We start from the raw sequence: 54720 nt of genomic DNA, 5'->3' as shown, positions 1-54720 counted from the left end.
TCCAGCGCTGCAGCGCGAGCCTTGAGTGCCGCTTGAATCGCCGCGCCCTGTGCCACGACCTGATCCGGGTCGAGGGTGATCGACGGGAAGCGGCCGAACAGCCCAGCAGCGAGTTTGCGCACCAGCGGCATGCGCGTGGTGCCGCCGACCAACAGAATTTCGTCCAGATCGCTGACGCGGATGCGCGCATCGCGCAGCGCCCGCTCAATCGGCGCACGCAGGCGTTCGAGCAGCGGCATGTACAGCGTTGCCAACTGTTGCTGGGTGATGGTTTGCGTCCACTGCCGCTCACCGAGCTGCAAGCGGAATTCGGCGCTGTCGTCCTGGCCCAGCGCCTTGCGCACGCGTTCGGCCTCGCGACGCAGCGGCTGGATGACGCTGCTGCGCTCAGGGAAGTCGGCGGCCGAACGGTGCTGACTGATGAAGTGCTCCAGCAGCACGGTGTCGAAGTCTTCGCCACCGAGGAAGTTGTCACCGGCGCTGGCGCGCACTTCCATGACCCCTTCGAACAGCTCCAGAATCGACACGTCGAACGTGCCGCCACCGAGGTCGAAGACCAGGAACGAAGTTTCCTTGTCGCGCTGGTGCAGTCCATAGGCGAGGGCAGCGGCGGTTGGTTCGTTGATCAGCTTCTCGACCTTCAGCCCGGCCAGTTCGCCGGCGATGCGCGTGGCTTTGCGTTGAGCGTCGCTGAAGTAGGCCGGGACGCTGATCACGGCTTCGGTGACGGTTTCGCCATAGGCGCGTTCAACGTCTTCTTTCAGACTCTTGAGCACCAGCGCGGACAGCTCTTCCGGGCGAAACGCTTTGTCGGCCAGATACGTTTGCGTGGCGCTGCCCATGTGGCGCTTGAACAGCGACGCGGTCAGGCGCGGATGCGTGTGCAGACGCTCGCGCGCCGCCTGACCCACCAGAATCCGGCCCTGATCATCCAGGCCGACAACGCTCGGTGTCAGGAACTGACCCAGGGCATTGGGCACCAACTCGGTGGCATCGCCACGCCAGACGGCGACCAGGCTGTTGGTGGTTCCCAGGTCAATCCCTACGATCATTGCAACGAACTCCCTTTGCGCTTGGTAAAAAATGGAAACATTTATGGGCGCGCAGAATATTACCGAGGGAGCGATGCGGTAAAGCAGGATGATGGCTCTGAGCCATTATTTGCGACAGGCAGCCCGACACAGGGCTGTTTCAGGAGAAAAGTGTGGGGCGCGGCCATCATGACTGCGCCCCGCTTGGGTTAAGGCATCACTGGCGGCGTATACGCCAGCGTCGTCCCCAACGCCCACAGCAACAGCAGCACCAGCGGCGTGTGCACCAGCAATTGCACAAAGGAGAATCCGATCAGATCTCGCGCTTTCAGCCCGAGTACGCCGAGCAGCGGCAGCATGTAGAACGGGTTAATCAGGTTCGGCAGCGCTTCGGCCGCGTTGTAGATCTGCACTGCCCAGCCGAGGTGGTACTGCAGATCATTGGCGACCTGCATCACGTACGGCGCCTCGATAATCCACTTGCCGCCACCGGATGGAATGAAGAAACCGAGAATCGCCGAGTACACGCCCATCAACAGTGCATAAGTGTCGTGGGAGGCGATGCTGACGAAGAACGTTGAGATGTGGTGCGCCAGGGTTTGCGCGTCCGTGCCTTTGACCGTGGTCATCAGCGCGGCGATCGAGCCGTACAGCGGGAACTGGATCAACACGCCGGTGGTGGTCGGCACGGCGCGGGCGACGGCATCGAGGAAACTGCGCGGCCGCCAGTGCAGCAAGGCGCCGAGCATGATGAACAGGAAGTTATAGGTGTTCAGCCCGGAAATCGCGGTGATCGCCGGTTTGGTTGAAAACTCATGGAACAGCCATCCCGCCGCCAACAGTACCAGCACGATGATCAGCAGCGGGCTGTGTTCCAGCCATTCACCCGGACGCGTACGCGGTTGCAGCGGTGGCAGGTTGAAGGCCGGGTCGATGCCACAGGCCTTGGCGTCGCGCGCTGAGTTCGGCCCGGGGGCGGTGGCGTAAGCGATGATGATCGAGATCACGATCAGCGCCAGCAGCATCACGCCGGACTGCCAGAGGAAAATCGTTTCGGTGAACGGAATCACCCCGGTGATCGACAGGATCGACGGCGGCAGGCTGGCGGGGTTGGCTTGCAACTGCGCGGCCGACGACGACAAACCCAGCGCCCACACCGCGCCAAGGCCCAGATAGGCAGCGGCGCCGGCGGCGCGGTAATCCATTTTCAGATCGGTGCGGCGGGCGAGGGCGCGGACCAGCAAACCGCCGAATACCAGCGACAGGCCCCAGTTGAGCAACGACGCGACCATTGAGATCAACGCAACCCACGCCACGGCAGAACGGCCGTTTTTCGGGATACGCGCCAAGCGATCAATCAGTTTCACGGCGGGCGGCGAGCTGGCGACTACGTAGCCGCCGATTACCACGAAGGCCATTTGCATGGTGAACGGGATCAGGCTCCAGAACCCGTCGCCGAACGCCATCGCCGCATCGGTGGGTTTCGCGCCCATGGCCAGGGTGGCCAGGGCGACGATGATCACGGCCAGCGCGGCGAATACCCAGGAGTCGGGAAACCAGCGTTCGGCAAAGCTTGAACAGCGCAGGGCAAAGCGCGCAGAGCGGCTATCTTCGATATCAACGGCCACAGGAAGTACCTCGGATTTTTATGGTTATTGTGGTCTTGCGGACGAAACACATATCCCCTGTAGGAGTGAGCCTGCTCGCGATAGCTTTCTTACATTCAACACTTGTATTGACTGAATCGACGCTATCGCGAGCAGGCTCACTCCTACAAGTATCTCGGCATGACTTGCCGATGGTGGTTCGCCTAGCAGGACAGGCATTAACAGTAATTCAACTGCCAATGCTTTGTGAGCAGCTTTTGCAAAACCGGGACTATGGTCTAACGGGTTGTCCACCAGCCCATTTACGTAGACCATGGGCGCCTTGGTTTTTTGCCTGCCAGAGTTCTTTGCCATGACCGCCCAAACCACGGCCAAACCCGTGCCGTTCAGCCGTTCCGACTACAAGACCCTCGGCCTTGCGGCCCTTGGCGGGGCGCTGGAGATTTACGATTTCATCATTTTCGTATTCTTCGCCCTGACCCTCAGCCAGTTGTTCTTCCCGCCGGAAATGCCCGAATGGCTGCGCCTGCTGCAAAGCTTCGGGATTTTCGTCACCGGTTATTTGGCGCGGCCGCTGGGCGGGATTCTGATGGCGCATTTCGCCGACAAACTCGGGCGTAAGAAAGTCTTCAGCCTGAGCATCCTGATGATGGCGCTGCCGTGCCTGCTGATCGGGATCATGCCGACTTATGCCCAGATCGGTTATTTCGCGCCGCTGCTGTTGCTGGCGCTGCGCATCCTGCAGGGCGCGGCGGTCGGCGGGGAGGTGCCGAGTGCCTGGGTGTTTGTCGCCGAGCACGCACCGGCCGGCCATCGTGGTTACGCGTTGGGCTTTTTGCAGGCCGGGCTGACCTTCGGTTATCTGATCGGCGCGCTGACCGCGACGTTCCTCGCGCAAGTCTTCACCCCGGCGGAAATCCTCGATTACGCCTGGCGTTATCCGTTCCTGCTCGGTGGTGTGTTCGGCGTGATCGGCGTTTACCTGCGGCGCTGGTTGAGCGAAACACCGGTGTTCATGGCCATGGAGGCGCAACGCGAGGCGCGGGTCGAACTGCCGCTGCGTACGGTGTTGCGCGAACATCGACTGGCGATGCTGCCAGCGATGTTGCTGACCTGCGTGCTGACTTCGGCGGTAGTGGTGTTCGTCGTCATCACCCCGACCATGATGCAGAAAACCTTCGGCATGACCGCCAGCCACACCTTCGCCCTCAGCGCGTTGGGCATCGTCTTCCTCAATATCGGCTGTGTGATTGCCGGTCTGTTGGTTGATCGCCTCGGTGCCTGGCGCACGGTCATGCTCTACAGTCTGCTGCTGCCATTGGGTATCGGTGTGCTTTATGGCTGCCTGATCAGCGGTGGCGAGTGGATTGGCATTGCGTATGCCATTGCTGGTCTGGCGTGCGGTGTCGTCGGCGCTGTGCCATCAGTGATGGTCGGCTTGTTCCCCGCGCGTATCCGCGTGTCCGGCATTTCCTTCACCTACAACATTGCCTACGCGGCGTGGGCGAGCATTACACCGCTGTTGCTGATCGGTCTGATGCCGTGGAGCCCGTGGGTCTGTGTGATGTTCTGCGCGGTGATGGGCGTTGTGGGGCTATTGACGGCAGCGTATTTTGGCGCGCGAATGCCGCGCACAGGACAATGTCAGGTGGCCGGAGCTGCCTGACAGCGTTCGCTCGAACTATTTTTGACCGACGGGTCGCAAACGCTCTTCAGAAAAGCTTTTCAAGGCCGATGGCTAGGCTGTATCCCGCTTTCTATCCTGCCCATCGGTACTTCCCCATGTTCAACAAACGCCTGAAGCAAGAGCTGACCGCTCTTCGTGAAGAACTCTCCAGCCTTGTGCAGGTGAAGGAAAGCCTGGAAAGCGAGATGCTGGTGCTGTGCCTAGAAGCTGACGGGCGCATTCAATCGGTCAACCAGAACTTCCTCACCGAGATGTTCTACAAGAGCCAGGACCTGATCGGTCGAGCGATTGAAGATATCGTCCCGGCCCACGTAAAGACCGACGAATTCCATCACCGCTTCAAAAACGCCATGACCCGCGGTGAGCATTTCGCCGGCGCCGTGCGCCTGTTGCGCGGCAACGGTGAGGAAGCGTGGCTGCGTTCGATCGTGCAACCGGTGCGTTCTTCGGACGGGCGGATCAAGCACATTTCGCTTTACGCCAGCGACCTGACCCGCACCATCGAAGCCTCGCGTGAACACGAAAACCTGATCGGTGCGCTGGTGCGTTCGACGGCGGTAATCGAGTTCGACCTCAACGGTAATGTGCTCAACGCCAACGATCGCTTTCTCAGCGGCATGGGTTACAGCCTGGCGCAGATCAAGGGCAAACATCACCGCCTGTTCTGCACCCCGGAGGAATACAACAGCGCCGAGTACCAGAATTTCTGGCGTCGTCTGAACAATGGCGAGTTCGTGGCCGAGCGCTTCAAACGTGTCGACAGCCATGGTCGTACGGTGTGGCTGGAGGCGTCCTACAACCCGGTGGTCGATGCCAACAACAAGCTGTACAAAGTGGTGAAGTTCGCCACGGTGATCACCGATCAGGTCAACCGCGAGCAAGCCGTCGCCGACGCGGCGAGCATTGCCTACAGCACTTCGCAGCAAACCGACAGCACCGCCCAGCGCGGTACCACGGTGGTGACTGAAGCAGTAAACGTAATGCGTGATCTGTCGCGACACATGCAAGCCGCAGGTGAGGGTATCGAAGCACTCAACGAGCAGTCGCAGGTGATCGGCACTATCGTCAAAACCATCAGCGGCATTGCCGAACAGACCAACCTGCTGGCGCTCAACGCTGCCATTGAGGCGGCCCGTGCCGGCGAGCAGGGCCGAGGCTTTGCGGTGGTGGCTGACGAAGTGCGGCAACTGGCGTCGCGCACCAGTCAGGCGACTGAAGAGATCGTCACCGTGGTGCGGCAGAACCAGGAAATGGCACGCAACGCCGTGGCCCTGATGACCGACGGCAAGCTTCAAGCTGAACAAGGCCTGGCACTGGCGGCAGAGGCGGGCACAGTGATTGTCGAGATTCAGGACGGTGCGCAGAAGGTCGTCAACGCAGTGGGCCAGTTTGCCAATCAACTCTCCCACTGACCTGCACACAACCTCTGTAGGAGCTGTCGAGTGAAACGAGGCTGCGATCTTTTGATCTTGACTCCGAGGATCAACATCAAGATCAAAAGATCGCAGCGTGCCGCAGCTCCTACAGAGTTTTCACCTGCCTGTATTTCGATGCTGGCGCTACAATCGGCTCCTTTTCCCCGGAGCAGATTCCCATGAGCGATTCCCACCGCCGCCCGGTGCCCCTGAACAAAGCCTACCGTTTGCTCAACCACGGGCCGACCGTGCTGGTCAGCGCCGCCCACGACGGCCAGCGCAACATCATGGCTGCCGCCTGGGCGATGCCGCTGGATTTCGAACCGCCGAAAGTCGCCGTTGTCCTCGACAAATCCACCTGGACCCGCCAGTTGCTCGAAGCGTCCGGCACCTTCGTGCTCAACGTCCCGTGCGTCAATCAGGCTGACATCGTGCAAACCGTCGGCAATACGTCGGGTCTGGACATCACCCAAACCCAGGGACAAGACAAATTTCAGGCTTACGGTTTACAGACCTTCAATGGCGAACAAGTCGAAGCACCTTTGCTAGACGGCTGCGTCGCTTGGCTGGAATGCCGTTTGCTCCCGGAGCCGCGCAATCACGAGCAGTACGACCTGTTTCTCGCCGAAGTCATCGCCGCCCATGCCGATGAGCGTGTGTTCAGCGACGGGCGCTGGCATTTCGAAGGGCACGATGGTTTGCGCACGTTGCACCACGTGGCGGGTGGGCATTTCCTCAAGATCGGTGATGCGGTGGATGGTAAGACGCTAGCGGTCTGAATAAAGGCTGATGGCAAAACATTACCGGATGTTGCAAGGTAGAGGGCATCGTCGAACCGATCAGGCGCATGCCCCATGGATCTTTCCCTTTCAAGTTATCTGGCGCCGTTGCTGTCGTTGGCCCTGTTGTGGACGGTGGCCGTGGTCACGCCCGGCCCGAACTTCTTCAACATCGCGCAACTCGCGGTCAGCCGCTCCCGCCGACACGGTGTAGTCGCGGCGCTCGGCGTGGCCAGCGGAACCGTGTTGTGGGGGCTGGCGGGTGGCCTGGGCATTCAGTCGCTGTTCAGCGCCGCACCAACGTTGTACTTGAGCTTCAAGATTGCCGGTGGTTGCTACCTGATCTATCTCGGGCTCAAGCAGTTCAAGCGCAAGGCGCCGATAGTCCCAGGCACGCTCGATACCTCGGAGCAAACGTTGCTTGGCGCTTACGGACGGGGCTTTCTGGGCAACATGACCAATCCCAAATCCGCACTGTTCGTCGCCACCATCTTCGCCACCGCCATGCCGGCTCACATCCCGCCACTGATGCTGGCGCTGGCGGTGCTGACCATGGCGACGTTGTCGTTCAGTTGGTATTGCTGCGTGGCGCTGTTCTTCGCCAGTCGGCGGATCGCCGGTGTGTATGAGCGTTCGCGACAATGGCTGGATCGCTTCGCGGGCGGATGCTATCTGTTGTTTGGGGTGCATCTGGTGGCTAATCGCTGAGCCGGGGAATGTCCCGAGTTAAATCAGTTGCAAACAAAAGGCCTACCTCGCGGTAAGCCTTTTTTGTTTTGCGTCCTAGCCTCAATCCCCCAACGCTTCGCCTTCCCGCCGTGGATCCGCGCCCCCCTCCAACGACGCTTTCCCCTGCGCATTCTTGACCCGCACGATGGCCTGGGTGCCGCTGGTCATGTCGATTTCATTTACCGCATGCCCTTTGTCTTTCAGCGCCTGAATCAGCGCCGGGCTGAACTGGCCTTGTTCCAATTCGGTCGGGCCATTGCGGCTGCCGAAGTTGGGCAGGCTGATGGCGCTTTGCGGGTCGAGGTTCCAGTCGAGCAGGCCGACGGTGGTTTTCGCCACGTATTCGATGATTTGCGAACCGCCCGGCGAGCCGACCGTGGCGACGAATTCGCCGCTGTGGCGATCGAAGATCAGCGTTGGCGCCATCGACGAACGCGGGCGTTTGCCCGGTTCGACGCGGTTGGCGACTTTCTGCCCGTTCTCTTCAGGGATGAACGAGAAGTCGGTCATCTGGTTGTTCAGCAGAAAACCCTGAACCATCAGGTGCGAGCCGAACGCGGCTTCGATGGTGGTGGTCATCGACACCGCGCCGCCGAGGTCATCCACCGCGACCACTTGCGAGGTGGAGATGCGCAGCGGCGAACGGTCCGGGGCGTAGGCGACCTGCAGACCCGGTGGCGTGCCCGGTTTGGCGCTGCCCATGCTGCGTTCGCCTATCAGGCTGGCGCGGCTGGCCAGATAACCCGGGTCGACCAGGCCTTTGATCGGCACCGGCACGAAGTCGGTGTCGGCGACGTATTGCGCGCGGTCGGCGTAGGCCAGACGTTCGGCCTCGGCGATCAAATGCACGGCCTGCGGATCCGGTTCAATGCCGGCCGGTTTATCGGTCTTCAGCGGTTTGAGCGGTGTCAGCGAAAGACGTGGATCGCGGGTTTCCAGCGCCTGCAACGTGCCGAGAATCTGCGCCACGGCGATCCCGCCCGACGACGGTGGCGGCATGCCGCAGACCTGCCAGCGTTTGTAGTCGGTGCACAGCGGCGCGCGTTCCTTGGCCTGATAGCGCTGCAGATCGTTCAGCGACAGGCTGCCGGGGTTGGCGTGGCCTTGCACTTTGGCGACGATTTCTTCGGCGATTGGGCCTTTGTACAGTGCGTCCGCACCTTCGTTGGCGATGCGTTTGAGCACTGCGGCCAGAGCCGGGTTTTGCAGGCGCGTGCCGACGGCTTTGACGCTGCCATCGGCGTTCAGGAAATACTTGGCCATGTCCTGCGACTGGCGAATGACTGGATCTGATTCCAGCAGCGAATGCAGGCGCGGCGAAATGGCAAAGCCTTGCTCGGACAGTTTAATCGCCGGTTCAAACAGCTTCGCCCACGGCAGGCGACCGTGTTGTTTATGCGCCATCTCCAGCGCGCGCAACACGCCAGGCGTGCCGACCGAGCGACCGCCGATCTGTGCCTGCGGGAACGCCATCGGCTGGCCATCGGCACGCAAGAACAGCTTCTCGGTGGCGCCGGCCGGTGCGGTTTCGCGACCGTCATATGTGCGCACCTGTTTACCGTCCCACAACACGATCATCGCGCCGCCACCGATCCCGGACGACTGCGGCTCAACCAGCGTCAACACCGCTTGCATCGCAATCGCCGCATCAATCGCCGAACCGCCCTGACGCAGCATCTCGCGCCCGGCTTCAGCAGCCAGAGGATTGGCAGCGGCGGCCATGTGTTTGCTGGCGTGACGGGTTTGCAGATCGGTGCGGAAACCGGAAGCGGCTTCCGGGGCCAGCGGCAAAGTCGAGGAGGGCGGGGCGTTGCACGCGGTGAGGGTCAGGGCGCTGATGATCAGCGTCAGGGCTGGCAGGCGAAAGCGGCTCAAGGGCAAGGCTGAAAACACGCGGGCTCTCCGTCCGTGGGATAAAAGTCTCAGGGACTTTATCGACCGCTCGGTCGCGACGCAAACCGATGGGCATTTTTGTCTTTCTTTTCAGGGCGGATGTTCGCTAGGGTCAACCGCAATCGACCGACCGCACACGTCCCCTGTAGGAGTGAGCCCGCTCGCGATAGCGGTGGGTCAGTCAGCAATGATGTTGAATGTGATAACGCTATCGCGAGCAGGCTCACTCCTACAATTACAAGATCAACAAGAGACCGATATGCACAGCGAGTTCCCCACCGAATCCAGCTACCGCGATCAACGCGAACAGTTCATCGCCGCCGCTAACGCCGCCGGTGCCACGCTCACCTCGTACGCCCATCCACGCTGCGGCCCCTTTGGCGAACCCCTGAGCACCGACGTCGCCGTGCTCGGCGATCCACAGGCCAAACGCCGACTGGTAGCGCTCAGCGGTACGCACGGTGTTGAGGGCTATTACGGCTCGGACTGCCAGATCGAATGGCTGAAAACCTTCGAACCTGGTTCGCTGCCCAAGGATGTCGCGGTGGTCATGGCTCACCTGATCAACCCATGGGGCACGGCGTGGTTACGCCGGGTCAACGAAGACAACATCGACCTCAACCGCAATCATCTGGATTTCACCGGGCCGCTACCGGATAACCGCGCATACGCCGCACTGCATGAAATCTACGCCTGCACCGATTTGCACGGCCCCGAGCGCCAACGTGCGGATGCCTTGCTCGATGCGCAAATCAACGAACACGGCTGGCCGGCGGTGATGTCGATTGTCGAGGGTGGTCAACACAGCCATCCCGACGGACTGTTTTACGGCGGCCGCGCGCCGAGCTGGTCGAATCGCACCTTGCACCAAATCATCAAAACGCATCTGGCTGGCGCTGAAACCGTGATGTGTTTTGACCTGCACACCGGTGCTGGCGAATACGGTCATCCGATGTTGCTGACCATCACCCAGGCGCCTTACCCGGCACTCGCGCAGGCCCAGGCAATTTATGGCTCTTGGCTTTACACCCTGCACACCGGCGCCGACACCTTGAGCGAAACCGGAGTGGCCGCGACTGCCACCGGTTACACCTCACAGGCGTTGCTTAATGCATTGCCGGACGTGCAATTGATGCCGTTCGTGATCGAGTGCGGGACTTATCCGGGGCCGGATGTGCATCGGCATTTGCGTGATGACCAGTGGCTGCATTTGCACGGTGATCCGCTGGATGCGATAGGGCGCGAGATCAAACTGAATCTGCTTGAGCAGTTCTATCCAACTGATCCGGATTGGCGGGCGATGGTCGGTTTGCGCACTCGGCAAATCTGGGCGAAAGGGTTGTCGGCGTTGGCTTGCTGAAAAGGCATTTCGCGCCTGTAGTACCTCGCCGCAACTTGGCGGTTGCTCTGCATTTTTCCTACAGATTTTTCAGGTCGACAACTTACGCGCCCTTACCTGAGGATGGTTTTTATCGTTTTTTCCAGGATGGATTTCAGATGAAAAGGATGAGTCCGTTGCCATTCAACTCTATGTTCAGTCGGCCATTGTCATGAGTGTTTCCAATGAGGACCGCGATTTTCTGGTGGCGATGGGCAGTCGCATTGCTCACTTACGCACAGTTCACGAGATAACACAGACTCGGTTTGCACGGGCTTTAGGTCTTTCCCGGCAAACCTTTCAGGGCTACGAGGAGGGCACTCGCAGCATGCCGGTCACGACACTGGTGAAGATGGCATTTGCGCTTCGCGTGCCTGTTGAAGACCTGCTCGGCGTTCCCTCGTACACGGAGAGGCCCAGACGCAGCTTGACCTCGACGTGGTATCGACGGCTGCAGTCCATCAATGAACTTTCGAAGGTCCAACAGAAGGTCATTGCGCAGATGCTCGACGCGCTGATCGCGCAGGCAGCGACCAAAACGAGCAACGAAGAAAAAGAAGTTTGAAGTAACCCAAAGAACGCGGAACCAAGGTGCACGAACACCCTGGCCCCGCTAACCAAAAGCAGCTAGACAGGAGCTAATCATGGCTAAAACCAATCATACGTCATCAACCCCCCATCACTGAACGCCGGCTGAAAATCGCCGCTGATTTTTACCCCGTCCACACCAAGGAAAAATCCTACAGCTCCGCCAAACCGGTGCCCTGGATCAGGCTTCGCGGGCTGTGGTTGCGGCAGGCGGGATTCGAGGTGAACGAGAACGTCAAAGTGCGTGTGATGAAAGGGTGTCTGGTGATTACAGCGGAATAGATGAATCGTCCGAGTAAAGCCGCAACGCTATTTGCGTAGGAAAACACGCCGCTAACCCTCAAGGGATAGCGGCGTTTTTTCTCAAATAGCGCTTTTGATTATCTTGAATTTTGTGGCGGGCGAGGCCGGTATTACTTGGCTAAAAGCCTGATTGTGAGGAAGGCATTATCTTGAATTTGATATTGGCTTATGTGAAAAAAGGCGAAGTGCAAACTGTAAGCACTGATCCAATCGAAAGGGCTGAAGAAAGGCCTTCTGTAGGTGGGGAGCCGGAGGGGGGATTATTGCAGGCATAAAAAAACGGCCTACCTTTCGGTAAGCCGTTTTTAGTACTTGGTGGCTACACAGGGACTTGAACCCCGGACCCCAGCATTATGAATGCTATGCTCTAACCAACTGAGCTATGTAGCCAAGTGGCGCGCATTATTCCCCTGAAATGGAAAAGCGTCAAGCGTAAATTTAAAATATTTCTTCTTATTTTCAACCGCTTATCCTCCAGCCCGGAAAATCCGGGCCGGGCGGGGCATCAACGCAGCTGAAATCTTGCCGTATTGGCGCTCAAGGCGTGGCTGCCCTGACTCAGGGTATCCGCCGCAAGGTTCACCGCGCGTGCGCCTTCGAGCAGACGCACGGCCGCCTGATCGACCTGCTGGATATTGCCGCTGACTTCGTCGGCGGTGCTCGCCTGTTCCTCAACCGCCGTGGCGATCTGCGCCAACGTGTCGGTAACGCTTTGCACGGCGCTGGCGATTTCACCCAAACGTTCACCGAGACCGGTGACTGACTCGGCATCGGTTTGCGCCTGGCCGCAGGCAGCTTCCATCAAACTCACGGCTTCGTTGACCGTTGCGCGCAAACTGTCGACCGTACCGGCGATCTGCGCAGTTGACGACTGTGTACGTTGCGACAGGCTGCGCACCTCGTCGGCGACCACGGCAAAGCCGCGACCCTGTTCACCGGCGCGTGCGGCTTCAATGGCTGCGTTGAGCGCGAGCAGGTTGGTCTGTTCGGCAACACCGCGAATGGTGTCGACCACCAATTGAATCTGCTGACCTTGTTCACTGACCCGACCGAGTGCCGCTGCAGTTTCGTTCAAACGCTGATTGAGCTGCTGAATACTTGCCGTAGTGCGTTGGCTATCGCGGCTGCTGTCAGCGGCAATGCGCCGGGTGTGCTGAGCGCTGCCGGAGGCCTGTTCGCAGCTTTGCGCCACGCCTTGCGAGGTCGCGGCCAATTGCGTGGCAGCAGCGGCGATCTGGCTGATCTGCAATTGCTGCGCTTCGACTTCACTGAGGGCGCCGCTGGAATGCTCGTTGAGACTGCGCACGGCGTTGCTCAGTTGTGAAGTCTCGTGATCGACGCCAAGCATGCTGCTACGCAGTTGCACCACGGCCACGTTGAGTGCAGTGCTGATCGCCGCGAGTTCATCACGACCCACGACCGGCACTTGCAAACTCAGATTGCCATCGCGCAGGGCTTCGGCGAGTAGGGTGATGCCGCTGGCGCTGCGACGGATCGAGGCTTGCAGGCAGACAAACAGGTACAACGCCGCGAGCAGCAGGCAGCCGAAAATCGCCGCGACGATGATGAACTGACGAATCGCCGAGCTGTGGTAGGCATCGAGTCGTTGATCCAGCGACACCAGCGATTGCTGGCGCAGTGAGGCTAGGTCGGTCAGCAGCGCATCGAGGCTGCGTTCGAACTCTTCGGGTTTGAGATTGATAGAGCCGCCGAACACGCCGTCGTCCAACACCTTCAGACCGCTGTCGAGGTTTTTGAGGCTGTCGTGGTATTGGCTGGCCCAGCTCTGCTGATCTTGCGGCAGACGTGCTTCGAGCAGCGTGGCCGTTTTGACCAGTTGCTCGCGGGCGTCACCGATGCGGCTGCGCAGGTCGCGCAACTGCAAACGGCTTTGCAGGGTGAATTGGCCGGAGACGACCGAGGCCTGGCCGACGGCGGCAAGGCGTCCAACGCGTTCGATCAGGTCCGGGGCGTGTTGCGTGGAGATCTGCGTGAGCAGATAGGTTTCCAGCCACGGCGCGAGGGTCAGGCGATTGTCCATGACGATCTGCTCGCGCAACGCTTGCAGGGCGCTGAGGGCGTTGGTGAAACGGTCGTAACCGTCCGGCCACCAACCGACACCGCTGAGGCTTTTCGAGTCCAGGCCGTTGAGCGCGGTTTGCAGCGCTTGATAGCGGGTGAGTGTTTCCCCCTCGGCGCCTTCATTTTTCAGCGCAGCGCCTAAATCGGTGGTGGCTTGCAGAACCGCCGGTTGCACCGCGTCGAATGCGCCCATGGCGGCGAGGGTGGCCGGCGTCGGTTGGCGATTGGTTTCCGTGGCGCGCCAACGCGCGGCGCGGTCACGTTGGGCGGCGAGCAGGTTGTCCAGCGCATCCAGCGCGAGCAACTGACGCACGCCGGCACGTTCGCCGGAAATCAGATTGAGCTTGTCGCGATAGTCCTGGCCAATCATCAACAGGCTGCCGGCCAACGGCAGAATGAACAGCAGAAACAACAACTGGAATTTACCTGCGAAGCCAAACCGCCCCAGCAATTTGATCCCCGGTGAAAGGAAAGCCTGCATGCCTCATGACTCCTCTGGACACCACGCACCATTGGCGTGCATCGCGGTCGTTCGACGTTGATGTTGTGCCCTGCTAAAAGGCCTCGAAAGTTCACTCTCGCCCGCTCTGTAGGCCGGCTCTGTAGCGAAACTTCCCAATGTCGGTCGCCTTTGTAAGGCGCCCGCGTTCAAGGGATGAAACAAGGCAAGATTCAGACCATGGCGTTGCGCTATCACCTTGCCGAACACCCTGCCCCTGTAGGAGCTGACGCAGGCTGCGATCTTTTGATCTTTGTTTTTAAGATCAAGATCAAAAGATCGCAGCCTGCGGCAGCTCCGACAGGAATTGATCTGTGATTCAGTTGGTTAGTTAGCTGGCTAAGGGGATGGCGCTGGCGCACCGAAAAATGGCACATTGACGCACCTGCCTGCGTGCACCCATCTGCTGTCCGGAAACTTTCATGGCTATCAGCAACGTTCAGACCGCCGCTGCCTCGGCGCCCGCTGCTCCGCAAAGCAGCCCATTGGTGATGCGTATCATCGGCGCGGTGGCGCTGGCGCATTTGATCAACGACCTGATCCAGTCGGTATTGCCGTCGATCTACCCGATGCTCAAGGCCAATTACGGCCTGACCTTTACTCAGGTCGGCCTGATTACTCTGACCTTTCAGCTGACCGCATCTTTGTTGCAGCCGTGGGTCGGTTATCACACCGATCGGCATCCGAAACCCTGGCTGTTGCCGGCGGGGTCGATTTGCACGTTGATTGGCATCGTGATGATGTCGATGGTTGGCAGCTTCCCCTTGATTCTGCTGGCGGCGGCGCTCATCGGTATCGGTTCCTCGACGTTCCACCCCGAAGCCTCGCGGATCGCACGACTCGCCTCGGGCGGACGCTTTGGTCTGGCGCAATCGACCTTCCAGGTCGGCGGTAACGCCGGTTCTGCGTTCGGTCCGTTGCTGGCGGCGGCGATCATCATTCCGTTCGGTCAGGCCAACGTGGCGTGGTTCGGCTTGTTCGCGGTGTTTGCGTTATTCGTGCTGTACCGCATCAGTCGCTGGTACGCCCATCACTTGAACCTGTTCAAGCTCAAGGCCGGTCAGGCAGCGACTCACGGGCTGTCGAAGGGCAGGGTGACCAGTGCGTTGGTGGTGCTGGGGCTGTTGGTGTTCTCCAAGTATTTCTACATGGCCAGCCTCACGAGCTATTTCACGTTCTACCTGATCGAGAAGTTCGACCTGTCGGTGGCCAGTTCGCAGTTGCACCTGTTCCTGTTCCTCGGTGCGGTGGCGGCGGGCACGTTCTTTGGCGGGCCGATCGGCGACAAGATCGGGCGTAAGGCGGTGATCTGGTTCTCGATCCTCGGCGTCGCGCCGTTCACGCTGCTGATGCCTCACGTCGATCTGTTCTGGACGACCGTTCTCAGCGTGGTGATCGGCTTCATTCTGGCTTCAGCGTTCTCGGCGATTGTGGTGTACGCGCAGGAACTGGTGCCGGGTAATGTCGGGATGATTGCCGGGGTGTTCTTCGGTTTGATGTTTGGTTTTGGCGGGATTGGCGCGGCGTTGCTGGGGCACCTGGCGGATATTCACGGGATTGAGTACGTGTATTTCCTCTGCTCGTTCCTGCCGTTGTTTGGCGTGTTGGCAATCTTCTTGCCGCGTACCAAAAAGGCCTGATTCACGCATTTCCCATTGTAGGAGTGAGCCTGCTCGCGATAGCGGTGTGTCAGTCAGCACATCTGTAGCTGATAGAACGCTATCGCGAGCAGGCTCACTCCTACAGGGGGAATGTGTTGAGGCATAAATTTCAGGCACAAAAAAGCCGCGTATCAAACGCGGCTTTTTCTTGGGCGTAACGCTTACACGTTGAAGCGGAAGTGCATCACGTCGCCGTCCTTGACGATGTAATCCTTGCCTTCCAGGCGCCATTTACCGGCTTCTTTGGTACCGGCTTCGCCCTTGTACTGGATGAAGTCGTTGTAGGCGATGACTTCGGCACGGATGAAGCCTTTCTCGAAGTCGGTGTGGATCACGCCGGCAGCCTGAGGTGCGGTGGCACCGACTTTGACGGTCCAGGCGCGGACTTCTTCGACACCGGCGGTGAAGTAGGTCTGCAGGTGCAGCATTTCGTAACCGGCGCGGATCACGCGGTTCAGGCCAGGCTCTTCCAGGCCCAGGGCCTCGAGGAACATGTCCTTCTCTTCGCCGTCATCGAGCTCGGCGATTTCCGCTTCGATCTTGTTGCAGACCGGAACGACCATCGCGCCTTCTTCTTCGGCAATGGCGCGAACCACGTCCAGGTGCGGATTGTTCTCGAAACCGTCTTCAGCGACGTTGGCGATGTACATGACCGGTTTGGTGGTCAGCAGGTGGAAGCCCTTGATCACGGCCTTTTCGTCAGCGCTCATGTTCTTCATCAGGCTGCGCGCCGGTTTGGCTTCGGTGAAGTGCGCGATCAGTTGCTCAAGCAATGCTTTCTGAACGACTGCATCCTTGTCACCGCCCTTGGCGTTGCGCGCAACTTTCTGCAGTTGCTTCTCGCAGCTGTCGAGGTCGGCGAAGATCAGTTCCAGGTCGATGATTTCGATGTCGCGTTTCGGGTCGACGCTGTTGGAAACGTGGATCACGTTTTCGTCTTCGAAGCAGCGCACCACGTGAGCGATGGCGTCGGTCTCGCGGATGTTGGCGAGGAACTTGTTGCCCAGGCCCTCACCTTTCGAGGCGCCGGCCACCAGGCCTGCGATGTCGACGAATTCCATGGTGGTCGGCAGGATGCGCTTCGGATTGACGATGGCCGCCAGTGCTTCCAGGCGCGGATCCGGCATCGGCACGATGCCGCTGTTCGGCTCGATGGTGCAGAAGGGGAAGTTCTCGGCCGCGATACCGGATTTGGTCAGGGCGTTGAACAGGGTGGACTTGCCGACGTTAGGCAGGCCGACGATGCCGCAATTGAATCCCATGGTGTTTCCCCTCGGAGTAGAGTCAGGCCTTCTGGCTGTGCAGGTTTTTCATCGCGCGGTTCCATTCACCGGCGAGGATATCCGGCAGCACGCCGAGGGCAAAGTCGATGCTGGCATCGAGTTTTTCCTGTTCGGCGCGTGGCGCACGACCCAGGACGAAATTTGAAACCATACTGGCGACGCCCGGGTGGCCAATGCCAAGCCGCAGGCGGTAGAACGTATTCTGATTGCCCAGTTGCGCAATGATGTCGCGCAACCCGTTGTGACCGCCATGGCCGCCGCCCTGCTTGAGCTTGGCAACGCCCGGAGGCAAGTCGAGTTCGTCATGCGCCACCAGAATTTCTTCAGGCTTGATGCGGAAGAAACCGGCGAGTGCCGCCACGGCCTGGCCGCTGCGGTTCATGTAAGTGGTGGGAATCAGCAGACGAACATCCTGACCCTGATGCGAATAGCGCCCGGTCAGGCCAAAATATTTGCGATCGGCCACAAGATTCACATTCTGTGCGTGGGCGATGCGCTCAACAAAAAGGGCCCCTGCGTTATGCCGGGTCTGGTCGTATTCGGCGCCTGGATTACCCAGGCCAACGATCAGTTTGATGGCAGTCACGATAGGGGCCCTTCCTTTGAGTGGTGAGTAACATCGCCGCAATCAGGCAAAGCGGCGAAAGTGGACGAAAAATGCTCATTTACCATGGATGTAAACTCCGCGTTCTCGCCCGCTTTCTCGCTACGTTCCAGTCCGCGATGTTACTTGCTCACTCAGGCTAAACAGAGTGAATTACTCTGCTGCGCCTTCTTCGGTAGCTTCTGGAGCAACGCGTGGAGCGTGTACGTTTGCAACAGCTTTGTCGTCACCGTGAGCCAGTGCAACGAACTCAACGCCTTTAGGGGCTTTGAGGTCGGACAGGTGGACGATTGCGCCGATTTCCAGAGCCGACAGGTCGACTTCGATGAACTCAGGCAGATCTTTCGGCAGGCAAGTTACTTCGATTTCGTTCAGGACGTGCGAGATCTCGCCGCCTTTCTTGATCGGAGCTTCTTCACCAACAAAGTGCACAGGCACGATAGCGGTCAGTTTCTGACCGGCTACGACGCGTACGAAGTCAGCGTGCAGAACGTGACCCTTGGACGGGTGACGTTGCAGAGCTTTGATGATGACGTTCTGCTTTTTGCCGCCAACGTTCAGTTCGATAACGTGGCTGTAGGCAGCTTCGTTTTCGAGCAGTTTGGCAACTTCTTTGGCCAGCATGCTGATGGATTCAGGGGCTTTTTCGCCACCGTAAACAACAGCTGGAACCAGAGCGGCGAGACGACGCAGGCGGCGGCTCGCACCTTTCCCCAGGTCGGAACGCACTTCAGCATTCAGAGTAAAATCGTTCATTTTGTATCTCCAAAATAGCCATGACCGAGTGGCGTTTGCGACCAGCGCCGAACACGGTATGGGCAAAAAAGCCCCGCCCCGGCAGGAATGCCGGGGCGGGGCGCTTTTCGTCAACGAGACATTTCGAGAAGGGCAGGGCCCTTAACGGAACATCGCGCTGATCGATTCTTCATTGCTGATGCGGCGAACCGCTTCGGCAACAACCGGTGCGATATCCAGTTGACGGATACGTGCACAGGCTTGTGCTGCAGCGGACAGCGGGATGGTGTTAGTCACCACCAGCTCGTCCAGCACGGAATTTTCGATATTCTCGATGGCCCGACCCGACAGCACAGGGTGTGTGCAGTAGGCAAAGACCTTGGCTGCGCCATGCTCTTTCAGGGCCTTGGCCGCGTGGCACAGAGTGCCGGCGGTATCGACCATGTCATCGACCAGAATGCAGGTACGCCCTTCGACATCACCGATAATATGCATCACTTCAGAGTGATTGGCTTTCTCACGGCGTTTGTCGATGATCCCGAGATCCACGCCCAGGGATTTGGCAACGGCACGTGCACGCACGACGCCACCAATGTCCGGGGATACGATCATCAGGTTTTCGAAGCGCTGATCTTCAATGTCATCCACCAGAACCGGGGAGCCGTAGATGTTATCTACCGGAATATCGAAGAAACCCTGAATCTGGTCAGCATGCAGATCAACCGTGAGAACACGGTCGATGCCGACTACGGTAAGCATGTCAGCAACGACTTTCGCGCTGATAGCCACACGTGCGGAACGCGGACGGCGATCCTGACGGGCATAACCAAAATAAGGAATAACAGCAGTGATACGAGTAGCCGAGGAGCGGCGGAAGGCATCAGCCATCACTACCAGTTCCATCAGGTTATCGTTGGTCGGGGCGCAAGTCGGCTGAATAATGAAAACGTCTTTACCGCGAACGTTTTCATTGATCTCGGCAGTAATTTCGCCGTCGGAGAACTTACCGACAGAGATGTCACCGAGAGGGATATGCAGCTGACGTACAACACGCCGAGCCAGATCGGGGTTAGCATTCCCCGTAAAGACCATCATCTTGGACACGCGCAGTACCTAGAGGCTGAGGGTAACCTGGATGAGTATAGAAAATGGCAGGGGCGGCTGGATTCGAACCAACGCATGGCAGGATCAAAACCTGCTGCCTTACCGCTTGGCGACGCCCCTGTATCTGTTGCATCAAGTGCCGTGCACTTGGTTCCTTTAGAGCAGACTTTGCAGCTTGCGGTGCAACATCGAAACGTTGCTGCCTTTGGCTACAAACCCTGTAAGGGTCTCTGTCAGAAGGGCCGAGACTTTATCAGCTTCAGCTTTGCTTGGGAAGCCCCCAAACACACAACTTCCAGTTCCGGTGAGCTTTGCTTCGGTAAATTTACCTAACAAATCCAATGCGTTACGTACTTCTGGATAACGCCTTGCAACCACCGGCAAGCAGTCATTTCGACTGTTTCCCTCGGGAACGGGGCGCACTTTAATGGGCGGCGTGTTACGTGTCAACAAAGGATCGGAAAAAATTTCTGCCGTACTTACAGAGACTTGCGGCACGAGCACCAGATACCACGGTTCTTCGGGATCCACGGGGGTGAGTTTCTCGCCCACGCCCTCGGCAAACGCCGCGTGGCCACGGACGAAAACCGGTACGTCGGCCCCCAGCGAAAGGCCCAGTGCGGCCAGGCGATCTTCATCCCAGCTCAACTGCCACAAATGATTAAGGCCGAGCAAAGTCGTCGCCGCGTTCGAACTGCCGCCACCGATGCCGCCGCCCATGGGCAGGACTTTATCAATCCAGATATCGATGCCGAGCGTGCAACCGGACTGTTGCTGGAGCATTTTTGCTGCACGCACGATCAGGTTGCTGTCATGCGGCACGCCGGCGAACTCGGTGTGCAGTTGAATCACACCGTCATCACGCACGGCAAAAGTGATTTCATCGCCGTAATCGACAAACTGAAACAGCGTCTGCAACTCGTGATAACCGTCTTCACGGCGACCGAGAATGTGCAGCATCAGGTTGAGTTTGGCCGGCGACGGCAGGGTCAGGCGTGCAGCGGTCATGGGTTACTGCCCCAACTTGCGCGGTTGCCAGGTCTTGATCACCAGCGTCACGTCGAGGTCAGTGCCGTGCAGTTTGATGCGCTCGGGCAACCAGTAACCGTTTTGTTCGGTGTAAGCGGTGTATTCGACCTTCCAGCCATCCTGTTCCAGGTTGGCCAGACGGCTGTCGGCGTCCAGGTTCAGGCGACTTTTGCTGTCTGGAGCGGGCAGGCCACGCACCCACCAGGCCAGATTCGACACCGGCAGTTTCCAGCCAAGCTGTTCTTCGAGCAAGGCTTCCGGGGACTGCGATTCGTAGCGCCCCTGATTCGCGACTTCCAGCGACACTTTGCCCGGACGCCCGGTCAGTCGCGCGGCGCCACGACCCAGCGGGCCGGACAGGCGAATGTCGTAATAGTCCTGACGTTGCAGCCAGAAGAGCGTGCCGCTACCGGAATCTTTCGGCGCGCGGATGCCAATCTTGCCGTCGATCTGCCAGCCATCAAGGCCGGTCAGCTGTTGTTTGTTAGCGGCCCATTGAGCCGGACTGCCGTGGCCCTCGACCGATTCGCGGGTACCAAAACCCGAGCAGCCGGCGAGCAGGGCGATGAAGCTGAAAACAATAACGTGGCGCGAAAACATGGGTTAGAGAGTCTCGGATCCGGTCAGACGCTTGATGGTGCTGCGCAGAATGGTGCTGTCGGGCTGATCCTTGAGGAATTTGCCCCAGATTTGTTTGGCTTCACGCTGGTTGCCCTTGGTCCACAACACTTCACCGAGGTGCGCGGCGACCTCGTGATCAGGGAAGCGCTCCAGCGCCTGACGCAGATATTTCTCGGCGTCATCCAGATTGCCCAGGCGGTAATTCACCCAGCCGAGGCTGTCGAGTACGGCTGGGTCTTCCGGATTGATCTGGTGCGCCTGCTCGATCAGCGCTTTCGCTTCAGCGTAGCGTGTGGTGCGGTCGGACAAGGTGTAGCCGAGCGCGTTAAGCGCCATGGCGTTGTCCGGATCGCGCTTGATGATCAGGCGCAGGTCTTTTTCCATCTGTGCCAGATCATTGCGTTTTTCCGCGAGCATCGCCCGGGTGTAGAGCAGATTCAGGTCGTCCGGGTATTGCTGCAAGGCGTGTTGCAAGACTTTCCAGGCCTTGTCGTCCTGTTTGTTGGCCGACAGGGTTTCCGATTCGATCAGATAGAGCTGAATCGCGTAATCCGGTTGCTCGTCGCGCTGGGCGGCGAGTTTGCTCTGCGCTTCAGCGGTCTTGCCGTTGTTCATCAAGATATCGGCCTGACGCAATTGCGCCGGCAGATAATCATTGCCCGGGCCAACCTGGGCGTATTCGATAAGGGCGCCTTGCGGGTCGTTGCGCTCTTCAGCGATGCGACCGAGGTTCAGGTGCGCCGAATCGACGTGACTTTCGCGGGCGATCAAATCTTCCAGATAACCCTTGGCCTCGTCCCAGGCCTTGGCTTCCAGGCAGACCAAGGCCAGCGAGTAACGCAGTTCGTCGTCTTCCGGGTATTGCTGAACCAGACTGGAAAACTCGGCCTTGGCGTCGTCCATGCGGTCTTGCTCAACCAGCATGCGCGCGTAAGTCAGGCGCAGGCGTTTGTCGTCCGGGTACTTCTTGATGCTTTTTTGCAGCAGGGGCAGCGCTTCGTCGCCACGGTTCAGCAATTGCAGCAGGCGTGCGCGCAGCAGAATCGGGGCGATCTCGCCTTCTTCCGGCGGGTGGTCTTCGAGCAATGCCAGTGCGGCTTTGTTGTCGCCGTCCTGTTGCAACAACAGGGCCTTGCCGAAAATCAGCTGGCTGTTGTTCGGATGGCGCTGCAACAAACGGTCGAAACTTTTCATCAGGCCGTTACGGGTTTCCTGATCGGTATCGGCGGCCGACAGCGCGAGGAAGTCGAAATGGGTATCGCCCTTACCCTGCAGGACTTTCTCCATATAGACCATCGAGTCGTCATAACGCCCGGCACGCGCCAGTTGCACGGCCGCGGCGCGTTGCGCTTCGAGGTCGTCCGGGGCGTTTTTCGCCCAGATCAGCGCGGTATCGAGGGCCGGTTGATCGGCGCCCAGATATTCGGCGATACGGAACGCACGCTCGGAGACACCCGGATCCTGGGTGTTGATGGCCTGGGTTACGTAGTTATCCAGGGCAATGTCGAAACGATTGCGCTGGCCGGCGAGTTCGGCGCTCAACAGGCTGAAAACGGTTTCCTCGCTGAACGAGCTGTAAACCTTGGGCTTTTCAGGCGCGGGCGTGGTGTCTTCGACCGAAGGCGTACCGTCCGGCGAAACGGGCGCCAAGGCCTGGCAGCCGCTGAGGAAGACAAAAGCGAGGAGCAACGCGGAAGATCTATTCATATAGGAAGAGGACGACTAACCTGCGGTCGGATCATCATGACACAAGCCTTCGGCCAAACATAACCGAGACTCAATTGTGCCCATTATAGGGGCTGACGATTGGGACAATAGTCAGCGGTAGTTGTTCTGAATCTTTCGAAGGTGGACAATTGCCGGCTTCACGTCACCATCAGCGACCTTGAATGGCCTTCCTTGCACTCGGTATCAACCACAAGACTGCTTCAGTAGACGTCCGCGAGCGCGTGGCTTTTACTCCTGAACAGCTGGTGGAGGCCTTGCAGCAGCTCTGCCGACTGACCGACAGCCGCGAAGCTGCGATCCTCTCCACCTGCAATCGCAGTGAGCTTTATATAGAACAGGATCAGCTTTCGGCCGATATCGTGCTGCGCTGGCTGGCCGACTATCACCATTTAAGCCTCGATGAGCTGCGCGCGAGTGCTTATGTGCATGAAGATGATGCGGCAGTTCGTCACATGATGCGCGTCGCCTCCGGGCTCGACTCGCTGGTGCTGGGCGAGCCGCAAATTCTCGGTCAAATGAAATCGGCCTACGCCGTGGCCCGCGAGGCCGGCACCATCGGGCCGCTGCTGGGGCGGCTGTTTCAGGCAACCTTCAATGCCGCCAAACAGGTACGCACCGACACCGCCATCGGTGAAAACCCGGTATCAGTGGCGTTTGCCGCCGTCAGCCTGGCCAAGCAGATTTTCAGTGATTTGCAGCGCAGTCAGGCTTTGTTGATCGGCGCCGGCGAGACCATCACTTTGGTCGCCCGCCATTTGCACGAACTGGGCGTCAAGCGCATCGTCGTTGCCAACCGCACTCTGGAACGGGCCAGTCTGCTGGCCGAGCAATTCGGTGCTCACGCGGTGTTGCTCTCGGACATCCCGGCCGAACTGGTGCGCAGCGATATCGTCATCAGTTCAACCGCCAGTCAGTTGCCGATTCTTGGCAAGGGCGCGGTGGAAAGCGCATTGAAACTGCGCAAGCACAAACCGATCTTTATGGTCGACATCGCCGTTCCCCGGGATATCGAGCCGGAAGTCGGCGAGTTGGACGACGTTTACCTCTACAGCGTTGACGATCTCCACGAAGTGGTCGCCGAAAACCTCAAGAGCCGCCAAGGCGCAGCGCAAGCCGCCGAAGAGATGGTCTCGGTCGGCGCTGACGATTTCATGGTGCGCCTGCGCGAACTGGCGGCGGTCGATGTGCTCAAGGCCTATCGTCAACAAAGCGAACGCCTGCGCGACGAGGAGCTGCAAAAAGCCCTGCGCCTGCTGGCCAATGGCGGCAACGCCGAAGACGTGCTCGGACAACTGGCCCGTGGCCTGACCAATAAACTGTTGCATGCGCCCAGTGTGCAACTGAAAAAGCTTTCTGCCGAAGGCCGCCTCGATGCGCTGGCCATGGCCCAGGAACTCTTTGCCCTCGAGGGCTCACCGGATAGCTTTTCGGATAAAAAACCGCAATGAAAGCGTCACTGCTCAATAAGCTGGACATCCTCCAGGACCGTTTCGAGGAACTGACCGCGCTGCTCGGCGACGGCGAAGTCATTGCCGATCAGGCCAAATTCCGCGCTTATTCCAAGGAATACGCCGAACTTGAGCCGGTGGTACAAGGCTATAAAAAGCTGCTCAGCGTACAAAGCGATCTTGAAGGCGCGCAGGCGCTGCTCAAGGACAGCGACCCGGACATGCGTGAAATGGCCGTGGAAGAAGTCCGCGAAGCCAAGGAATTGCTGATCACCCTGGAAGCCGACCTGCAACGCATGTTGCTGCCCAAGGATCCCAACGACGGCCGTAACGTCTTTCTCGAAATCCGTGCCGGCACCGGTGGCGACGAGGCGGCGATCTTCTCCGGCGACCTGTTCCGCATGTACTCGCGTTACGCCGAGCGGCGCGGCTGGCGTGTCGAGATCCTGTCGGAAAACGAAGGCGAACACGGTGGCTATAAAGAAGTCATCGCCCGCATCGAAGGCGACAACGTTTACGGCAAGCTGAAATTCGAATCCGGTGCGCACCGCGTACAGCGCGTGCCTGCTACCGAATCACAGGGCCGTATCCACACCTCGGCCTGCACCGTGGCGGTATTGCCCGAGCCGGACGAGCGCGAAGCCATCGAGATCAACCCGGCGGATTTGCGCGTCGATACGTTCCGCTCCTCCGGGGCCGGCGGTCAGCACGTTAACACCACCGACTCGGCGATCCGCATCACGCACATACCGACCGGCACTGTCGTCGAGTGTCAGGAAGAACGTTCCCAGCACAAGAACCGCGCTCGGGCGATGGCCTGGCTGTCGGCCAAACTCAACGATCAGCAAACCGCAGCGGCGGCCAACGCGATCGCCAGCGAGCGTAAATTGCTGGTTGGCTCGGGCGACCGTTCCGAGCGAATTCGTACCTACAACTTTGCTCAGGGCCGGGTCACTGACCATCGCGTCAACCTGACCCTGTACTCCCTTGACGAAATTCTTGCCGGTGGCGTTGAAGCGGTGATCGAGCCATTGCTGGCCGAATACCAGGCTGACCAACTCGCAGCGATAGGTGAATAAATGACCATCATTGCCAGCCTGTTGCGTGCCGCGGAATTGCCGGATTCACCGACTGCGCGTCTGGATGCCGAGTTGCTTCTCGCCGCTGCACTGGGCAAATCGCGCAGTTTTCTGCACACCTGGCCCGAGCGCATCGTGCCGAGCGAAGCGGCGCTGACTTTTGCCGAGTACTTGCAACGCCGCCGTAGCGGTGAACCGGTGGCTTATATTCTCGGGCAGCAGGGCTTCTGGAAACTCGATCTTGAAGTCGCGCCGCACACGCTGATTCCGCGTCCTGACACTGAATTGCTGGTGGAAGCGGCGCTGGAGTTGCTCCCCGCGACGCCGGCCAAAGTGCTCGACCTCGGCACTGGCAGTGGCGCAATTGCGTTGGCCTTGGCCAGCGAACGTCCGGCGTGGAAAGTCACTGCCGTGGATCGCGTACTCGAAGCCGTGGCCTTGGCCGAACGCAATCGTCAGCGTCTGCATTTGAACAACGCCACGGTGCTGAGCAGTCATTGGTTCAGCGCGCTGGAAGGTCAGCGTTTCCAGTTGATCATCAGCAATCCGCCGTACATCGCTGCGGCCGATCCGCATCTGGTCGAGGGCGATGTGCGCTTCGAACCGGCCAGTGCGCTGGTTGCCGGTGAGGATGGACTCGACGATCTGCGTTTGATCGTCGCGCAGGCTCCGGAACATCTGGAGGCCGCTGGCTGGCTGATGCTCGAACACGGCTATGATCAAGCCGAAGCCGTGCGCGATTTGCTGCTCACGCGCGGTTTTGAAGAGGTCCACAGCCGCACCGATCTGGGCGGCCATCAACGCATCAGTCTGGGGCGCCTGCCGTGCTGAATGATCAGGAATTGCTGCGCTACAGCCGGCAGATTCTGCTGCAACACATCGACATCGATGGGCAACTGAAGCTCAAGGACAGTCGCGTGTTGATCGTCGGCCTCGGCGGTCTCGGTGCACCGGTTGCCTTGTATCTCGCGGCGGCGGGTGTCGGTGAATTGCATCTGGCGGATTTCGACACGGTCGATCTGACCAACCTGCAACGCCAGATTATTCACGACACCGACAGCGTCGGTATGAGCAAGGTCGACTCGGCGCTCAAGCGTTTGACGGCGATCAATCCAGAAATCCAACTGATCGCTCATCGTCAGGCACTGGACGAGGATTCTCTCGCTGCTGCCGTGGCGGCGGTGGATCTGGTGCTCGACTGTTCCGATAATTTTTCCACCCGCGAAGCGGTCAACGCCGCGTGTGTGGCGGCGTGCAAACCTTTGGTCAGTGGCGCGGCGATTCGGCTGGAAGGGCAGTTGTCGGTGTTCGACCCGCGTCGTGCCGAGAGTCCGTGTTACCACTGTTTATATGGGCACGGCAGCGAAGCCGAACTGACTTGCAGCGAAGCCGGTGTGGTCGGGCCGCTGGTCGGCCTGGTTGGCAGCCTGCAAGCACTGGAAGCCTTGAAGGTTTTGGTCGGTTTTGGCGAACCACTGGTGGGGCGCTTGTTGTTGATCGATGCCCTCGGTTCGCGTTTCCGCGAGTTGCGGGTCAAACGCGATCCGGGTTGCAGCGTCTGTGGTCCGCGCCATGCGTGAAGCGCCGATCGGCGTGTTCGACTCCGGCGTCGGCGGCTTGTCGGTACTGGCGGAAATCCAGCGTTTGCTACCCAATGAATCGCTGCTCTATGTCGCTGATTGCGGGCACATTCCCTACGGTGAGAAAACCCCTGAATTCATTCGCCAGCGCTGCAGCGTGATGGCCGGGTTTTTCCGCGAGCAAGGCGCCAAGGCCTTGGTCATCGCGTGCAATACTGCGACGGTCGCGGGTGTCGCCGATCTACGCCGTGATTTCCCTGACTGGCCGCTTGTCGGCATGGAGCCTGCGGTCAAACCTGCCGCTGCCGCGACCCGCAGCGGAGTGGTCGGTGTGCTCGCCACCACCGGCACGTTGCAGAGCGCCAAGTTCGCCGCACTGCTTGATCGCTTTGCCACCGACGTGCGCGTGATTACTCAGCCATGTCCCGGTCTGGTCGAGCTGATTGAAAGCGGCGATCTGCACAGCGCCGAGTTGCGCCAGTTGCTGCAAGGGTATGTCGAGCCACTGTTGGCCAGCGGTTGCGACACGATCATTTTGGGCTGCACCCACTATCCCTTTCTCAAGCCGATGCTCAAGTCGATGATCCCCGCGGACATTAGCCTGATCGATACTGGCGCTGCTGTGGCGCGGCAACTTCAGCGGCTTTTGGCGGAGCGCGATTTGCTCGCTGTCGGCCCGAACCAACCGGTCAGATTCTGGACCAGCGCCGATCCTGAGTACTTCAAAAACATCCTGCCACTGCTCGGACAAAACGCTGGCGAAGTGCAAAACTTCGACTTGTAAAAAAATTGTGAAATAACTAAAAAATCAGCTGAACTTCTAAGTAGGCGCCAGCTTCTATAGCGAAGAGTTATCTAGAAAACCAAACGATCGTTCCGGAAAAGGAAGTTTCAACGTGAAGCGACTATTCTGCTTGGCCGCGATTGCGGCCGCACTGATGGGGCAAAGTATTACTGCACAAGCGGCAGGTGTTGAGTTTGCGGTGGGGGCCACCAGCGACTCGACCATGACGTACCGCTTGGGCATGAATTTCGACTGGGACAAGAGCTGGCTGCAAAGTGACGTCGGTCGCCTGACCGGTTACTGGAGCGGGGCTTACACTTACTGGGAAGGTGACAAGACCTCCAGTAACAACAGCCTGTCGTTCTCGCCGGTATTTGTTTATGAGTTTGCCGGTGAATCGGTCAAACCGTATGTCGAGGCGGGGATCGGCGTAGCCGCGTTCTCCAATACCAAGTACGAATCCAATAATCTCGGCGGCTCTTTCCAGTTCGAAGACCGTTTCGGTTTTGGTCTGCGTTTCAATGGCGGGCATGAAGTCGGGATTCGTGCGACACACTATTCCAACGCCGGTCTGGCCAGTGACAACGACGGTGTAGAAAGTTACTCGCTGCATTACACGATGCCGCTCTAACGGCTAAACGCTTGACCCCTGTGGGAGCGAGCCTGCTCGCGAAAGCTGTTTCATGTTCAACGAAGATGTTGAATGAAAGACCGCTATCGCGAGCAGGCTCACTCCTACATTTGTTTTGGGGTGTTCTTGTGATCAGCGGTAGGCAGTCGTGATGCCTTTGCGTTCTTCAATGCACTCCGGCGCGCCCATCTCGAACTCGCGGCAGATCAGCGGGCGCTTCTCATAGATTGTGCACATCATCGTGTCGCGATCCAGCGCCGCGCACCAGCCGTCATCCAGACGCAGCATCACTTCGCCGCCCCACTCATCGGTATCGATAAAGCGATCAGGCACGCCAGTGTCGGTGATCAGCATCACTTCGAGCTGGCAACAACACGCCGCGCAGGTCGAGCAAGTGACCGCCGGTTCCGTGATTTGTTGGTGGGGAATGGTCTTCATGGTCGGCAGTGTAAGGCAGTGGCCGGCACACGTGTGAAAGGTCTGACAGACGCTCAGTGCGCCAGCCGCCGAGCCATCGTATGCAGCAACGGAAACAGCAGCGCCCAGAGCAGGCCGATACCGATCAGCGTCGGCAGTTCGCCATAGGGAAATTGCACCCCGGCCAGGCGCCCGCCAGCGTAATACGACAGCGCGCCGCCGACAGCGCCGAGTAAGCTCGCCAGCCACCAGGGCCGCGCGCTCCAAGCCAGGCAATGGCGCAAGGTGGTCGCCAACAACGCCCAGAGCAACATCAGCCACAACGGAATTAGCGGCGACTGATCCTGAAACGCGAACACCCCGGCACCGCGCAACACACTGTCGACAGCGGTGCCGACAATCACCACGCTGAGGATCAAACGCCCCTCAGCCGCCCAACTGCTGACCCAGCACAGATGGATCACCAGCACCGCCAGCGCGACCAGCAACCACAGGCTGTTGCCGCCGAGCACGCAAGTCAGCCAGCCGATCTGGAACAGTACGGCATTGGCGACACGCTCAAGCATCGAAGCGTCCGAGCAGCGGCGCAGTCATTGCGGCGGGTTTGGCCAGTAGCAACTGCGCGGTGCCGATGGTGCGTTCGAGGAAACCGCCCTCGCAGTAACACAGGTAAAACTCCCACAGCCGCAGGAAATAATCGTCATAGCCCAGTTCGCTCAAGCGGCCATGGGCGCGGCGGAAGTTCTCGTGCCACAGGCGCAGGGTGCGGGCGTAGTGCAGGCCGAAATCTTCCATGTGCAGCAGGTTCATGTCGGTGTCGCGGCCGACCACTTCGAGCATTTTCTGCACGCAGGGCAGGGCGCCGCCGGGGAAGATGTAGCGCTGGATGAAATCGACGCTGCGCTTGGCCTGTTCGTAACGCTGCTCGCGGATGGTGATCGCCTGGATCAACATCAGGCCGTTGCTCTTGAGCAACTGCGCGCACTGTTTGAAGTAGGTCGGCAGGAAGCGGTGCCCGACGGCTTCGATCATCTCGATCGACACCAGTTTGTCGTATTCGCCGGTCAGGTCGCGGTAGTCCTTGAGCAACAGCGTGACGCGATCCTGCAAACCCAGTTGTTCGATGCGTTGCGCGGTAAACGCGTACTGCTCTTTCGACAGGGTCGTGGTGGTCACGCGGCAGCCATAATGTTGCGCGGCATACAGCGCCATGCTGCCCCAGCCGGTGCCGATCTCCAGCAAATGGTCGCTGGGTTGCAGCGCGAGCTTCTGACAGATCCGCTCGAGTTTGTTCAGTTGCGCCTGTTCGAGGCTGTCTTCCGGGGTCAGGAACTGCGCCGCCGAATACATCATGGTCGGGTCGAGAAACTGCTCGAACAGATCGTTGCCAAGGTCGTAGTGCGCGGCGATGTTCTTCTGCGAACCCTTGCGCGTGTTGCGGTTGAGCCAGTGCAGACCTTGCACCAACGGCCGGCTGAGACGGGCCAGACCGCCCTCCATGGCATCGAGCACGTCGAGGTTGCTGACGAACACGCGGACCACGGCCGTCAGATCCGGCGAACTCCAGTAGCCGTGGATAAAGGCCTCGCCGGCGCCAATCGAACCGTTCCCGGCAACCATGCCCCAGACGGCCGGATCGAGCACATGGATTTCCCCGAGCAAAGCACTGCCCGGGGTACCGAACATCAGGCGTTCGCCGTCCTCGACCACCAACAGTTGCCCGTTTTTCAACTGAGCCAATTGGCGCAGCACGCCACGGCGCAGCAGCGACCCGGTCAAACCGTTGGTGCTGAGCCGACTGACCGACAGACTAGAGGATTTCATGGCGGTGCTCCTTGGGAGGCACAGTGGCTGTTTGAAAACTGCCGTCGGCAGTCTGATGAGCAAAAATCGGTGCGCGTTTGAGCAGCAGTCGCAGCGCTTGCCAGTAAATGGCCAGGGCGGTTTTCGCGGTCATCCACGGAAAGCGCCGCAGGTAACGATGCAGGCTGCGCCGGTCGAGGCTTTCGCGTTGCAGATTGAGCGTCGCGTCGAACAGTTTGTGCTCGCCCTGCCAGTCAGCCATGTGCACGCCGAGTTTTTGCGCGGCGGGGCTGAAGCTCATGCGGTATTCGAGATCGCGCGGCAGAAACGGCGAAACGTGAAAGGCTTTGGCCACGGCAAAGTGCTGATGGAAATCCTGCAGATTGACCGGCGGGCGCGCCGGCAACACATAGTGATAGCGCTCGCCCCACGGCGTGTTGGTGACTTCACAGACGATCGCCGCCAGTTGCCCGTCCGCCTCATGGCAGTAAAAGAAACTCACCGGGTTGAACGACAGCCCCCAACTGCGCGCCTGGGTCAGCAGGCAGATCGAGCCTTGCGGTTCGTGGCCGATGGCGATGCCGACCTGCTGGCGTACGGCATCGATCAGGCGTATGCCACGGCCGGTAAAGGTCTTCAGGTAGTCAGTCTCGCGAAATGAAAACGGCGCAAAGCGACTGCGTCCGGCCAGCGGCGACAGTGCAAGCACGGCGTCCTGTTCGCTGAGATCGAGGTAGAGCAAGCCGATCCGGTAACGGAATTCATGGCGGCGCGGCGAAAAACGCCGATGGCCGATCCAGCCGCTATACAGGGCGCTGTTCATAAGCTTTCCCCGAACGCGGCGGCCACGCGCAAGGCGCTGACGACACCGTCCTCATGGAAACCGTTGGCCCAATAGGCGCCGCAATAATGTGTGTGTTGCGCGCCATCCAGCTCGCCCCAGCGCTGCTGCGCGGCCACGGCCGCGAGGCTGAACTGCGGGTGGGCGTAGGTGTAGCGGGCAAGCACTTTGTCGGGGCTGATGCCGGCACTCTGATTGAGGCTGACGCAGAACGTGGTGTCGCTCTGAATGCCCTGCAGAATGTTCATGTCGTAGGTGACGGCGGCGTGAGTATGGCCAGCGCCGCTGAGTCGATAGTTCCAGCTGGCCCAGGCAAGTTTGCGCGTTGGCAGCAAACGCGTGTCGGTGTGCAGCACTACTTCGTTGTCGGCGTAGGGCAGGGCACCGAGGATCGCGCGTTCGGCTTCGCTGGGCACCGCCAGCAGTTTCAGCGCCTGGTCACTGTGACAGGCGAACACCACCCGATCGAAATGCTCGAGGCCTGCCGGGCTGTGGATAACTACGCCATGCACATCGCGATCGACCCGGGTAACCGGACAATTGAGCCGAATCCTGTCCTTGAACGCGGCCGTCAGTGGCGCGATGTAAGCACTCGAGCCACCTTCGATGACTTGCCATTGCGGCCGATCACTGACTGACAACAGCCCGTGATTCTTGAAGAACCGCACAAAAAACTGCAGGGGGAAGTTGAGCATTTCCGCCATCGGCATCGACCAGATCGCCGAACCCATCGGCACGATGTAATGCAGGATGAAACGTTCGCCGTAGCCGCCGGCCTTGAGGTATTCGTCGAGGGTGGTGTCGGCGGCAATGCGCAGTTCGACGAGGTCACGCTGGGCTTCTTTATTGAAGCGCAGGATGTCGCGCAACATGCCCCAGAACCCCGGCGACAACAGATTGCTGCGCTGGGCGAAGAGGCTGTTGAGGTTGTTGCCGTTGTATTCCAGGCCGGTGTCCGGGTCGGTTACCGAAAAACTCATTTCGGTCGGTTTGAACGCCACGCCAAGCTGGCCGAGGAGGCGGATAAAGTTCGGGTAGGTCCAGTCATTGAACACGATGAAGCCGGTGTCCACGGCGTAGGGCTGCCCTGCGACGGTGACGTCTACCGTGTGCGTGTGGCCACCGACCCAGTCGCCCGCCTCGAACACCGTCACTTCATGGCGGCGATTGAGCAGGTAAGCGCAGGTAAGCCCGGCGATGCCGCTGCCGACGATGGCAATTTTCATGTCGGATCCGTCAGCGGAGGCGACTTGCGCACCATGCGCTTGCCGATGGCCAGTTGCACGCGTGCCGGCAGTTTCGACAGCGGCCACAGCGCGGCCATGAACAGCGCCGGGAAGGCGATTTCCAATGGCCGATCTTTGAGCTTGGCGAAGATGTGCCGCGCGGCTTTATCCACAGGCCAGCTCAACGGCATGGGGAAATCGTTTTTCGCGGTCAGCGGTGTTTCCACAAAACCGGGGCTGACCACGGTGACTTCAATGCCTTCGTCGGCCAGATCGATGCGCAGCGATTCGAACAGGTAACGCAATCCGGCCTTCGAGGCGCCGTAGGCTTCGGCCCGTGGCAGCGGCAGGTAGGTGACCGAACTGGCCACGCCGATCAGATGCGGCGCGGTGCCTTTGCGCAGCAGCGGCAGCGCGGCCTCGATGCAGTAGCTGCTGGCGAGCAGGTTGGTGCGCACCACATGCTCGATGATCGAGGCGTCGAACTGCTTGGCATCGACGTACTCGCAGGTGCCGGCGTTGAGAATCACCGAATCCAGCGAACCCCAATCCGTGGCGATCTGCTCGCCGATTTCGCGAACCGTCTGGCTGTTGGTCAGGTCCCCCGGCACCACCAGAATTTGCCCCGGATAGCGTTGCGACAAGACCTTGAGCGGGGCGATCTGACGGGAACTGACCGCCAGGTGCGCACCGGTTTTCAGGATCTCTTCAGCCAGCGCCGCGCCGATGCCACTGCTGGCCCCGGTCAACCAATAGCGCCGTGGAGGTGTACGACTCATCCCATTCTCCTTTTCAGCCAGGCGATGACCCGGCCCAATACTGGCAAGTGTTCATACAGCAGCGCCCCGGCATCGAAATAATCCCGATGGCGATAAACCTTGTCGTGCCAAAGCAGGTGCGAGCAGCCGCTGACACGAATCACACGGCCACCCGCCAGGCGCGGATGGCGATAACTCATGACCCAACGCAGGTAGCCTTCGCAGTCGCCGATCTGGTCGAAACCATGAAAATCGAAGCGCAGTTCGCTGACGTTGGCGTACAGCTCGCCGAAGTAGTCGCGCAATTGCGCCAACCCTTGCACCTCGTGCAGTGGGTCGGTGAAGTGAATGTCATCGCTGTACAGCTCGCCGAGGTTTTGCAGGTTGTCTTTGTTCAACGCTGAAAATTGCCGGGCGAAGCGGCGCAGGAATTCACTCATCATCGCCTCCGGAAGACGTACGCGAAGGCAGGTTCTTGAAGGCGGCCAATGCGCGCTGGCGCGAAGTGCTGAGGTTGACGATCGGCGACGGGTAGTCCGCCACGCCGAACAAACCACCGACGTCGGCCGGGTTGTGCACTTCTTTCTTGTTGAGAGCCGCCAGTTCCGGTAGCCAGTGCTTGATGAACAGGCCTTCGCTGTCGAACTTTTCCGACTGGCTCAACGGATTGAAGATGCGGAAGTACGGAGCCGAATCGGTGCCCGTCGACGAGCTCCATTGCCAGCCGCCGTTGTTCGCCGCCAAGTCGCCATCAATCAGGTGACGCATGAAAAAACGCTCGCCTTCGCGCCAGTCGATCAGCAGGTTTTTGGTCAGGAACATCGCCACGATCATGCGCAGGCGATTGTGCATCCAGCCGGTTTCGAGCAATTGGCGCATGGCCGCGTCGATAATCGGCAGACCGGTGCGCGCCTCTTGCCACGCGGCGAGATCGTCCGGTGCATCACGCCAGGCCAGCGCTTCGGTTTCCGGGCGAAACGCGCGGTGCCGCGAGACCCGTGGATAGCCGACCAGAATATGCTTGTAGAATTCGCGCCACAGCAGCTCGTTGATCCAGGTAACCGCACCGACCTTGCCGCTCTCGAACTCGCCCTGATTGCTTTGCAGGGCGGCGTGCAGGCATTGGCGCGGCGAAATCACCCCGGCAGCGAGGTATGCCGAGAGCTGACTGGTGCCGGGCTTGGCCGGGAAGTCGCGTTCGCTTTGGTAGTAGTCGATCTGCGCGTCGGTGAAGGTGTCGAGACGGCGCCGGGCTTCCTGTTCGCCAGCCGGCCACAGATCGCGCAGGGTTTGGCTCGGTGTGGCGAAGCCTTTGACGGAGTCGGGAATCAGGTCGCTGTCGATGGCAAGTTTTGCCTGTTTGCCTGGTGCCTTGACCAACGCAGGCATCGAGCGGTGCAAGCGTTCATAACAGACTTTGCGGAACTGGCTGAACACCTTGAAGTAACTCTCGGTCTTGGTCAGCACGCTGCCGGGTTTGAACAGCAACTGATCAAGGTAGCTGTGAAACGTGATGCCCTCGGCCTTCAGCATGTCCGCCACCGCTGCATCGCGACGGCTTTCATGGACGCCATATTCTTCGTTGACGTGGACGGCTTCAATCTTCAGTTGCCGACAGAGCTTGAGCAGTTCCGCTGGGGCTTGATCCCAATGCGCGGCAGTACGGATCAGCAACGGAATATTCAACGCGGCGAGGCTGTTGCTCAGCTCATCGAGGTTGCGCAACCAGAAGTCGACCTTGCACGGCGCATCGTCATGTTCCAGCCACTGCTGCGGACTCAACAGGTACACGGCGACCGTCGGGCCGCGCGCTGCGGCGGCCGCGAGGGCGGTGTTGTCATGTTGGCGCAAGTCGCTGCGCAGCCAGATCAATTGCATGTCGGCACTCACGGCGTCCATTAAATCAGCCCGCGCTGAACGAGTTCCTGGTGCGCAAGAAGCGCGTCTTCCGCCAGGAACACATCAGCCATCTCGGAGGTTTTTACGGACAACTCGGCGTGGTGGATGCATACCGTTGGTCCGACCAGCATTTTTGGGCAACTGACTCCGTTCAACAGCTTGGGCAACTGCGCAAGGTTCATGGCTTTGCTGGAATACAGCAGTACGCCACGGGCCTGCAGGTGTTCGACCGCCAGCGCCAGTTCGGTGGCCGGCAGCGGCCAGTCAAACACTTGCACCGGACAATCGGCACTGCTGATCAGCCACGCGCACAGCCACAGATGAGGTTCCAGTGGCAGGTCGGAGTGATTGATCAACAACAGCGGGGCGCCATGTAGCTGACGATTGTTATGGTAGATGCGTGTGCCGAATTTGCTGCGTAGCCACGAATAAAAGAACACCCGCTCCATCTGCGCGCCGAACTGGCCTTGCCAGCGCTGCTCCAGTTCCGCCAGCAGCGGCATCAGCAATTGCTCGCACAGCGTGCGTGGCGGGTAGAGCGCCATGGCCTGATTGACGCTGTCGTCGAGGCTGCGTTCATTGAGCTGCGTGACGGCCGCCAGCAATGTCTGGCGCAAATGCTGCCAGTCGTTTTCCACCGATTCGCTGAACGCCTGTGGTGCGTCGAGCAGCGGCTTGACCTGACTGACGGCAACACCACGATTAAGCCAGGTGAGGATGGTCAGGATTTGCTGCACATGTTCGGCCGAATATAGTCGGTGGCCCTTGGGCGTGCGTTGTGGCACGACCAACCCGTAGCGGCGCTCCCACGCGCGCAGGGTGATCGCGTTGACGCCGGTCTGCCGCGCGACTTCGCGAATCGGTAGCCAGCCCTCGTCGAGGGCTTTCTTAAAATCCGCGCCAAGGTCTTCCTGGGCGCTGGTATCCATTTTGTTGTTCATTAGATTGCGTTTCGCAGGCTGAGGTTTTCCGGGTGCGGTTGCAGGTAAACCTGTTGCGCGATGTAGGAATCCGGATGGAGGCGAAAGTGATGCTTGAGCAACGTCAACGGCACCACCAGCGGCACGATGCCCTGGCGGTATTGGCCGATGACGTGTTGCATTTCCTGTTTGTCTTCGGCGCTGATCGCCTGCTTCAGATAACCGCTGATGTGCAGCAGGACATTGCTGTGAGTGCCGCGCGTGGCACATTTCTTCAGGGCGGCCATCAGTTCGCTGAAATAGCGCGGGCCGAGTTCGGCGGGATCGGTGTCGGCCATATTGCCCAACAACTTGCCCAGCGTTTTGTATTGCAGTGGGTTGTGCGCCATCAGCAAGTATTTGTAGCGCGAATGGAATTCGGTGAGGGCGCGACGGCTCAGGCCATTGGCGAGGACCTGTTGCCATTCGCTGTAGGCGAACACACGGGTGATGAAGTTCTCACGCAGTACCGGATCGTTGAGGCGCCCGGCTTCTTCCACGGGCAGATCCGGGTGCTGTGCGCAGAACGCCTGGGCGTAAATCCCGCGCCCGCCGCCGTTCACCGGGGCGCCGTTGGCGTGGTAGACCTTGACCCGTTCGAGGCCGCAGGACGGCGACTGCTGCATGAAGATGTAGCCGCAGATGTCATTCAGTTCGGCGGCCATTTTTGTGCCGTACTCGGCCAATGGCTGAGTGACGTTGATCGACGGGTTTACCGTGCCGACCGCTTGCGGATGCTCGGCCTCGCCGACAAGGCGGATCGGCTCGCGCGGGATGCCCATACCGATCGCGACTTCCGGACACACCGGGACGAAATCGAAATGTTCGGTGAGGGTGCGGCTGCACAGGCGGTATTCCTTGTGTCCACCGTTGTAGCGCACCTCGGCGCCCAGCAGGCAGGCGCTGATGGCGATTTTGGGTTTGGCTGCGCAAGAGTCAGACATGGGCACCTCGAATCCATACCTGTACAGAGGTTGATCTCTGTACAACTTTGCTCAGCATAGATTCATGGGTGTACAAGTCAAATTATTTGTATAACTTTTTCGGTTGATGCGATTTCTTGTAGGCCTTCGCCTGCTCGCGATGGTGCCGTCTCAGGCAACATCGATGTTACTGACAAACCGCTATCGCGAGCAGGCGAAGGCCTCAGGGGGGGTTATTGCCAACCCAATAACCAGTGATCGTTGTTCTTGAGGGTTTGCCAATCGAGTCGCTCAGCACGCTGGGTCAACACCGCCTGCAACTCAACCTCCAGCACCGTGCCTTCCTCGTCGCGAAACAGTTCGGTCACCAGAAAGTGTTTTTCACGATTCTGCGGGTGGGCTGCTGTCCATTTCGACAGCAGCAATTTACGCGGATTGATGCGGTTCATTGCAGGTGTTCGTGCAAGCGTCGCGCAGCTTCCTGGCCGCTGAGCCAAGCGCCTTCGACGCGCCCGGACAGGCACCAGTCGCCGCAAGCATACAAACCCAGATCAGCATCGGCCAGGGTCCCCCATTCGTGGCCCGTCGCCGGACGTGCGTAGAGCCAGCGGTGGGCGAGGCTGAAGGTTGGCGCGGGCATGGCGCTGTGCAGCAATTCGGCAAAAGCACCGTGCAGTTGCTCGATCACAGCTTCCTTGGACAGATCGATGTGCTGCCGGCTCCACGCGCTGCTCGCATGCAGCACCCAGGTGTCGAGGCTGTTGTCACGTCCGGGCTTGCTGCGGTTGCGTGCCAGCCAGTCGAGCGGACTGTCCTGCACGAAGCAGCCTTCAATGGGCGTATCCAGCGGTGTGTCGAAGGCGAGGGCGACAGCCCAGGTCGGGTCCATTTTCACCCCGGCGGCGGCCCCGGCAAGTTTCGGGGCTGCGGCCAGCAAGGCTGTCGCTTGAGGGGCCGGCGTGGCGATCACCACGTGGCTGAACGGGCCATGGGTGAAGCCTTCGGCGTCCTGCAGATGCCAGTGTTCTTCACCGCGAAAGACCTCGGTGATGCGGCAGGCAAAGTGCACTTCCAAGCCATCGAGCAGTCCACGAGTGATGGCGCTCATGCGTGGCGTCCCGACCCAGCGCGTCTGCTCGTCCGGCGACAGATTCAGTTGCCCGCCCTGATACGTGTAGAGCTGCGGTGTCCACTCGGCGACCCAGCCCAGGCTTTGCCAACGCTGCACTTCGGTGACGAAGCGCCGATCACGCGCGGTGAAATATTGCGCGCCCATGTCCAGCGAGCCAGCGTCGCTGCGCTTGCTCGACATGCGCCCGCCGCTGCCGCGACTTTTATCGAACAATTGCACGGTATGCCCGGTCTCTGTCAGAGCCTGGGCGGCGGAAAGTCCGGCGATGCCGGTGCCGATGATTGCGATAGGTACAGTCATAGGGGCCTCGTTTACCTTTCTGTACAGACTACGCCGTGGATGAAACCTGTACAATTTTGTTTTTTGGTATAACTTCTAGCGTTCTCGATCTGACAGCTTGGCCTATGGTTAAACAATAGAGCCTGCCCGATAGAAAAGATCCCTGCTTTTAAAAATAGACTAGTGATCCGGGTTAAACGCCACGCGAGGAAGATGTCATGCACATATTGCTGACCGGCGGTACTGGTTTGATCGGACGTGCGCTCTGCCGATACTGGTTGGAGCAGGGGCATCGCTTGACGGTGTGGAGCCGCAAACCGGAGAAAGTCGCGAAAATCTGTGGTGCGCAGGTGCGGGGTATTGCGCGTCTGGAAGACCTTGGCGAAGAGCCTGTGGACGCGATCATCAATCTGGCCGGGGCGCCGATTGCCGATCGGCCGTGGACCCATCGACGCAAAGCGTTGCTGTGGAGCAGCCGTATCACGCTCACGGAAACCCTGTTGACCTGGCTCGACACGCGCGCGCAGAAACCAGCGTTGCTGATCTCCGGATCAGCCATTGGCTGGTATGGCGATGGCGGTGAGCGCGAATTGACTGAAGATTCGCCGCCGGTGATCGACGACTTCGCCAGTCAGTTGTGTATTGCTTGGGAGGAAACCGCACAGCGTGCCGAGACACAAGGCATTCGCGTGGTGCTGGTGCGAACGGGTCTGGTGCTGTCGGCCGAGGGCGGCTTTTTGTCGCGCTTGCTGTTGCCGTTCAAACTCGGGCTCGGCGGGCCTTTGGGCAATGGCCGGCAGTGGATGCCGTGGATTCATATCAACGATCAAATCGCCCTGATTGATTTTCTTCTGCATCGTGATCAGGCCAGTGGTCCTTATAATGCGTGCGCGCCGAAACCTGTGCGCAATCGCGAATTTGCCAAGACACTGGGCAGCGTGTTGCACCGCCCGGCGTTCATGCCGATGCCGACCCTGGCGCTGAAGGTCGGCCTCGGTGAGATGTCATTGCTGTTGCTCGGCGGCCAGAAGGCTATGCCGGCACGCTTGCTGGAAGCGGGTTTCACTTTCCAGTTCACGGATTTACGCGCGGCCCTGGACGATCTTTCCAGCCGCCTCTGAAATAGGACGTTGCATGACCGATCACGCCTTGCTTCTGGTCAACCTGGGTTCCCCGGCCTCAACCTCAGTGGCCGATGTGCGCCGCTACCTCAATCAATTCCTGATGGACCCGTACGTGATCGACCTGCCGTGGCCGGTGCGGCGTTTGCTGGTGTCGCTGATCCTGATCAAGCGCCCGGAGCAGTCGGCCCACGCCTATGCGTCGATCTGGTGGGACGAAGGTTCACCGCTGGTGGTGCTCAGCCGGCGCCTGCAAGAGCAGATGAAGGCGCAATGGAAGCAGGGGCCAGTGGAGCTGGCGATGCGTTATGGTGAGCCGTCGATTGAAACCTGCCTGCTGAAACTGGTGGCGGCGGGGCACAAGCGCATCACGCTGGCACCGCTGTATCCACAGTTCGCCGACAGCACCACGACCACAGTGATCGAAGAAGCCAAGCGGGTGATCCGCGAAAAGAAACTCGACGTGCAACTGTCGGTGCTGCAGCCGTTCTACGATCAGCCGGAATACCTGGATGCGCTGGTCGAAAGCGCCCGGCCGCATCTGCAGCAGGATTACGATCACTTGCTGCTGAGCTTCCACGGTCTGCCTGAGCGGCACCTGACCAAACTCGATCCGACCGGCAATCATTGCTTCAAGAATGAAGACTGCTGCAAGAACGCCTCGCCTGCGGTATTGGCGACCTGTTATCGCGCGCAATGCCTGCGTACTGCGGCGTTGTTCGCTGAGCGCATGGGCCTGCCGGATGGCAAATGGTCGGTATCGTTTCAGTCGCGTCTGGGCCGGGCCAAGTGGATCGAACCCTACACCGAGGCACGGCTGGATGAGCTGGCGAAAAGCGGCGTGAAGAAAATACTGGTGATGTGCCCGGCGTTTGTCGCCGATTGCATCGAGACGCTGGAAGAGATTGGTGATCGCGGCAAGGAACAGTTCCGCGAAGCGGGGGGCGAAGAGTTGGTGCTGGTGCCGTGCCTGAATGACGACCGGCAATGGGCTAAGGCGTTGGCAACCCTCTGCGAAAGAGCGCCGCTGGCCCTGTGATGATCGTTCCCACGCTCCGCGTGGGAACGCAGCCCGTGACGCTCCGCGTCACTGGACGCAGAGCGTCCCTAGAGGCATTCCCACGCAGAGCGTGGGAACGATCAGATCTAAAGGCTTAGATCAGCGGCTCATCCGCCTTCTTGTTCTTCCAGCCATCATTGCCCGGCAGAATCAGGTTCAGCGCAATCGCCACCACCGCGCACAACGCGATGCCTTTGAGGCCGAAGTCGTCTGGACCGGTGCCGGTGCCGACCAGCACACCGCCAATGCCGAACACCAGCGTCACCGACACGATCACCAGATTGCGCGCCTCGCCCAGATCGATCTTGTGACGGATCAGGGTGTTCATCCCCACCGCCGCGATCGAGCCGAACAGCAAGCACAGAATCCCGCCCATCACCGGCACCGGAATGCTCTGCAGCAGCGCGCCGAACTTGCCAATGAACGCCAGGCTGATAGCGAAGATCGCCGCCCAGGTCATGATTTTCGGGTTGTAGTTCTTGGTCAGCATCACTGCGCCAGTCACTTCCGCGTAGGTGGTGTTTGGCGGGCCGCCGAACAGACCGGCGGCGGTGGTGGCAATGCCGTCACCGAGCAGGGTGCGATGCAGGCCGGGCTTCTTCAGATAGTCGCGACCGGTCACGCTACCGACGGCAATCACGCCACCGATGTGTTCAATGGCCGGAGCCAATGCCACTGGAACGATGAACAGAATCGCCTGCCAGTTGAATTCCGGCGCGGTGAAGTGCGGGATCGCAAACCATGGCGCTGCGGCAATCTTCGCGGTATCAACGACACCGAAATAGAACGCCATGGCAAAACCGACCAGCACGCCGGAAATGATCGGCACCAGACGGAAAATGCCTTTACCGAACACAGCGACGATCAGCGTGGTCAGCAGCGCCGGCATCGAGATCATCATTGCGGTCTGGTAGTGGATCAGTTCCGAACCGTCGCCAGCCTTGCCCATCGCCATGTTCGCGGCAATCGGCGCCATGGCCAGGCCGATGGAAATGATCACTGGACCAATCACCACCGGTGGCAGCAAGCGGTCGATAAATCCGGTGCCTTTGATCTTCACGGCAAGACCGAGGAAGGTGTAGACGAAACCGGCTGCCATCACACCGCCCATGGTCGCAGCAAGGCCGAACTGGCCCTTGGCGAGAATGATCGGGGTGATGAAAGCGAAGCTCGACGCTAGAAACACCGGCACCTGACGCCCGGTGACGATCTGGAACAGGATCGTCCCCAGACCCGCGGTAAACAGTGCCACGTTCGGGTCCAGGCCCGTGATCAGCGGCATCAGCACCAGGGCGCCGAAAGCCACGAACAGCATCTGGGCGCCGGACAACACCGTACGCCAGAGCGGATCGTTGAACTCTTGCTGCATGGTCACGCGTCCTTCTGCTTGGTGCCGAAGATCTTGTCACCGGCGTCGCCAAGTCCTGGGATGATGTAACCGTGCTCGTTCAAGCGCTCATCGATGGACGCGGTGTAGATGGTCACGTCCGGGTGAGCCTTTTCTACAGCGGCAATACCTTCCGGCGCGGCCACCAGCACCATGGCGCGGATGTCTTTGCAGCCGGCTTTCTTCAACAGATCAATGGTCGCCACCATCGAGCTGCCGGTAGCGAGCATCGGGTCGATGATCATCGCCAACCGTTCGTCGATTTCCGGAACCAGTTTTTCCAGATAAGTGTGCGCTTGCAGGGTTTCTTCGTTGCGGGCAACGCCCACAGCGGAAACCTTGGCACCCGGGATCAGGCTCAGCACGCCTTCGAGCATGCCGATGCCGGCGCGCAGGATCGGCACGACGGTGATCTTCTTGCCGGCGATCTTCTCGACCGACACGGTGCCGCACCAGCCTGCAATATCGTAGGACTCCAGCGGCAAATCTTTTGTAGCTTCATAGGTCAACAGGGCGCCGACTTCCTGAGCGAGCTCACGGAAGTTCTTGGTGCTGATATCGGCGCGGCGCATCAGGCCGAGTTTATGACGGATCAGCGGATGGCGGATCTCGAGGATGGGCATGGAAAAACTCCGGCGGCGGGCAAAAAAACCGGCCTAGATTAATCTATCCGAGGGTGATGTCCTATAGGACATTCTGTACGTTAGTCCATAAAGGCTTGATTCGGCCTCAATGGATGCGTACCTTTGCCCGCTTTTCCGAAAACATCCCCCCTGGAGAGCGCCATGTCCGCTGATCTCGAGCATATCCGTCAAATCATGCGAGAGGCTGACTGCCTGTACACCGAAGCTGAAGTCGAGGCCGCCATCGCCCGCGTCGGTGCACAAATCAACGAACAACTGGCTGACAGCAATCCGGTAGTGTTCTGCGTGATGAACGGCGGGCTGATTTTCTCCGGCAAACTGCTGACGCATCTGCAGTTCCCGCTGGAAGCCTCCTACCTGCACGCGACCCGTTATCGCAACGAAACCAGCGGCGGCGACCTGTTCTGGAAAGCCAAGCCGGAAGTTTCGTTCATCGACCGCGACGTGCTGATCATCGACGACATCCTCGATGAAGGTCACACCCTCGGCGCGATCATCGACTTTTGCAAACACGCCGGTGCGCGCAAAGTGCACACCGCCGTTCTGATCGACAAGGATCACGACCGCAAGGCGCGTCCAGACCTGAAAGCCGATTTCGTCGGCCTGCCGTGCATCGACCGCTACATCTTCGGTTACGGCATGGACTACAAAGGCTACTGGCGCAACGCCAACGGGATCTTTGCCGTTAAAGGCATGTAAGAACCCAGCACTACCCCCTGTAGGAGTGAGCCTGCTCGCGATAGCGTCGTATCAGCCAACATCAACGTTGCTGACAGACCGCTATCGCGAGCAGGCTCACTCCTACATTTGTTTGCACGATACCCATGCTAGAGTGCTCGGCCCCGCCTTCCGGAGCCTGTCATGCGCCTCTTGATCCGCAGCCTCGCCGCGTTTTCCTTGATCTTCTGCCTGCCTCTTTCCGCCGCGCCGATGCACAGTCAATTCCTGCCGCCGGACGATCTGACCGTGCGCGATGCCGAGCCCGAGCAGCAGCAATTGCTGCAGGTCACTGATTATTCCGTGGTCGTCGGCGCGCAACGCCAGTCCAATCAACAACCGATTCCGGTCACGTCTCCATTGATGATTCGCCTCAAGGGCAAATCCCTCAACAAAGGCGCGACCATTACTCAGGTGTTGGTCAATTTCGACGGTGAAAGCAAAAGCCTGAAAAAGCCGGTTTATGACGACAAGAGCAAAACCCTCACACTGTTTTATCCACAGGCCCAATACCGCGTGATCATCGATCTGCTGCGCAACGACACTATGTATGTGCAGTTCCTCAGTTACGCCAATGGCCATATCTGGGCCGATTTGCACACCGGGGCGGTGCGATCGCGTTGAGCCGGGCGGCCGGGCAGGGGTAAACTGCCCGCCCCGTGTAATGTCTGCGAGCTGGAGTCGGCAATGCGTAAAGATAAAAAACAAGTGATTGGTGACGAGATCGGCGATGAGCAGATCAAGCTGTTCCTCGATTTTGAGCCGGTCGACGCCACTTCGCCGTCGCTGCACAAACTGATCAAGGCTTACCGTGGCCTGCGCATTGATGATTTCGAGCGGTTTCTGACGTTCTTCGTTGCCGCCGGTTATGACGTGGATGGCAAGGACGAGCACGGTCAGACGTTCGTTGCTCAGATCAAGGATCAGCGCAACGCGGCCGAGTACATCGGGCTGATCGACAAGGCCCGCAGCTAAGATCAAAAGATCGCAGCCTGCGGCAACTCCTACAGAGAGTTTGTGTTTACCCTGTAGGAGCTGCCGAAGGCTCGGGCCGCGATCGGACGATCTTTTGCTTTTCAAGGCCATAAAAAAACGCCCCGCACTCACTGAGTACGGGGCGTTTTTTTATGCGGCAAGATCAAGCGTAGCTTGGGGTTTCGCTGCTTTCTTCAACCAGTTCCAGCGCGATGTTGTTCTGCGTGTTGATCTTGCGATACAGCGCAGCATCAGTTTCCAGGACCTTTTCACGGGCCGGGAAGATCTCCGCCAGTTTGCCAGCCCACTCACCCTTGGCCTTGGCCGGGAAGCACTTCTCGATCAGTTCCAGCATGATCGAAACGGTCACCGAAGCGCCTGGCGAAGCGCCGAGCAGGGCGGCGAGGGAGCCGTCCTTGGCCGACACCAGTTCGGTACCGAACTGCAGGATGCCGCCCTTTTTCGGGTCTTTCTTGATGATCTGTACCCGTTGGCCGGCCACTTCCAAGCGCCAGTCTTCGGCTTTCGCCTCAGGGTAGAAGCGGCGCAGGGAATCCAGACGCTGCTCCATCGATTGCATCACTTCGCTGACCAGGTACTTGGTCAGGTCCATGTTGTTTTTCGCCACGGCCAGCATCGGCCCGATGTTGCCGGCGCGAACCGACAGCGGCAGGTCCATGAAGGAGCCGTGCTTGAGGAACTTGGTGGTGAAACCGGCGTATGGCCCGAACAGCAGGGACTTCTTGCCGTCGACCACGCGGGTGTCCAGGTGCGGCACCGACATCGGTGGCGAACCCACTGCGGCCTGGCTGTACACCTTGGCCTGGTGATGCTTGACCACTTCCGGGTTGTCGCAACGCAGCCACTGACCGCTGATCGGGAAGCCGCCGAAGCCTTTGCTTTCCTCGATGCCCGAAGCCTGCAGCAACGGCAGCGCCGCGCCACCCGCGCCGAGGAAAACGAACTTGGCGTCGACTTCACGGCTGCTGCCGCTGTTGACGTCCTTGATGCTGACGGTCCAGCCAGCGCCGTTACGCTTGAGGCCGGTAACGCGCTTGCAGTATTTGACTTGAGTGTCGGGAGCGCTGGTCAGGTGCTTGAGCAACTGATTGGTCAGGGCGCCGAAGTTGACGTCGGTGCCGTTCATCACGCGGGTCGCGGCGAGGACTTCGCTCGGCGAGCGGCCCGGCATCATCAGCGGCATCCACTCGGCCATCTTGGCCTTGTCCTCGGTGTACTCCATGTCGGAGAAGGCGTGATGCTTGTGCAGGACGTCGAAACGTTCCTTGAGGAAGGAAACGCCTTTGTCGCCCTGAACGAAACTCAGGTGCGGCACCGGGCTGATAAAGGATTTGCACGAGCCGAACGTGCCTTTCTTGGTCAGGTACGACCAGAACTGCTTCGACACCTCAAACTGGGTGTTGATGTGCACGGCTTTCTTGATGTCGACGGTGCCATCGGCGGCTTGCGGCGTGTAGTTCAGCTCGCAAAGGCCAGCGTGACCGGTGCCGGCGTTGTTCCATGGGTTGGAACTCTCGGCAGCACCGGAATCCATCAGCTCGACGACTTCCAGCTTGATCGCGGGGTCGAGCTCTTTGAGCAGCACGGCCAGGGTGGCACTCATGATGCCCGCCCCAACCAGAACTACGTCGACTGCTTCGTTATGCGCCATTTAACGCGTCTCCAAAATCTGCAGCACCAAATTGTCGGCATGGCTGCCAGGCGTTCCGGGACAGGTCAGTGATGTCCAGGCTATCCATGGTCAGGTTCGCCATGTCCGAATCTTCGCAATTTTTCGCAACTTCGACGGATGTATGCGGCTTGGCTTTCAAGAGCTCCATGAACTCATTTCAGCACGCAGCTGGCAATTCGACTTATGGTCGAGACATCCGTTTTTGTGCAACCAAATCCGTAGCGGACAGGCTTCAGGCTCCGATATTCGAGGTATACCCGGTCCTGTGTCGTTGGGCTGTTTCAGACGCTAATGGTGCATGTTCAGACGCAAAACTTTTCATTTGCTCGCCACACTCTTGTGAAGTTGTGAAAACCCGTTTTTTTCACGCTCTTTTGAAGACGTGAACCTCAAAAAAGGGCTGTCCAGGCCTGGCACCTTGCCCGCAAAGGCAAAACAACGCGGTGGCCGAGCGTCATGACAGCTCTGCAGATTCGCGAAAAGCGGGGTTTTTGCCGGAAGAACAGGCAAGCGCGCCAACTTCACTCGATCTGTGTGGGCGGCTCTCTGTGGGCGATTTGGGTGTCGATGCATGCGCATTGACGCTGTTGCGGGGCCCGATCAGGAGACGTCCTTATAATCGGGGGGAGATTGTATCGAAGAAATGCGGGCAGTTGCTCGTGTTTAATGACTTTTATTAGGCATCCGGTCAGATGCTCAACATCGCTTGCACCCGTGCACGGGGCTGCGACGCTATGACGCGGGCGCTGGCGGGCAGTGGCTGGTGCAACCAGTTGAGGCGGATTTCTTCGATTTCCACCCAACCGTCGCCCATCGGCTGCAGGCTGCACTGCTTGAATGCCTGGCAATGGCCATTGCGGTCGAGCAGGGCGAAGCTGCGGTGCAACGGGCGTGGCGCGAACAACGAGATCAGATAACGCATGATTGAGTACCTTGTGGGGGACTGATTGCAAGGTTGCCAAGGCGCCGTGACGTGAACGTGTATGCCGGGTGAATAATCTGTGACAGGAACCGCTTTCCCACGGGTTTGTCAGACATTTCAGTATTCGCTGCCGGGCGCTGGTTACCCGCAGTGGCCCACCGCTATACTGCCGGCCTGTTTGTGCCTGATTCTGGAGAGAAGAGCATGTTGCAACGCCTGTTGTTCGGTTTGATCACTGTGGCCGGTTTGACCCTGGCCGGCTGCGCCCACAGCCCGCAACAACTGAGCCCGGAGCCGAAGCTGACCACCCAGCTGCCAGCGGTCGGCCGTGGCCAGCCAGTCGTCGTGCGTGTGGTTGACGGTCGTCCGTCGCCAACTTTGGGCACCCGTGGCGGCCTGTACCCGGAAACCAGCGCCATCACCGTGCAGCGCGAGCAGATCCTGCCGAAGTTGCAGGCTCAGGCTGAAGCCGCCGTGCGTTTGCTCGGCTTCACCCCGACCAACAACGCACCCAACGCTCCGCAGTTGACCGTGACCCTGGCCGAGCTGAAGTATCAGTCGCCGAAAGAAGGTATGTACGTGACCGAAGCGACCATTGGCGCAACCTTCCGCTCCGATGTGCAGAACGCCAACCGCCGTTATAGCGGCCGTTACGGTGCCTCGCTGGACCAGCGTTTCGGCATGGCGCCAAACCAGGAAACCAACACCAAACTGGTCAGCGATGTCTTGAGCGATGCGCTGACGCGTCTGTTCAAGGACCCGACGGTGGGTCAGGTTCTGGCTGAGTAAGTTTTCGGCGGATGTGAAAAAGCCCGGGGCCAGTGATGGTTTCGGGCTTTTTTGTGGGTGTCAGGTTTGGGATTTGTATCGTATGGGAGATCGATCCCCCTCACCCCAGCCCTCTCCCCCAAGGGGGCGAGGGGGAAAGGGAGCCGATCTGTGTTGTGCCTGCGATCTGCATTCATCTCGGAGTTTCAGGTCGATTTGCGTTGTTCTTGAGATCTACATTCACCTCGGACTTTCAGGTCGATGTACCTCGACAAAACACCTCGGTCAGTCCCTTCTCCCTCGGGGAGAGGGCTAGGGTGAGGGTGCTTTTGCTTTTAGGCAGCCTGGGAATAAAAGTCGAGAACGCTGACACCCGTCAACAAATCAGTCTCCGGCAAATCCGCATGCTGATGCCCGCCCAGCGCGCAATACACCAGCCAATGGCGATCCTGGACATTGAAGGCGAGGCTGCCGACAAGGCTTTGTTGCTCGTCGTAAGGGCTAATGAGGTACAGACGATCCTGGTTTTCAGCGTGAAGCATGTCGCGTTCCATGTGCGTTTCGAGGCGCGCATCTTGGTGTATCCACATGACGATGCCGTGACACAGGACAGCCATCGGTCGATTGTCAGGTTATTTGTCGCAAAGACTGGGGGTGAACCGGCAGGTTTGGTTAGAATCCGCGCCGCAGTCGTCGATCTGGCGTCTGCCACACCGGTTCAGATAGAGGTCTGTGATGTCGCTGCACTTGATGACGCTGTTTACCGCCCATCCCGCCAAGTTGATCAACTTGCTCGCGTTGTTGTTGGCGTTTCCGGGGAGTTGGCTGCTGCACGCCACTCGTCGCCGTGAACAACGTGCGATGGCCAGCATTGCCGCTCAGCGCCAGGCGCAACCGAATGCCGAACCAATCCTTGATTGGGCGACCTTGCGCATGAACCGGTTTTTCTATCGTTTTGGTTTTGCTTGCCTCGGGCTGGCCCTGATCGTCTCCTGGATCAGCACGCGCTATTAAAAGCAAAAGATCGCCGCCTTCGGCAGCTCCTACACGAATCCCCTGTAGGAGCTGCCGCAGGCGGCGATCTTTTGATCTTGCCGTTGCTTTACAACGGCAACCCAGCCTTGACCCGGTATTGATTACGCACCGGCGTCGCATATTGCAGCACCAGATACGGACGATGCTCCTCAGGGCACGCATCCAAGCGTTCCTGCCACTCTTGCTGCGCCTTGGCCAGCTCATCCGCCGGGAACACCTCGGCAGCTTTCGGCACATTCAACTGCGGATCGGCATCGGCCCACTGGGCGTACGCCAGGTAGTGCACCGGGAACAACCGGTAGCCACCGAGAATTTGTTTGTCCATCTCGATCGCCAATTGCTTGGTGTCTTCGAACAGCTCGGTAATCGGCGCGGCAAAGTTCACGTGCACCCGGCCCTTGTAGCCAGTGATGCCTTTGGCGATGCTCACGTCATCTTCGCCCGGCGCTTTCGCGTAAGTGCCGGTGGTGGCGCGGATGTACAACTCGCGAGCCTTGGCCTGGTCGCACGGGTCATATTCGTAGCTGATCGACACCGGGGTAACGTTCAGCGAGCGGATGACTTCGCCGAACGGCTCGTCCTTGCGGCTCATGTGGAACATCTTGAGGATCGCCGACTCGGTGCGGTCGTCGCCGTCCTTCGCCCGGCCTTCAGCCTGAGCGATCCAGATCGACGCGCAATCGTTGCGGATCGAGTGGTTGATGTACGCCGACAGCAACTGATAAGCAGCCATTTTCTCGCGACGGCCGGTGATCGAACGGTGGACGATGAAGCTCTTGTTCAGACGCATCAGATCGCTGACAAACGGCTTCTGCAGCAGGTTGTCGCCGATCGCGATGCGCGGCGTCGGCAGGCCGGCGTGGTACACGGCGTAGTTGACGAAGGCCGGGTCCATCACGATGTCGCGGTGGTTGGCGATGAACAGATAAGCGCTGCCGGACTTGAATTGCTCGACACCGGTGTAGGTCACGCCATCGGTGGCGCGCTCGATGGTGTGGTCGACGTAGGACTCGACCTTGTCCTGCAACGTCGCCACCGAAGTTACGTCGGCGAACTCACGACGTAGCCGATGGGCTATAAGTGGTTTGAGCATCCAGCCGAAGGCACCGGCAAAACGCGGGAAGCGGAAGTGGGTGAGGATATCTAGAAACGCCTTGTCGCCGAGCAGTCTTGCCAGTACCACAGGTACTTCGCTGTCGTCGTAAGGTCGGATGGCATCGAATTCGCCCATCATGCTCTCTTGTTGGAAACGGCTAGGGTAAGTAAAGGTTTTGATCGAAAACCCGCGGGGCACGGTCTGAAAAAGTAGCCAGACAAAAATAGCCCTGCAAATAGACCGGCGATTATACGCACAAGTCACTTGGGAGACCGCGATGCTGGAAACCGCTGAATACGAATGTCCTTATTGTGGGGAGCTTGTTGAGACGTCGGTGGACTTGTCCGCCGGCGATCAGACCTATATCGAGGACTGTCAGGTGTGTTGTCGGCCAATAACGTTCGTATTGCAGGTCCATGGAGAGGACTGGTTTCTGGAAGTTTTCAGTGAGAACGAATAAGGGGCGCCCATGCAGCGAATCTACGAGCCGGAAAATCTGATGGAAGGTGAAATGCTCAAGGGCATGCTCGCCAGCGAGGGCATCGAGGCGCATTTGATTGGCCGCGATTTGCTCGGTGGAACGGGCGAGCTGCCGATCTTCGGTCTGTTGGGCTTATCTGTGGATAACGATCAGGCCGAATACGCCCGTGAGCTGATCACCGCGTACAATGCCGCGCTGCCGCTGCCCGGCGATGAACCGGAGAGCTTCCCCGGGACGCTGGTCTGTTAGGCTGAGCTTCGTATTACTTCAGAGTCGTGTTGCCCCATGTGTGGACGTTATGCCCTGTTTCGCTGGAACCGCGACTTCGCGGCCCTGCCTGGTTTTCCCGCCGATCAGCAGGCGCAGTGGAACATTTCCCCCAATGATTCGGTGCTGATGCTGCGTGCCAGTGAAGATGGCCAGCGCAGCCTGGCCCGCGCCCGTTGGGGATTAACGCCGCCGTGGCTGACCGATCTGTCGAAAACCCCGGCACATGCCCGGGCGGAAACCGTGGCTGAGCAGCCGATGTTTCGTGAGGCGCTGCGCCAGCGTCGTTGCCTGCTACCGGCGAATGGTTTTTACGAATGGCGCGGGACCCAGCGCAAGCGGCCGTTCTGGCTGACGCCGGGGGAGGGTTCTTCGCTGTTTTTCGCGGCGATCTGGGAGGCTTATCCGGTGCAGGAACAGGTGTGGTTGAGTACGGCGGTGATTACTCAGCCGGCGTCGAGTCAGCGCCGGCCGTTGATTCTCGATGAGGCGGGGCAGGCGGCGTGGCTCGATCCCGAGACGCCGTTGCATGTGTTGCAGGGGTTGCTGGCCAGTGAACCCGCGGCGCTGCGTGAGCGGGTGTTGGCGAATCTGATCAATGATCCGAAGCTCAACGGGCCGGAGTGTTTGACCCCGGGCTAAAGCCTGCAGATCAAAAGCCCCTCACCCTAGCCCTCTCCCAGAGGGAGAGGGGACTGACCGCGGGATATTGACGAAACACACCGACTTGAAAGCTTTTCACCGAATCCATAATCGCCACGATTTTTCAGGTCGATGTATGACGGGAGACAACTCGGTCGGCCCCCTCTCCCTCCGGGAGAGGGCTGGGGTGAGGGGCTTTTCGCTTTTCAGACCTTGAACTGATTGATCAACCGCCGCTGCTGCTCTGCCAGTTTGGTCAAATCGGCACTTGCCGAACTCGACTCATCCGCGCCCCCCGCCACTTCATTGGCCACTTGCCCGATGTTGATCACATTGCGGTTGATGTCATCGGCCACCGCACTCTGCTCTTCCGCCGCACTGGCAATCTGCGTGTTCATGTCGTTGATCACCGAAACCGCCTGGGTGATCGTTTCCAGCGCCTCAGCCGCTTTCGCCGCATGCTGCACGCTTTCATCGGTGCGGTTCTGGCTGTCTTCCATGACCCGCACGACATCGCGGGTGCCTTGTTGCAGTTGCTGGATCATGCTCTGGATTTCTTCAGTGGCTTTCTGGGTTTTCTGCGCCAGATTGCGCACCTCGTCGGCCACCACGGCAAACCCACGACCCTGTTCACCGGCACGCGCCGCCTCGATCGCCGCGTTCAGGGCCAGCAGGTTGGTCTGCTCGGCGATGCCGCGAATGGCGGTGAGAATGGCGTTGATGTTCTCGCTGTCCTTGGCCAGGGTCTGTACCACATCCACCGCTTTGCCGATTTCCACTGCCAATACGCCAATCGAATTGGACGTATCGCGGACAATCTGCATGCCCTGGCTGGCGGCCTGGTCGGCATGACTGGCCGCTTGTGCCGCCTGCGTCGCGTTCCGCGCGACATCCTGCGCGGTGGCGGTCATTTCCTGCACCGCCGTGGCGACCTGATCGATCTCGGCCATTTGTTTTTGAATGCCGATGTTGGTGCGAATGGCGATGTCAGCGGTGTGTTCCGAGGAATCGCTGACGCTCTGTACCGACGTCACCACCTGCGTGATCATCGCCTGCAACTTGGCCAAAAAGGTGTTGAAGCCCTTGGCGATCGAGCCCAGTTCATCACTGCGATCGCTGCTCAAGCGTCGGGTCAGATCACCTTCACCCTGAGCGATGTCATTGAGCATCGCGACCATCTGTTTCAGCGGTCGGGCGATGCCGTGGCCGACCAGCCAGATCACCAGCAGGCCGAGGCCGGCGATCAGCAGACCGACCATGGCCATGCCGAAGGTGTCGGATTTGCGTTGAGCATCGAGGTCGGCCTGCAGTTTTTGCAGATCCGCCATCACGGCGTTGAGCGGCAGTTGCAGCATCAGCGTCCAGCGCGCGTCGGTCTGACCGATGCCGAACGGCAGGTACAACTCGATGCGGCCCTTGTCCTTGTTGACCGAGTAAGTCACTTCGCCGCGTTTGAGATTGGCCAGGTTGGCGGTCTGCCCGGCGTCGAGGATGTCGCTGACTTTCTCGCCGAATTTGCTCGGGTCTTGGGTGTACGCGACGATCCGGCCGTTGCCGCCGATCAGGGCCATTTGCCCGGCGCCGCTGTACAGCTTTTGGTTGGCGCCGAGGAGCATTTCCTGAATGAAGTTCACCGACAGGTCGGCGCCGACAATGCCCTGGAAGGCACCGTTAAGCATGATCGGCTCGATAAAGGAGGCGAGCATGACGATCTTGTCGCCGACCTTGTACGGCGCCGGATCGATCACGCAGGCTTTCTTCGTTTCCTTCGAGCACAAGTAGTACTCGCTGGCGCGCACGCCGGTGGACAGGGTTTTCTGGTCGTCGACGTCGACCAGTTTGTCCAGGCCGAGGGTGCCGTCATCGTTGCGGAACCACCACGGCAGGAAGCGCCCGTTGGCGGCATCGATGCCAACGACGCTGGTGCCGACGTAGGCCGCGTCATTGTGGTCCAGGGCGTTCTTTTCCCAGCCGATGTAAGTGCCGAGAATCTTCGGGTTCTTCTCGACGTTTTCTTTGATCAGGCTGATCAGTTGCTCGCGGCTGACGCTCAGGCGTGGCTGGCCATCGGCGCCCGGCGTGCCGAGCAGGGCGTTGACTCGCACCAGGCCGCCGGCAATCAGCAGCGGCGCCTCGAGCTCGCGCTGGATCTGGCTGACCTGGGTTTGCGCCAGCGAGGTCAGGCGCTGTTCGATGACTTGCTCGAACTGCGCCTGGGTGCGTTGTTGCACCATTTCTTGCGTGCGCGCACCGGAGAACAGCGCATACAGCACCAGCGCGGCGACCACACTGAGCACGATGGCGCCGGCCAGGGCGGCGACGGAAAACTGGATCGACTTGAACTTCATGGGAGCTCCGCACGCAAGAGGACGTCTGCGCTGATGTATCGGCAGCGGGCATTGGGCCATGAGTGCGAGCCGGAGCAATTGAAAGCTAATGTCGCAAATGGATCAGTGCGCGACGCAGTTGCACGGGACTTGGCGGTCGCTGTGAATTTTTTGCGACAGCTCTGGTGGGAAACGTCTGAAAGTCGCTGCAACACGTCCGTTGTATCTGGCGTCGATACAATTACCCGCCTAGGATACGCGCAGGTTTTCAGGGAGCTTTTGAATGAACAAGACATTGGTTGTAAGTGCACTGAGCGCAGCGCTGTTGCTGGTCGGTTGTCAGTCGGTCAACACCACCAGCGGCGGCGCCGTGGGGGTGGAGCGCAAGCAGTACATGTTCAGCATGCTGTCCTCGCAAGAGGTCGACCAGATGTATGCCCAGTCGTATCAGAAGACCGTCGGCGAGGCGTCCAGCAAAGGTGTGCTGGACAAGACCAGCCCCGAGGCCAAGCGGGTTCAGGCGATTGCCAACCGCCTGATCGCCCAAGCGCCGAACTTCCGTCCGGATGCGGCGCAATGGCAGTGGGAAGTCAATCTGATCAAGAGTGATGAACTCAACGCCAACTGCGGGCCCGGCGGCAAGATCATTTTCTACACCGGGCTGATCGACAGCCTGAAGCTCACCGACGATGAAATCGCTGCGGTCATGGGCCATGAAATCGCGCATGCCCTGCGCGAACACGGTCGTGAAGCGATGTCCAAGGCGTACGGGATTGAAATGGCCAAGCAGGGCGCAGGTGCATTGCTCGGTCTGGGTCAGGACAGTCTGGCGCTGGCCGACACCGTGGCCAACTACGGCATGACCCTGCCGAACAGCCGTGCCAACGAAAACGAAGCCGACCTGATCGGTCTGGAACTGGCCGCACGCGCCGGTTACAACCCGAACGCCGCGATCACTTTGTGGAACAAGATGAGCAAGGCATCGGAAGGTTCGCCGCCGGAGTTCATGAGCACTCACCCGGCTTCGACCAGCCGGATTGCCTCGTTGCAGGCGGCAATTCCGAAGGTTA

Annotated in this window: 56 protein-coding genes, 2 tRNA genes and 2 pseudogenes (2 of these 60 cut by a window edge); 27 read left to right on the top strand and 33 right to left on the bottom strand. The window is 59.5% G+C overall.

Annotated elements, in window-relative coordinates:
• Positions 1-1052 carry the 5' portion of a molecular chaperone HscC gene (locus CKW14_RS17995; protein WP_095125800.1) on the bottom strand. It extends 646 nt beyond the left edge of the window, so only the first 1052 of its 1698 coding nucleotides appear in the window; the start codon lies at positions 1050-1052; its stop codon lies beyond the left edge, outside the window.
• A gap of 188 nt (positions 1053-1240) precedes the next feature.
• Positions 1241-2659, bottom strand: a complete 1419-nt coding sequence (locus CKW14_RS17990; protein WP_007912940.1) for a short-chain fatty acid transporter — start codon at positions 2657-2659, stop codon at positions 1241-1243.
• A 331-nt stretch (positions 2660-2990) separates the two neighbouring features.
• Here CKW14_RS17990 and CKW14_RS17985 point away from each other — a divergent pair, with 331 nt between their 5' ends.
• The 5 genes and pseudogenes from CKW14_RS17985 (at position 2991) to CKW14_RS17970 (ending at position 7227) form a co-directional block, all read left to right on the top strand.
• Positions 2991-4304, top strand: a complete 1314-nt coding sequence (locus CKW14_RS17985; RefSeq protein ID WP_095125799.1) for an MFS transporter — start codon at positions 2991-2993, stop codon at positions 4302-4304.
• Positions 4280-5197, top strand: a pseudogene (locus CKW14_RS30500) (PAS domain-containing protein); the annotation flags it as partial. The gene CKW14_RS17985 and the pseudogene CKW14_RS30500, both read left to right, overlap by 25 nt.
• Positions 5177-5737, top strand: coding sequence for a methyl-accepting chemotaxis protein (locus CKW14_RS30495; RefSeq protein ID WP_371748318.1), 561 nt, complete (start codon positions 5177-5179; stop codon positions 5735-5737). The pseudogene CKW14_RS30500 and the gene CKW14_RS30495, both read left to right, overlap by 21 nt.
• Positions 5738-5919: 182 nt before the next feature.
• Positions 5920-6519, top strand: coding sequence for a flavin reductase family protein (locus CKW14_RS17975; RefSeq protein WP_095050594.1), 600 nt, complete (start codon positions 5920-5922; stop codon positions 6517-6519).
• Between the two features lie 75 nt (positions 6520-6594).
• Positions 6595-7227 carry a LysE family translocator gene (locus CKW14_RS17970; protein WP_095050595.1) on the top strand — a complete coding sequence of 211 codons (633 nt, stop codon included), beginning with the start codon at positions 6595-6597 and terminating at the stop codon, positions 7225-7227.
• A gap of 81 nt (positions 7228-7308) precedes the next feature.
• On the opposite strand, the gene ggt is transcribed toward CKW14_RS17970, so the two are convergent.
• The gene (gene ggt, locus CKW14_RS17965) at positions 7309-9141 is read right to left on the bottom strand and encodes a gamma-glutamyltransferase (RefSeq protein ID WP_095125797.1); all 1833 of its coding nucleotides are present in this window, start codon (positions 9139-9141) and stop codon (positions 7309-7311) included.
• 259 nt (positions 9142-9400) lie between these two features.
• On the opposite strand from ggt, the gene CKW14_RS17960 reads away from it, so the two are divergent.
• The 3 genes from CKW14_RS17960 to CKW14_RS30490 all read left to right on the top strand — a co-directional run bounded on the left by CKW14_RS17960 (position 9401) and on the right by CKW14_RS30490 (position 11389).
• The gene (locus CKW14_RS17960; RefSeq protein ID WP_095125796.1) at positions 9401-10501 is read left to right on the top strand and encodes a DUF2817 domain-containing protein; all 1101 of its coding nucleotides are present in this window, start codon (positions 9401-9403) and stop codon (positions 10499-10501) included.
• Between the two features lie 190 nt (positions 10502-10691).
• Positions 10692-11084: a helix-turn-helix domain-containing protein gene (locus tag CKW14_RS17955; RefSeq protein WP_245398004.1), complete on the top strand. Its 393-nt coding sequence runs from the start codon at positions 10692-10694 to the stop codon at positions 11082-11084.
• Positions 11085-11176: 92 nt separating this feature from the next.
• Positions 11177-11389: a SymE family type I addiction module toxin gene (locus CKW14_RS30490; protein WP_095125795.1), complete on the top strand. Its 213-nt coding sequence runs from the start codon at positions 11177-11179 to the stop codon at positions 11387-11389.
• 334 nt (positions 11390-11723) lie between these two features.
• On the opposite strand, the gene CKW14_RS17945 is transcribed toward CKW14_RS30490, so the two are convergent.
• A tRNA-Met gene (locus CKW14_RS17945) sits at positions 11724-11800 on the bottom strand.
• Between the two features lie 115 nt (positions 11801-11915).
• On the bottom strand, positions 11916-13973 hold the full coding sequence (locus CKW14_RS17940; protein ID WP_095125794.1) for a methyl-accepting chemotaxis protein: 2058 nt from the start codon (positions 13971-13973) through the stop codon (positions 11916-11918).
• Between the two features lie 198 nt (positions 13974-14171).
• Between CKW14_RS17940 and CKW14_RS29995 the strand changes: the two genes are divergently transcribed.
• Both CKW14_RS29995 and CKW14_RS17935 read left to right on the top strand, forming a co-directional pair.
• The gene (locus CKW14_RS29995; protein WP_156685514.1) at positions 14172-14309 is read left to right on the top strand and encodes a hypothetical protein; all 138 of its coding nucleotides are present in this window, start codon (positions 14172-14174) and stop codon (positions 14307-14309) included.
• A 104-nt stretch (positions 14310-14413) separates the two neighbouring features.
• The gene (locus CKW14_RS17935; RefSeq protein WP_095050601.1) at positions 14414-15631 is read left to right on the top strand and encodes an MFS transporter; all 1218 of its coding nucleotides are present in this window, start codon (positions 14414-14416) and stop codon (positions 15629-15631) included.
• Between the two features lie 182 nt (positions 15632-15813).
• On the opposite strand, the gene ychF is transcribed toward CKW14_RS17935, so the two are convergent.
• From ychF to CKW14_RS17895, 8 genes are all read right to left on the bottom strand, one after another.
• Entirely contained in the window at positions 15814-16914 is a 1101-nt protein-coding gene (ychF, locus tag CKW14_RS17930; RefSeq protein ID WP_007912904.1) for a redox-regulated ATPase YchF, read from the bottom strand.
• A 22-nt stretch (positions 16915-16936) separates the two neighbouring features.
• The gene (gene pth, locus CKW14_RS17925) at positions 16937-17521 is read right to left on the bottom strand and encodes an aminoacyl-tRNA hydrolase (RefSeq protein ID WP_008079560.1); all 585 of its coding nucleotides are present in this window, start codon (positions 17519-17521) and stop codon (positions 16937-16939) included.
• 171 nt (positions 17522-17692) lie between these two features.
• Positions 17693-18295 (bottom strand): 50S ribosomal protein L25/general stress protein Ctc, encoded by a 603-nt coding sequence (locus CKW14_RS17920; RefSeq protein ID WP_095050602.1) that lies wholly within the window; start codon positions 18293-18295, stop codon positions 17693-17695.
• A gap of 141 nt (positions 18296-18436) precedes the next feature.
• The gene (locus tag CKW14_RS17915) at positions 18437-19378 is read right to left on the bottom strand and encodes a ribose-phosphate pyrophosphokinase (RefSeq protein WP_003171603.1); all 942 of its coding nucleotides are present in this window, start codon (positions 19376-19378) and stop codon (positions 18437-18439) included.
• A gap of 45 nt (positions 19379-19423) precedes the next feature.
• Positions 19424-19498, bottom strand: a tRNA-Gln gene (locus CKW14_RS17910).
• Positions 19499-19534: 36 nt separating this feature from the next.
• Positions 19535-20386: a 4-(cytidine 5'-diphospho)-2-C-methyl-D-erythritol kinase gene (gene ispE, locus CKW14_RS17905; protein ID WP_095050603.1), complete on the bottom strand. Its 852-nt coding sequence runs from the start codon at positions 20384-20386 to the stop codon at positions 19535-19537.
• Positions 20387-20389: 3 nt separating this feature from the next.
• Positions 20390-21007 (bottom strand): lipoprotein insertase outer membrane protein LolB, encoded by a 618-nt coding sequence (lolB, locus tag CKW14_RS17900; protein ID WP_095050604.1) that lies wholly within the window; start codon positions 21005-21007, stop codon positions 20390-20392.
• A gap of 3 nt (positions 21008-21010) precedes the next feature.
• Positions 21011-22735, bottom strand: a complete 1725-nt coding sequence (locus CKW14_RS17895) for a tetratricopeptide repeat protein (RefSeq protein WP_095050605.1) — start codon at positions 22733-22735, stop codon at positions 21011-21013.
• A gap of 182 nt (positions 22736-22917) precedes the next feature.
• Between CKW14_RS17895 and hemA the strand changes: the two genes are divergently transcribed.
• The 6 genes from hemA (at position 22918) to CKW14_RS17865 (ending at position 28278) form a co-directional block, all read left to right on the top strand.
• Complete coding sequence (gene hemA / locus CKW14_RS17890) at positions 22918-24204, top strand: glutamyl-tRNA reductase (RefSeq protein WP_007951716.1); 1287 nt, start codon at positions 22918-22920, stop codon at positions 24202-24204.
• Entirely contained in the window at positions 24201-25283 is a 1083-nt protein-coding gene (gene prfA, locus CKW14_RS17885) for a peptide chain release factor 1 (RefSeq protein ID WP_095050606.1), read from the top strand. The genes hemA and prfA overlap by 4 nt, the downstream gene beginning before the upstream one ends.
• On the top strand, positions 25284-26114 hold the full coding sequence (prmC, locus tag CKW14_RS17880) for a peptide chain release factor N(5)-glutamine methyltransferase (RefSeq protein WP_095050607.1): 831 nt from the start codon (positions 25284-25286) through the stop codon (positions 26112-26114).
• On the top strand, positions 26108-26863 hold the full coding sequence (locus CKW14_RS17875) for a molybdopterin-synthase adenylyltransferase MoeB (RefSeq protein WP_095125793.1): 756 nt from the start codon (positions 26108-26110) through the stop codon (positions 26861-26863). The genes prmC and CKW14_RS17875 overlap by 7 nt, the downstream gene beginning before the upstream one ends.
• Positions 26856-27647, top strand: coding sequence for a glutamate racemase (murI, locus tag CKW14_RS17870; protein ID WP_095050609.1), 792 nt, complete (start codon positions 26856-26858; stop codon positions 27645-27647). The genes CKW14_RS17875 and murI overlap by 8 nt, the downstream gene beginning before the upstream one ends.
• Positions 27648-27759: 112 nt before the next feature.
• Positions 27760-28278 (top strand): acyloxyacyl hydrolase, encoded by a 519-nt coding sequence (locus CKW14_RS17865; protein WP_095125792.1) that lies wholly within the window; start codon positions 27760-27762, stop codon positions 28276-28278.
• 132 nt (positions 28279-28410) lie between these two features.
• Here the strand turns inward: CKW14_RS17865 and CKW14_RS17860 are convergent, their stop codons facing one another.
• The 12 genes from CKW14_RS17860 to CKW14_RS17805 form a co-directional block, all read right to left on the bottom strand.
• Positions 28411-28716 carry a YkgJ family cysteine cluster protein gene (locus CKW14_RS17860; protein ID WP_077574517.1) on the bottom strand — a complete coding sequence of 102 codons (306 nt, stop codon included), beginning with the start codon at positions 28714-28716 and terminating at the stop codon, positions 28411-28413.
• Between the two features lie 53 nt (positions 28717-28769).
• Positions 28770-29261 carry a DUF2878 domain-containing protein gene (locus tag CKW14_RS17855; RefSeq protein ID WP_095050611.1) on the bottom strand — a complete coding sequence of 164 codons (492 nt, stop codon included), beginning with the start codon at positions 29259-29261 and terminating at the stop codon, positions 28770-28772.
• Positions 29254-30519 (bottom strand): cyclopropane-fatty-acyl-phospholipid synthase family protein, encoded by a 1266-nt coding sequence (locus CKW14_RS17850; RefSeq protein WP_095125791.1) that lies wholly within the window; start codon positions 30517-30519, stop codon positions 29254-29256. Before CKW14_RS17850 ends, CKW14_RS17855 begins: the two co-directional genes overlap by 8 nt.
• Positions 30506-31321, bottom strand: coding sequence for a DUF1365 domain-containing protein (locus CKW14_RS17845; protein ID WP_095125790.1), 816 nt, complete (start codon positions 31319-31321; stop codon positions 30506-30508). The genes CKW14_RS17850 and CKW14_RS17845 overlap by 14 nt, the downstream gene beginning before the upstream one ends.
• Positions 31318-32565 (bottom strand): NAD(P)/FAD-dependent oxidoreductase, encoded by a 1248-nt coding sequence (locus CKW14_RS17840; protein WP_095050613.1) that lies wholly within the window; start codon positions 32563-32565, stop codon positions 31318-31320. The genes CKW14_RS17845 and CKW14_RS17840 overlap by 4 nt, the downstream gene beginning before the upstream one ends.
• Positions 32562-33344, bottom strand: a complete 783-nt coding sequence (locus CKW14_RS17835; protein ID WP_095125789.1) for an SDR family oxidoreductase — start codon at positions 33342-33344, stop codon at positions 32562-32564. Before CKW14_RS17835 ends, CKW14_RS17840 begins: the two co-directional genes overlap by 4 nt.
• The gene (locus CKW14_RS17830) at positions 33341-33763 is read right to left on the bottom strand and encodes a nuclear transport factor 2 family protein (protein ID WP_093441392.1); all 423 of its coding nucleotides are present in this window, start codon (positions 33761-33763) and stop codon (positions 33341-33343) included. Before CKW14_RS17830 ends, CKW14_RS17835 begins: the two co-directional genes overlap by 4 nt.
• Positions 33756-35201 (bottom strand): deoxyribodipyrimidine photo-lyase, encoded by a 1446-nt coding sequence (phrB, locus tag CKW14_RS17825; RefSeq protein WP_176471302.1) that lies wholly within the window; start codon positions 35199-35201, stop codon positions 33756-33758. Before phrB ends, CKW14_RS17830 begins: the two co-directional genes overlap by 8 nt.
• A gap of 20 nt (positions 35202-35221) precedes the next feature.
• Positions 35222-36163, bottom strand: a complete 942-nt coding sequence (locus CKW14_RS17820; RefSeq protein ID WP_095125787.1) for a MerR family transcriptional regulator — start codon at positions 36161-36163, stop codon at positions 35222-35224.
• Complete coding sequence (locus CKW14_RS17815; protein ID WP_095125786.1) at positions 36163-37125, bottom strand: DUF523 and DUF1722 domain-containing protein; 963 nt, start codon at positions 37123-37125, stop codon at positions 36163-36165. The genes CKW14_RS17820 and CKW14_RS17815 overlap by 1 nt, the downstream gene beginning before the upstream one ends.
• A gap of 212 nt (positions 37126-37337) precedes the next feature.
• Positions 37338-37553 (bottom strand): TIGR02450 family Trp-rich protein, encoded by a 216-nt coding sequence (locus tag CKW14_RS17810; RefSeq protein WP_095125785.1) that lies wholly within the window; start codon positions 37551-37553, stop codon positions 37338-37340.
• Positions 37550-38536: an NAD(P)/FAD-dependent oxidoreductase gene (locus CKW14_RS17805; protein ID WP_095050619.1), complete on the bottom strand. Its 987-nt coding sequence runs from the start codon at positions 38534-38536 to the stop codon at positions 37550-37552. Before CKW14_RS17805 ends, CKW14_RS17810 begins: the two co-directional genes overlap by 4 nt.
• A gap of 197 nt (positions 38537-38733) precedes the next feature.
• Here CKW14_RS17805 and CKW14_RS17800 point away from each other — a divergent pair, with 197 nt between their 5' ends.
• Together CKW14_RS17800 and hemH are read left to right on the top strand one after the other, a co-directional pair.
• On the top strand, positions 38734-39636 hold the full coding sequence (locus CKW14_RS17800) for a TIGR01777 family oxidoreductase (RefSeq protein WP_095125784.1): 903 nt from the start codon (positions 38734-38736) through the stop codon (positions 39634-39636).
• Positions 39637-39649: 13 nt separating this feature from the next.
• Entirely contained in the window at positions 39650-40675 is a 1026-nt protein-coding gene (gene hemH, locus CKW14_RS17795; protein ID WP_095050621.1) for a ferrochelatase, read from the top strand.
• A gap of 115 nt (positions 40676-40790) precedes the next feature.
• Here the strand turns inward: hemH and CKW14_RS17790 are convergent, their stop codons facing one another.
• Positions 40791-42065, bottom strand: coding sequence for a uracil-xanthine permease family protein (locus CKW14_RS17790; RefSeq protein ID WP_007912843.1), 1275 nt, complete (start codon positions 42063-42065; stop codon positions 40791-40793).
• Positions 42066-42067: 2 nt separating this feature from the next.
• Positions 42068-42706 (bottom strand): uracil phosphoribosyltransferase, encoded by a 639-nt coding sequence (gene upp / locus CKW14_RS17785; protein WP_007912842.1) that lies wholly within the window; start codon positions 42704-42706, stop codon positions 42068-42070.
• A 162-nt stretch (positions 42707-42868) separates the two neighbouring features.
• On the opposite strand from upp, the gene CKW14_RS17780 reads away from it, so the two are divergent.
• The 3 genes from CKW14_RS17780 to CKW14_RS17770 all read left to right on the top strand — a co-directional run bounded on the left by CKW14_RS17780 (position 42869) and on the right by CKW14_RS17770 (position 44419).
• Positions 42869-43426, top strand: coding sequence for a hypoxanthine-guanine phosphoribosyltransferase (locus tag CKW14_RS17780; RefSeq protein ID WP_008086142.1), 558 nt, complete (start codon positions 42869-42871; stop codon positions 43424-43426).
• A gap of 162 nt (positions 43427-43588) precedes the next feature.
• Positions 43589-44068, top strand: coding sequence for a hypothetical protein (locus CKW14_RS17775; RefSeq protein WP_095125783.1), 480 nt, complete (start codon positions 43589-43591; stop codon positions 44066-44068).
• Positions 44069-44131: 63 nt separating this feature from the next.
• Positions 44132-44419, top strand: a complete 288-nt coding sequence (locus tag CKW14_RS17770) for a PA4642 family protein (protein WP_095050623.1) — start codon at positions 44132-44134, stop codon at positions 44417-44419.
• A gap of 163 nt (positions 44420-44582) precedes the next feature.
• On the opposite strand, the gene mqo is transcribed toward CKW14_RS17770, so the two are convergent.
• Both mqo and CKW14_RS17755 read right to left on the bottom strand, forming a co-directional pair.
• Positions 44583-46091 (bottom strand): malate dehydrogenase (quinone), encoded by a 1509-nt coding sequence (gene mqo, locus CKW14_RS17765; protein WP_095125782.1) that lies wholly within the window; start codon positions 46089-46091, stop codon positions 44583-44585.
• Between the two features lie 709 nt (positions 46092-46800).
• A complete protein-coding gene (locus tag CKW14_RS17755) occupies positions 46801-47034 on the bottom strand; it encodes a hypothetical protein (protein ID WP_007912834.1) in 234 nt (77 codons plus the stop codon).
• Positions 47035-47238: 204 nt separating this feature from the next.
• On the opposite strand from CKW14_RS17755, the gene CKW14_RS17750 reads away from it, so the two are divergent.
• The gene (locus CKW14_RS17750; RefSeq protein WP_007912832.1) at positions 47239-47823 is read left to right on the top strand and encodes a YajG family lipoprotein; all 585 of its coding nucleotides are present in this window, start codon (positions 47239-47241) and stop codon (positions 47821-47823) included.
• A 314-nt stretch (positions 47824-48137) separates the two neighbouring features.
• Here CKW14_RS17750 and CKW14_RS17745 read toward each other — a convergent pair whose 3' ends face one another.
• Positions 48138-48344 (bottom strand): hypothetical protein, encoded by a 207-nt coding sequence (locus tag CKW14_RS17745; RefSeq protein WP_095050666.1) that lies wholly within the window; start codon positions 48342-48344, stop codon positions 48138-48140.
• A 193-nt stretch (positions 48345-48537) separates the two neighbouring features.
• Between CKW14_RS17745 and CKW14_RS17740 the strand changes: the two genes are divergently transcribed.
• Positions 48538-48816 (top strand): hypothetical protein, encoded by a 279-nt coding sequence (locus CKW14_RS17740; protein WP_093441332.1) that lies wholly within the window; start codon positions 48538-48540, stop codon positions 48814-48816.
• 88 nt (positions 48817-48904) lie between these two features.
• Here the strand turns inward: CKW14_RS17740 and CKW14_RS17735 are convergent, their stop codons facing one another.
• Positions 48905-50068 (bottom strand): 1-acyl-sn-glycerol-3-phosphate acyltransferase, encoded by a 1164-nt coding sequence (locus CKW14_RS17735; RefSeq protein WP_176471301.1) that lies wholly within the window; start codon positions 50066-50068, stop codon positions 48905-48907.
• A 142-nt stretch (positions 50069-50210) separates the two neighbouring features.
• Here CKW14_RS17735 and CKW14_RS17730 point away from each other — a divergent pair, with 142 nt between their 5' ends.
• Genes CKW14_RS17730 through CKW14_RS17720 form a run of 3 tightly spaced genes read left to right on the top strand, consistent with a single transcriptional unit; the run spans position 50211 to position 51323 of the window.
• The gene (locus CKW14_RS17730) at positions 50211-50393 is read left to right on the top strand and encodes a CPXCG motif-containing cysteine-rich protein (RefSeq protein WP_095050626.1); all 183 of its coding nucleotides are present in this window, start codon (positions 50211-50213) and stop codon (positions 50391-50393) included.
• Between the two features lie 9 nt (positions 50394-50402).
• Positions 50403-50663 (top strand): putative signal transducing protein, encoded by a 261-nt coding sequence (locus tag CKW14_RS17725; RefSeq protein WP_007912819.1) that lies wholly within the window; start codon positions 50403-50405, stop codon positions 50661-50663.
• Positions 50664-50699: 36 nt separating this feature from the next.
• Positions 50700-51323, top strand: a complete 624-nt coding sequence (locus tag CKW14_RS17720) for an SOS response-associated peptidase (protein ID WP_095050627.1) — start codon at positions 50700-50702, stop codon at positions 51321-51323.
• 206 nt (positions 51324-51529) lie between these two features.
• On the opposite strand, the gene CKW14_RS30485 is transcribed toward CKW14_RS17720, so the two are convergent.
• Both CKW14_RS30485 and CKW14_RS30480 read right to left on the bottom strand, forming a co-directional pair.
• The gene (locus CKW14_RS30485) at positions 51530-52273 is read right to left on the bottom strand and encodes a methyl-accepting chemotaxis protein (protein WP_371857753.1); all 744 of its coding nucleotides are present in this window, start codon (positions 52271-52273) and stop codon (positions 51530-51532) included.
• A 111-nt stretch (positions 52274-52384) separates the two neighbouring features.
• Positions 52385-52582: pseudogene (locus CKW14_RS30480) on the bottom strand (HAMP domain-containing protein); the annotation flags it as partial.
• 1351 nt (positions 52583-53933) lie between these two features.
• Here CKW14_RS30480 and CKW14_RS17710 point away from each other — a divergent pair.
• A protein-coding gene (locus CKW14_RS17710) for a M48 family metallopeptidase (RefSeq protein ID WP_095050629.1) crosses the window boundary here: on the top strand, positions 53934-54720 show its 5' portion. 32 nt of this gene lie beyond the right edge of the window; 787 of the gene's 819 nt are visible here — the first part of the coding sequence; the start codon lies at positions 53934-53936; its stop codon lies off the right edge, out of view.

Source organism: Pseudomonas sp. Irchel s3a12 (genome assembly GCF_900187485.1).
GTDB classification, from domain to species: domain Bacteria; phylum Pseudomonadota; class Gammaproteobacteria; order Pseudomonadales; family Pseudomonadaceae; genus Aquipseudomonas; species Aquipseudomonas neuropathica.
Note: the sequence above shows the minus strand (reverse complement) of the source record. Positions and strands in the feature narration are given on the sequence as shown.

What these genes read in the sequence shown, in the direction of transcription:
- CKW14_RS17975 (WP_095050594.1), top strand. Translation starts at nt 5,920, where the DNA reads ATGAGCGATTCCCACCGCCGCCCGGTGCCCCTGAACAAAGCCTACCGT.
- CKW14_RS17740 (WP_093441332.1), top strand. Translation starts at nt 48,538, where the DNA reads ATGTCGCTGCACTTGATGACGCTGTTTACCGCCCATCCCGCCAAGTTG.
- ispE (WP_095050603.1), bottom strand. Translation starts at nt 20,386, where the DNA reads ATGACCGCTGCACGCCTGACCCTGCCGTCGCCGGCCAAACTCAACCTG.
- CKW14_RS17820 (WP_095125787.1), bottom strand. Translation starts at nt 36,163, where the DNA reads ATGAACAACAAAATGGATACCAGCGCCCAGGAAGACCTTGGCGCGGAT.
- prmC (WP_095050607.1), top strand. Translation starts at nt 25,284, where the DNA reads ATGACCATCATTGCCAGCCTGTTGCGTGCCGCGGAATTGCCGGATTCA.
- CKW14_RS17920 (WP_095050602.1), bottom strand. Translation starts at nt 18,295, where the DNA reads ATGAACGATTTTACTCTGAATGCTGAAGTGCGTTCCGACCTGGGGAAA.
- lolB (WP_095050604.1), bottom strand. Translation starts at nt 21,007, where the DNA reads ATGTTTTCGCGCCACGTTATTGTTTTCAGCTTCATCGCCCTGCTCGCC.
- CKW14_RS17770 (WP_095050623.1), top strand. Translation starts at nt 44,132, where the DNA reads ATGCGTAAAGATAAAAAACAAGTGATTGGTGACGAGATCGGCGATGAG.
- CKW14_RS29995 (WP_156685514.1), top strand. Translation starts at nt 14,172, where the DNA reads ATGGCGTTGCGCTATCACCTTGCCGAACACCCTGCCCCTGTAGGAGCT.
- CKW14_RS17800 (WP_095125784.1), top strand. Translation starts at nt 38,734, where the DNA reads ATGCACATATTGCTGACCGGCGGTACTGGTTTGATCGGACGTGCGCTC.
- CKW14_RS17860 (WP_077574517.1), bottom strand. Translation starts at nt 28,716, where the DNA reads ATGAAGACCATTCCCCACCAACAAATCACGGAACCGGCGGTCACTTGC.
- CKW14_RS17775 (WP_095125783.1), top strand. Translation starts at nt 43,589, where the DNA reads ATGCGCCTCTTGATCCGCAGCCTCGCCGCGTTTTCCTTGATCTTCTGC.
- CKW14_RS17850 (WP_095125791.1), bottom strand. Translation starts at nt 30,519, where the DNA reads ATGAAATCCTCTAGTCTGTCGGTCAGTCGGCTCAGCACCAACGGTTTG.
- CKW14_RS17985 (WP_095125799.1), top strand. Translation starts at nt 2,991, where the DNA reads ATGACCGCCCAAACCACGGCCAAACCCGTGCCGTTCAGCCGTTCCGAC.
- CKW14_RS17725 (WP_007912819.1), top strand. Translation starts at nt 50,403, where the DNA reads ATGCAGCGAATCTACGAGCCGGAAAATCTGATGGAAGGTGAAATGCTC.
- CKW14_RS17935 (WP_095050601.1), top strand. Translation starts at nt 14,414, where the DNA reads ATGGCTATCAGCAACGTTCAGACCGCCGCTGCCTCGGCGCCCGCTGCT.
- CKW14_RS17790 (WP_007912843.1), bottom strand. Translation starts at nt 42,065, where the DNA reads ATGCAGCAAGAGTTCAACGATCCGCTCTGGCGTACGGTGTTGTCCGGC.
- CKW14_RS17745 (WP_095050666.1), bottom strand. Translation starts at nt 48,344, where the DNA reads ATGCTTCACGCTGAAAACCAGGATCGTCTGTACCTCATTAGCCCTTAC.
- murI (WP_095050609.1), top strand. Translation starts at nt 26,856, where the DNA reads ATGCGTGAAGCGCCGATCGGCGTGTTCGACTCCGGCGTCGGCGGCTTG.
- CKW14_RS17955 (WP_245398004.1), top strand. Translation starts at nt 10,692, where the DNA reads ATGAGTGTTTCCAATGAGGACCGCGATTTTCTGGTGGCGATGGGCAGT.
- CKW14_RS17810 (WP_095125785.1), bottom strand. Translation starts at nt 37,553, where the DNA reads ATGAACCGCATCAATCCGCGTAAATTGCTGCTGTCGAAATGGACAGCA.
- CKW14_RS17835 (WP_095125789.1), bottom strand. Translation starts at nt 33,344, where the DNA reads ATGAGTCGTACACCTCCACGGCGCTATTGGTTGACCGGGGCCAGCAGT.
- CKW14_RS17730 (WP_095050626.1), top strand. Translation starts at nt 50,211, where the DNA reads ATGCTGGAAACCGCTGAATACGAATGTCCTTATTGTGGGGAGCTTGTT.
- CKW14_RS17895 (WP_095050605.1), bottom strand. Translation starts at nt 22,735, where the DNA reads ATGAATAGATCTTCCGCGTTGCTCCTCGCTTTTGTCTTCCTCAGCGGC.
- hemH (WP_095050621.1), top strand. Translation starts at nt 39,650, where the DNA reads ATGACCGATCACGCCTTGCTTCTGGTCAACCTGGGTTCCCCGGCCTCA.
- CKW14_RS17960 (WP_095125796.1), top strand. Translation starts at nt 9,401, where the DNA reads ATGCACAGCGAGTTCCCCACCGAATCCAGCTACCGCGATCAACGCGAA.
- CKW14_RS17840 (WP_095050613.1), bottom strand. Translation starts at nt 32,565, where the DNA reads ATGAAAATTGCCATCGTCGGCAGCGGCATCGCCGGGCTTACCTGCGCT.
- CKW14_RS17970 (WP_095050595.1), top strand. Translation starts at nt 6,595, where the DNA reads ATGGATCTTTCCCTTTCAAGTTATCTGGCGCCGTTGCTGTCGTTGGCC.
- CKW14_RS17720 (WP_095050627.1), top strand. Translation starts at nt 50,700, where the DNA reads ATGTGTGGACGTTATGCCCTGTTTCGCTGGAACCGCGACTTCGCGGCC.
- CKW14_RS17855 (WP_095050611.1), bottom strand. Translation starts at nt 29,261, where the DNA reads ATGCTTGAGCGTGTCGCCAATGCCGTACTGTTCCAGATCGGCTGGCTG.
- mqo (WP_095125782.1), bottom strand. Translation starts at nt 46,091, where the DNA reads ATGGCGCATAACGAAGCAGTCGACGTAGTTCTGGTTGGGGCGGGCATC.
- hemA (WP_007951716.1), top strand. Translation starts at nt 22,918, where the DNA reads ATGGCCTTCCTTGCACTCGGTATCAACCACAAGACTGCTTCAGTAGAC.
- phrB (WP_176471302.1), bottom strand. Translation starts at nt 35,201, where the DNA reads ATGCAATTGATCTGGCTGCGCAGCGACTTGCGCCAACATGACAACACC.
- CKW14_RS17805 (WP_095050619.1), bottom strand. Translation starts at nt 38,536, where the DNA reads ATGACTGTACCTATCGCAATCATCGGCACCGGCATCGCCGGACTTTCC.
- CKW14_RS17815 (WP_095125786.1), bottom strand. Translation starts at nt 37,125, where the DNA reads ATGTCTGACTCTTGCGCAGCCAAACCCAAAATCGCCATCAGCGCCTGC.
- CKW14_RS17735 (WP_176471301.1), bottom strand. Translation starts at nt 50,068, where the DNA reads ATGGGCGAATTCGATGCCATCCGACCTTACGACGACAGCGAAGTACCT.
- CKW14_RS17755 (WP_007912834.1), bottom strand. Translation starts at nt 47,034, where the DNA reads ATGCGTTATCTGATCTCGTTGTTCGCGCCACGCCCGTTGCACCGCAGC.
- CKW14_RS17750 (WP_007912832.1), top strand. Translation starts at nt 47,239, where the DNA reads ATGTTGCAACGCCTGTTGTTCGGTTTGATCACTGTGGCCGGTTTGACC.
- ychF (WP_007912904.1), bottom strand. Translation starts at nt 16,914, where the DNA reads ATGGGATTCAATTGCGGCATCGTCGGCCTGCCTAACGTCGGCAAGTCC.
- prfA (WP_095050606.1), top strand. Translation starts at nt 24,201, where the DNA reads ATGAAAGCGTCACTGCTCAATAAGCTGGACATCCTCCAGGACCGTTTC.
- CKW14_RS17780 (WP_008086142.1), top strand. Translation starts at nt 42,869, where the DNA reads ATGTCCGCTGATCTCGAGCATATCCGTCAAATCATGCGAGAGGCTGAC.
- upp (WP_007912842.1), bottom strand. Translation starts at nt 42,706, where the DNA reads ATGCCCATCCTCGAGATCCGCCATCCGCTGATCCGTCATAAACTCGGC.
- CKW14_RS17830 (WP_093441392.1), bottom strand. Translation starts at nt 33,763, where the DNA reads ATGAGTGAATTCCTGCGCCGCTTCGCCCGGCAATTTTCAGCGTTGAAC.
- CKW14_RS17845 (WP_095125790.1), bottom strand. Translation starts at nt 31,321, where the DNA reads ATGAACAGCGCCCTGTATAGCGGCTGGATCGGCCATCGGCGTTTTTCG.
- CKW14_RS17940 (WP_095125794.1), bottom strand. Translation starts at nt 13,973, where the DNA reads ATGCAGGCTTTCCTTTCACCGGGGATCAAATTGCTGGGGCGGTTTGGC.
- CKW14_RS30485 (WP_371857753.1), bottom strand. Translation starts at nt 52,273, where the DNA reads ATGGCCGAGATCGATCAGGTCGCCACGGCGGTGCAGGAAATGACCGCC.